The organism is Nocardia brasiliensis NBRC 14402, from assembly GCF_000308475.2.
In the GTDB taxonomy this organism is placed as follows: domain Bacteria; phylum Actinomycetota; class Actinomycetes; order Mycobacteriales; family Mycobacteriaceae; genus Nocardia; species Nocardia brasiliensis.
The window spans coordinates 1-41,081 of the sequence record NZ_BAFT02000046.1; the positions used below are offsets into that span (position 1 = coordinate 1).

At 69.4% G+C, this 41,081-nt stretch carries 35 protein-coding genes and 4 pseudogenes; 20 read left to right on the forward strand and 19 right to left on the reverse strand.

Going from position 1 to position 41,081, the window contains the following annotated elements:
• Positions 1-252, forward strand: a pseudogene (locus tag TY25_RS43215) (hypothetical protein); the annotation flags it as partial.
• A gap of 357 nt (positions 253-609) precedes the next feature.
• Positions 610-1,140: a hypothetical protein gene (locus TY25_RS43535; RefSeq protein WP_042256716.1), complete on the forward strand. Its 531-nt coding sequence runs from the start codon at positions 610-612 to the stop codon at positions 1,138-1,140.
• 73 nt (positions 1,141-1,213) lie between these two features.
• On the opposite strand, the gene TY25_RS14935 is transcribed toward TY25_RS43535, so the two are convergent.
• The 4 genes from TY25_RS14935 to TY25_RS14950 are packed head-to-tail and all read right to left on the reverse strand — an operon-like array spanning position 1,214 to position 5,477.
• Positions 1,214-1,978 carry a 3-oxoacyl-ACP reductase gene (locus TY25_RS14935; RefSeq protein WP_042256717.1) on the reverse strand — a complete coding sequence of 255 codons (765 nt, stop codon included), beginning with the start codon at positions 1,976-1,978 and terminating at the stop codon, positions 1,214-1,216.
• A gap of 28 nt (positions 1,979-2,006) precedes the next feature.
• Positions 2,007-3,368: an aldehyde dehydrogenase family protein gene (locus TY25_RS14940; RefSeq protein WP_042256718.1), complete on the reverse strand. Its 1,362-nt coding sequence runs from the start codon at positions 3,366-3,368 to the stop codon at positions 2,007-2,009.
• Positions 3,365-4,132 carry a gamma-glutamyl-gamma-aminobutyrate hydrolase family protein gene (locus tag TY25_RS14945; protein WP_081868881.1) on the reverse strand — a complete coding sequence of 256 codons (768 nt, stop codon included), beginning with the start codon at positions 4,130-4,132 and terminating at the stop codon, positions 3,365-3,367. The genes TY25_RS14940 and TY25_RS14945 overlap by 4 nt, the downstream gene beginning before the upstream one ends.
• Positions 4,113-5,477: a glutamine synthetase family protein gene (locus TY25_RS14950; protein WP_081868882.1), complete on the reverse strand. Its 1,365-nt coding sequence runs from the start codon at positions 5,475-5,477 to the stop codon at positions 4,113-4,115. Before TY25_RS14950 ends, TY25_RS14945 begins: the two co-directional genes overlap by 20 nt.
• Before the next feature lie 229 nt (positions 5,478-5,706).
• Here TY25_RS14950 and TY25_RS14955 point away from each other — a divergent pair, with 229 nt between their 5' ends.
• Positions 5,707-6,675: an Acg family FMN-binding oxidoreductase gene (locus tag TY25_RS14955; protein ID WP_042256721.1), complete on the forward strand. Its 969-nt coding sequence runs from the start codon at positions 5,707-5,709 to the stop codon at positions 6,673-6,675.
• Between the two features lie 4 nt (positions 6,676-6,679).
• Here TY25_RS14955 and TY25_RS14960 read toward each other — a convergent pair whose 3' ends face one another.
• Entirely contained in the window at positions 6,680-7,330 is a 651-nt protein-coding gene (locus tag TY25_RS14960; protein WP_042256722.1) for a response regulator, read from the reverse strand.
• An 82-nt stretch (positions 7,331-7,412) separates the two neighbouring features.
• Positions 7,413-8,255, reverse strand: coding sequence for a type 1 periplasmic-binding domain-containing protein (locus TY25_RS43645; RefSeq protein WP_201773670.1), 843 nt, complete (start codon positions 8,253-8,255; stop codon positions 7,413-7,415).
• Between the two features lie 49 nt (positions 8,256-8,304).
• Here TY25_RS43645 and TY25_RS43650 point away from each other — a divergent pair, with 49 nt between their 5' ends.
• A complete protein-coding gene (locus TY25_RS43650; protein ID WP_201773671.1) occupies positions 8,305-8,988 on the forward strand; it encodes a hypothetical protein in 684 nt (227 codons plus the stop codon).
• 43 nt (positions 8,989-9,031) lie between these two features.
• On the opposite strand, the gene TY25_RS14970 is transcribed toward TY25_RS43650, so the two are convergent.
• The 3 genes from TY25_RS14970 to TY25_RS14980 all read right to left on the reverse strand — a co-directional run bounded on the left by TY25_RS14970 (position 9,032) and on the right by TY25_RS14980 (position 13,697).
• Entirely contained in the window at positions 9,032-10,972 is a 1,941-nt protein-coding gene (locus TY25_RS14970) for a hypothetical protein (RefSeq protein WP_088607162.1), read from the reverse strand.
• A gap of 138 nt (positions 10,973-11,110) precedes the next feature.
• A complete protein-coding gene (locus TY25_RS14975; protein ID WP_042256723.1) occupies positions 11,111-12,424 on the reverse strand; it encodes a lipase family protein in 1,314 nt (437 codons plus the stop codon).
• 151 nt (positions 12,425-12,575) lie between these two features.
• Positions 12,576-13,697, reverse strand: coding sequence for an esterase/lipase family protein (locus TY25_RS14980; protein ID WP_042256724.1), 1,122 nt, complete (start codon positions 13,695-13,697; stop codon positions 12,576-12,578).
• Positions 13,698-14,018: 321 nt separating this feature from the next.
• Between TY25_RS14980 and TY25_RS44870 the strand changes: the two are divergent.
• A pseudogene (locus TY25_RS44870) lies at positions 14,019-14,363 on the forward strand (RsbRD N-terminal domain-containing protein); the annotation flags it as partial.
• Between the two features lie 90 nt (positions 14,364-14,453).
• Here TY25_RS44870 and TY25_RS44045 read toward each other — a convergent pair.
• Positions 14,454-14,735 (reverse strand): hypothetical protein, encoded by a 282-nt coding sequence (locus tag TY25_RS44045; RefSeq protein ID WP_236639118.1) that lies wholly within the window; start codon positions 14,733-14,735, stop codon positions 14,454-14,456.
• A 133-nt stretch (positions 14,736-14,868) separates the two neighbouring features.
• Between TY25_RS44045 and TY25_RS44050 the strand changes: the two genes are divergently transcribed.
• From TY25_RS44050 to TY25_RS15030, 10 genes are all read left to right on the forward strand, one after another.
• Positions 14,869-15,198 (forward strand): helix-turn-helix domain-containing protein, encoded by a 330-nt coding sequence (locus tag TY25_RS44050; RefSeq protein WP_236639119.1) that lies wholly within the window; start codon positions 14,869-14,871, stop codon positions 15,196-15,198.
• Positions 15,199-15,601: 403 nt separating this feature from the next.
• Positions 15,602-16,000, forward strand: a complete 399-nt coding sequence (locus TY25_RS14990; RefSeq protein WP_042256725.1) for a TOBE domain-containing protein — start codon at positions 15,602-15,604, stop codon at positions 15,998-16,000.
• A gap of 11 nt (positions 16,001-16,011) precedes the next feature.
• On the forward strand, positions 16,012-16,791 hold the full coding sequence (modA, locus tag TY25_RS14995; protein ID WP_042256727.1) for a molybdate ABC transporter substrate-binding protein: 780 nt from the start codon (positions 16,012-16,014) through the stop codon (positions 16,789-16,791).
• Entirely contained in the window at positions 16,788-17,597 is an 810-nt protein-coding gene (gene modB / locus TY25_RS15000) for a molybdate ABC transporter permease subunit (RefSeq protein WP_042256728.1), read from the forward strand. Before modA ends, modB begins: the two co-directional genes overlap by 4 nt.
• Positions 17,594-18,643, forward strand: coding sequence for an ABC transporter ATP-binding protein (locus TY25_RS15005; protein ID WP_042256729.1), 1,050 nt, complete (start codon positions 17,594-17,596; stop codon positions 18,641-18,643). The genes modB and TY25_RS15005 overlap by 4 nt, the downstream gene beginning before the upstream one ends.
• Before the next feature lie 138 nt (positions 18,644-18,781).
• Positions 18,782-19,645 (forward strand): hypothetical protein, encoded by an 864-nt coding sequence (locus tag TY25_RS15010; RefSeq protein WP_042256730.1) that lies wholly within the window; start codon positions 18,782-18,784, stop codon positions 19,643-19,645.
• 103 nt (positions 19,646-19,748) lie between these two features.
• Entirely contained in the window at positions 19,749-20,918 is a 1,170-nt protein-coding gene (locus TY25_RS15015) for a thiolase family protein (protein WP_042256731.1), read from the forward strand.
• Positions 20,915-21,928, forward strand: coding sequence for a phosphotransferase family protein (locus TY25_RS15020; RefSeq protein ID WP_042256732.1), 1,014 nt, complete (start codon positions 20,915-20,917; stop codon positions 21,926-21,928). The genes TY25_RS15015 and TY25_RS15020 overlap by 4 nt, the downstream gene beginning before the upstream one ends.
• Positions 21,925-22,668 carry an SDR family NAD(P)-dependent oxidoreductase gene (locus tag TY25_RS15025; protein WP_042256734.1) on the forward strand — a complete coding sequence of 248 codons (744 nt, stop codon included), beginning with the start codon at positions 21,925-21,927 and terminating at the stop codon, positions 22,666-22,668. Before TY25_RS15020 ends, TY25_RS15025 begins: the two co-directional genes overlap by 4 nt.
• A 92-nt stretch (positions 22,669-22,760) precedes the next feature.
• A complete protein-coding gene (locus TY25_RS15030; RefSeq protein WP_042256735.1) occupies positions 22,761-23,339 on the forward strand; it encodes a pyridoxamine 5'-phosphate oxidase family protein in 579 nt (192 codons plus the stop codon).
• Here TY25_RS15030 and TY25_RS15035 read toward each other — a convergent pair.
• The 3 genes and pseudogenes from TY25_RS15035 to TY25_RS15045 all read right to left on the reverse strand — a co-directional run bounded on the left by TY25_RS15035 (position 23,336) and on the right by TY25_RS15045 (position 26,762).
• Positions 23,336-25,282 carry an MFS transporter gene (locus TY25_RS15035; protein WP_042256737.1) on the reverse strand — a complete coding sequence of 649 codons (1,947 nt, stop codon included), beginning with the start codon at positions 25,280-25,282 and terminating at the stop codon, positions 23,336-23,338. The genes TY25_RS15030 and TY25_RS15035 overlap by 4 nt on opposite strands.
• A 318-nt stretch (positions 25,283-25,600) precedes the next feature.
• A pseudogene (locus tag TY25_RS15040) lies at positions 25,601-25,927 on the reverse strand (transglycosylase family protein); the annotation flags it as partial.
• A 367-nt stretch (positions 25,928-26,294) separates the two neighbouring features.
• On the reverse strand, positions 26,295-26,762 hold the full coding sequence (locus tag TY25_RS15045) for a PaaI family thioesterase (protein ID WP_042256741.1): 468 nt from the start codon (positions 26,760-26,762) through the stop codon (positions 26,295-26,297).
• A gap of 249 nt (positions 26,763-27,011) precedes the next feature.
• Between TY25_RS15045 and TY25_RS15050 the strand changes: the two genes are divergently transcribed.
• The 3 genes from TY25_RS15050 to TY25_RS15060 all read left to right on the forward strand — a co-directional run bounded on the left by TY25_RS15050 (position 27,012) and on the right by TY25_RS15060 (position 32,452).
• The gene (locus TY25_RS15050; protein WP_042256742.1) at positions 27,012-27,959 is read left to right on the forward strand and encodes an SMP-30/gluconolactonase/LRE family protein; all 948 of its coding nucleotides are present in this window, start codon (positions 27,012-27,014) and stop codon (positions 27,957-27,959) included.
• A 114-nt stretch (positions 27,960-28,073) separates the two neighbouring features.
• Positions 28,074-30,770 (forward strand): discoidin domain-containing protein, encoded by a 2,697-nt coding sequence (locus TY25_RS15055; RefSeq protein WP_042256743.1) that lies wholly within the window; start codon positions 28,074-28,076, stop codon positions 30,768-30,770.
• Positions 30,771-30,823: 53 nt separating this feature from the next.
• Positions 30,824-32,452, forward strand: a complete 1,629-nt coding sequence (locus tag TY25_RS15060; RefSeq protein ID WP_042256745.1) for a BCCT family transporter — start codon at positions 30,824-30,826, stop codon at positions 32,450-32,452.
• Between the two features lie 3 nt (positions 32,453-32,455).
• Here the strand turns inward: TY25_RS15060 and TY25_RS15065 are convergent, their stop codons facing one another.
• Together TY25_RS15065 and TY25_RS15070 are read right to left on the reverse strand one after the other, a co-directional pair.
• Positions 32,456-33,091: a response regulator gene (locus tag TY25_RS15065; RefSeq protein ID WP_042256759.1), complete on the reverse strand. Its 636-nt coding sequence runs from the start codon at positions 33,089-33,091 to the stop codon at positions 32,456-32,458.
• Positions 33,088-34,263, reverse strand: a complete 1,176-nt coding sequence (locus TY25_RS15070) for a sensor histidine kinase (protein ID WP_042256746.1) — start codon at positions 34,261-34,263, stop codon at positions 33,088-33,090. The genes TY25_RS15065 and TY25_RS15070 overlap by 4 nt, the downstream gene beginning before the upstream one ends.
• A gap of 172 nt (positions 34,264-34,435) precedes the next feature.
• On the opposite strand from TY25_RS15070, the pseudogene TY25_RS15075 reads away from it, so the two are divergent.
• Positions 34,436-35,994 (forward strand): annotated as a pseudogene (locus TY25_RS15075) (multicopper oxidase family protein).
• A 3-nt stretch (positions 35,995-35,997) separates the two neighbouring features.
• Here TY25_RS15075 and TY25_RS15080 read toward each other — a convergent pair.
• From TY25_RS15080 to TY25_RS15095, 4 genes are all read right to left on the reverse strand, one after another.
• Complete coding sequence (locus TY25_RS15080) at positions 35,998-36,753, reverse strand: NYN domain-containing protein (protein ID WP_042256748.1); 756 nt, start codon at positions 36,751-36,753, stop codon at positions 35,998-36,000.
• Between the two features lie 54 nt (positions 36,754-36,807).
• Positions 36,808-37,623 (reverse strand): RNA polymerase sigma factor SigF, encoded by an 816-nt coding sequence (locus TY25_RS15085; protein WP_042256749.1) that lies wholly within the window; start codon positions 37,621-37,623, stop codon positions 36,808-36,810.
• Positions 37,613-38,044, reverse strand: coding sequence for an ATP-binding protein (locus TY25_RS15090; protein ID WP_042256750.1), 432 nt, complete (start codon positions 38,042-38,044; stop codon positions 37,613-37,615). The genes TY25_RS15085 and TY25_RS15090 overlap by 11 nt, the downstream gene beginning before the upstream one ends.
• Positions 38,045-38,157: 113 nt before the next feature.
• Positions 38,158-39,780, reverse strand: coding sequence for a peptide ABC transporter substrate-binding protein (locus TY25_RS15095; protein WP_042256751.1), 1,623 nt, complete (start codon positions 39,778-39,780; stop codon positions 38,158-38,160).
• Between the two features lie 471 nt (positions 39,781-40,251).
• Here TY25_RS15095 and TY25_RS15100 point away from each other — a divergent pair, with 471 nt between their 5' ends.
• Positions 40,252-40,806: a DUF8020 domain-containing protein gene (locus TY25_RS15100; RefSeq protein ID WP_042256760.1), complete on the forward strand. Its 555-nt coding sequence runs from the start codon at positions 40,252-40,254 to the stop codon at positions 40,804-40,806.
• Positions 40,807-41,081: the final 275 nt, after the last annotated feature.

The following is a 41,081-nucleotide window of genomic DNA, read 5'->3' on the forward strand; positions in this document are numbered from 1 at the left end:
GGCGGCGCACAGGTCGGCCCCGACGGCGGCACCCTGCAGGGCGGCGCGCAGGGACCGGGCGGCGCGGGCGCGAACGGCGGCGCGCAAGTCGGCCCGAACGGCGGCGGCGCACAGGGCGGCGGCCAGTTGCCGGATCCGTCCGATCTGCTCAACGACCTGCCCGGCAGCGATCTGCTCAACGGCCTGCCCGGCATGGGCGGGAACGGCGGGGCGGCCTTGCCCGGCCTGCCGGACCTGAAGCTGCCGTTCTAGTTCCGGCAGCCAGGTATCCCAGGGCGGTGCGGACCGCCCGACGGTTTCGCTGACGGCCGCCACGCGGCGCACCCGGTAGCCGCGCCTCTTGCCGGCGATCAGGAGGTATCGGCCGCAGCGAACCAGAGTCGTTCGGCGTCGTCGCCGGGTCATGCTCGGCGACGACGCCGTACGACACACGTTCGACAGCGGCGCGGGGGAACGCACTGGCGGCCGAACCCGGCGACCGACCGAAAAGGAGCAGCAAGACAGGTCTTTTTCACGCATTGTGCCGAGCCGGTGACGAGTTGAGCGTTTGATGTTCGAGTACGCATGTACCACTTCGAGGCGAGACATCGAGACGAGAAGGGGCTACACATGAAGCGCACGATCGGGATCGCGGCCGCCGCTGGGCTGACCGCGACATGCATGTTCGCGGGCATCGCCGCAGGCGCGCCCGACTCGGCCGCACCGGCCGCACCGGCCGCCGCCGCACCGGCGGCACCCGCACCAGCACCGGCCGCACCCGCACAAGCGGCACCCGCACAAGCGGCACCCGCACCGGACGCACAGGCCGCACCCGCACAAGCGGCACCCGCACCGGACGCACCGGCCGCACCCGCACAAGCGGCACCCGCACCGGACGCACAGGGGGCTCCCGCACCGGGCGGCGCGACTCCGGCCGCCCCCGGCGCGCCTGCTCCTGGCGGGACCGGCACTCCGGATGCGGCGGCACCGAGCGGTGGCACCGGCGGCGACTCGGGCACCCCGGCAGCCCCGGGTGGCGGGGCACAGAGCGACCAGGGCGCGCAGGACAAGGGCCTGGCGGGCAACGTGCAGACCTTGACCGACAGCTTGAGCAAGCTGAACGATCTGCTGAAGCCGCCCGCTCCGGCCGCGACACCGTAGCGTCACGGTACCGAATACCGAACTCCCGCACCTGCTTCGGGGAAGCGGTGCGGGAGTTCGGCGTTCGCCGGGCCTACAGCGGCGTCACATAGGCACCGGAGATCCCGCCGTCCACGAGGAACTGGGACGCGGTGATGAACGAGGCGTCGTCACTGGCGAGAAACGCCACCGCGGCGGCGATTTCCTCGGGTTCGGCGAAGCGCCCGGTCGGAATGTGCACCAGGCGCCGGGCCGCGCGCTCCGGGTCCTTGGCGAACAGTTCCTGCAGCAGTGGCGTGTTCACCGGCCCCGGGCACAGCGCGTTGACCCGAATCCCGTTGCGGGCGAATTGGACTCCGAGCTCACGGCTCATCGAGAGCACCCCGCCCTTGGACGCGGTGTAGGAGATCTGCGAGGTGGCCGCGCCCATCACCGCGACGAACGAGGCGGTGTTGATCACCGACCCCTTGCCGCGTTCGAGCATGTGCTGGATGGCGTACTTGCTGCACAGGTACACCGAGGTCAGGTTGACCTCCTGGACCCGCTGCCAGGCGTCCAGGCCGGTGGTGAGGATCGAATCGTCCTCCGGCGGTGAGATTCCCGCGTTGTTGAACGCGATGTCGAGCCCGCCGTAGCTGTCGACCGCGGTCTGGAACAGCGCCTCGACCTGGGCCTCATCGGTCACATCGACCTTGACGTACAAGCCGCCGACCTCGGTGGCGGCCGCCTCGCCGCCGGCCGCGTCGATATCGGCGACGACCACCTTCGCGCCCTCCGCGGCGAACCGACGAACCGTGGCGAGGCCGATGCCGCTCCCGCCGCCGGTGACGACGGCGACTCGATCCTGTAAGCGCTGCAAGGTATCTCCTGTCGGGTATTGATGTTCGCTAGTGGGTGGCGAGGAAGACGTTCTTGGTCTCGGTGAACGCCAGCGCGGCGTCGGGCCCGAGTTCCCGGCCGAGGCCGGACTGTTTGAATCCGCCGAACGGCGTCCAATACCGCACGGAGGAATGCGAATTCACCGAGAGATTGCCCGCCTCGACCCCGCGGGAGACCCGCAGCGCCCGGCCGACGTCGTTGGTCCAGATGGAGCCGGACAGCCCGTACTCGGTGTCGTTGGCGATCCGGATGGCGTCGGCCTCGTCCTCGAACGGCACCACCGCGACCACCGGGCCGAACACCTCCTCGGTGAGCACCCGGTCGGTGGGCGAGTCGGGCAGCACAACCGTTGGCGGATACCAGAATCCGGGGCCGTCGGGGTGCGTGCCGGTGAACGCCACCTTGGTCGACGGCTCGACGAACCCGGCCACCCGCTCGCGGTGCGCGGCCGAGATGAGCGGCCCCATCTCGGTGGCCTCCACAGCCGGGTCGCCGACCACCACGCCGCGCACGGCAGGCTCGAGCAGTTCGAGGAATCGGTCGAAGACAGTACGCTGCACCAGAATCCGGGAGCGGGCGCAGCAGTCCTGGCCCGCGTTGTCGAACACGCCGTACGGCGCGGTGGCGGCCGCCCGGTCCAGATCCGCGTCGGCGAACACGATATTGGCGCTCTTTCCGCCCAATTCGAGGGTCACCCGCTTCACCTGCTGCGCGCAGCCGGCCATGATCTGGGTGCCGACCTCGGTCGAGCCGGTGAACACCACCTTGCGCACCGCGGGGTGGGTGACGAACCGCTGGCCCACGATCGAGCCTTTTCCGGGCAGCACCTGGAACACGTCCGCCGGCAGCCCGGCTTCGAGCGCCAGCTCCCCCAGCCGGATCGCGGTCAGCGGCGTGAGTTCGGCGGGCTTGAGCACGACCGTATTACCGGCCGCCAGCGCGGGCGCGAAACCCCAGCCCGCGATCGGCATCGGGAAGTTCCACGGCACGATCACCCCGACCACGCCGAGCGGTTCGTGGAAGGTGATGTCGACCCCGCCCGCCACCGGAATCTGCTGGCCGAGCAACCTTTCCGGGATACCGGCCGCGTAGTGCAGCACGTCGCGGACGTTGCCCGCCTCCCAGCGCGCGTTGCCGATGGTGTGCCCGGAGTTGGCGACCTCCAGTTGCGCGAGCTGGTCCAGGTTCGCGTCCACGGTCTCGGCGAAGCGGCGCAGCAGCCGGGCCCGGTCGCCGGGGGCCACCTCGCGCCAGGAGACCGCGGCGCGCTGGGCCCGGTCGATCGCGGCGTCGGTCTCGGCCGCGCCGACCAGTTCGACCGTCGTCACCACCTGTTCGGTCGCCGGGTTGACCACTTGCGCTGTCGTCACGAGTTCCGCTCCCTTCGATAGTCTTCGGCCGCGGCGACCAGTGCCCCGATCAGCCTGCGGTCGACCGCATCCACCTCCGGATGCCATTGCACGCCGATCAGAAACGGGCCGTGCGGCGTCTCCACCGCCTCGATGGTGCCGTCGGACGCGTGCGCGCTGATCACCAGTCCCGGCGCCAGCCGGTCGATCGCCTGATGATGGTGACAGTGCGCCTTCACGTGCGCCCCGGCGATCGCGCCGACCCGGCTGCCCGCCACCGGCGCCACGTCGGTGACGGTGAAGCCACCGGTCGTGCCCGAATGTTCGGCGTGCCCGAGCACCTCGGGCAGATGCTGCACCAGCGTGCCGCCCAGCGCGACGTTCACCACCTGCATGCCCCGGCACACCGCGAGCACCGGCAGTTCGGCCGCGCGCGCCAGCGCGAACAACCCGAACTCGGATTCGTCGCGGTCCGGCCTGGTGTAGGTGTCGGGATGCGGTTGCGCACCGTAGCGGTCCGGGGTCACGTCGGCGCCGCCGGTGAGCACCAATCCGTCCAGTCGCGCCACCAGTTCCGCGCGGGCCACTCCGGCGGGCGGCAGCAGCACGGGGATGCCGCCCGCCGCCACGACCATCTGCACGTAGCTGTACTGCAGCACCGCGCTGTCGACGTCCCAGGAACCGAATCGGGCGCGCTCGACGTAGGTCGGCAGCCCGATCACCGGCCGTGGCCGCACCCCGGGTGCGGCCACGGGCGGCGCGGGTTCAGAGTCGTTCGAAGCCACGAATTCGCTCCCAGTCGGTGACGGCGGCGTCGAAGGCGTCCAGCTCGACCTGCGCCGCATTGCGGTAGTGCTCCACTACATCATCACCGAACGCGGTCCGCGCCACCTTGCTGTCCCCGAACAGCTGCGCCGCCTCGCGCAGCGTGCGCGGCACGCGCGGCCGCTCCGACCGATAGGCGTTGCCCTGGAACTCCGGCTCCAGCGGCAGCCGCTGCTCGATGCCGTGCAGTCCGGCCGCGATGGCGGCGGCCACGGCGAGATAGGGGTTCACGTCCCCGCCGGGCACCCGGTTCTCCAGCCGCAGCGACGGCCCGTGCCCCACCACCCGCAACGCGCAGGTCCGGTTGTCGCGCCCCCAGGCGACCGCGGTCGGCGCGAAGCTGCCCGAGACGAATCGCTTGTAGGAGTTGATGTTCGGCGCGAGCAGGTAGGTGAACTCGCGCAGGCAGTCCAGCTGGCCCGCGACGAAATGGCGCATCAGCGGCGACCAGCCGCCGGGCTCGTCGCCCGCCAGTACCGCCGCGTCGGACTCCCCGCGCAGGCTGATATGGATATGGCACGAGTTACCTTCGCGCTCATTGTATTTGGCCATGAAGGTGAGACTGCGCCCCTCCTGGGCCGCGATCTCCTTCGCGCCGGTCTTGTAGATGCTGTGGTTGTCGCACGTGGTCAGCGCGTCGTCGTAGCGGAACGTGATCTCGTGCTGGCCGGGGTTGCACTCCCCCTTGGCCGACTCGCAATACATTCCCGCGCCGTCCATTTCGGTGCGAATGCGCCGCAGCAGGGGCTCCAGCCGGGCGGTGCCGAGCATCGAATAGTCGACGTTGTACTGGTTGGCCGGGCGCAGCTCCCGATAGCCGGCCGACCACGCGGCCTCGTAACTGTCGTCGAACACCAGGAATTCGAGTTCGGTGCCGACGAACGCGCGCAGTCCGTGCTCGGCCAAGCGGGCGAGCTGGGCCCGCAGCACCTGTCGCGGCGAGACCGGCACCGGCTTACCGGCGGGCTCCACGTGCTCGACGTCGCACAGCACCAGCGCGGTACCCGGCCACCACGGCACCAGCCGCAAGGTGTTCAGGTCCGGCCGCAGCACGAAATCCCCGTATCCGGTGTCCCAGGACGACATCGAGTATCCGGCCACCGTCGTCATGTCCACGTCGACGGCGAGCAGGTAGTTGCACGCCTCGGTCGCGTGCTCCACCACCTCGTCCAGGAAATATCTTGCCGCACAACGTTTTCCCTGTAACCGACCCTGCATGTCGGTCATCGCGACCAGCACCGTATCGATGCGCCCGGCCTCGACCTGCTCCCGCAACTGCGTCAGACTCAACATCCCGCTACGCATCAACAGCCCCTCTCGGCACCAACCGTGCTCACGCTAGAGCAAACTCGGCAGTTTTGTGATCGGACACACAAACCCGCTGCGCGCGTGCGTCGAGCGGACCGATGGTCCCGACTTTTCGGGACCTTCAGATCAATGTCGGACGCCGCGCTCGTCCGGACACTTGGCTCGGTAGGGCTCGTGCGCGTATCCGATCGCGCCGTGCCGCATCGAGCTAGGAGGCACTGAATCCATGGGCTGTGCACAGCCGGACGCCGATACCGTCGAGGCCGCGCTCGCGATGGCGGTCCGCGCGCCCTCGGTACACAACAGCCAGCCGTGGCGCTGGCGGATCGCCGGCGAGGCGATCCAGCTGTATGCCGACCCGGGCCGCCACCTCGTCGCGACCGATCCACAACAGCGCGGACTGATCCTCAGTTGTGGTGCGGCACTGCATCATCTGCGGGTGGCGCTGGCCGTGCTCGGCTGGTCGGCCGCGGTCGAGCACCTGCCCGATCCCGGCGATCCCGATTATCTCGCCACCGTCACCCTGACCCCGTACGCGCCGACCCTCACCGATTTCGAGCTCAGCGCCGCCCTGGTGCACCGGCAGTCCGACCGCCGGCGCTACAGCTCGTGGCAGGTGCCGCCCGGCTACCTGCGCACCGTCGCGACCCGCGCGGCACAGTACGGCGCGGTGGTGCGGCAGGTCCCGGACGGGCTGCGCGCCCGCCTCGCCCGGCCCGCCCGCGACGCGGTGGCCCGGCACGCGGCCGACCCCGCATACCAGCTCGAACTGGCGGCATGGAGCGGTCGCCGCGGCACACCCGACGGCGTGCCCGCGGTGAACAGCCCGCGGCCGCGGGCCCGCGACGAGATCCCGGTGCGGACCTTCACCGATCCGGCACTCGTGGACCGCACCCTGCATCCGGACGCCGCGGAGTGGCTGGTCGTCTGCACCCCGTCCGACGATCGGATGTCGCGGCTACGCGCGGGCGAGGCACTGAGCGCCGCCCTGCTGACCGCCACCGATCTGGGCCTGTCCAGCTGCCTGCAAACCGAACCGCTCGGCGTACCGGAGCTGCGCGCGGACATCCGGACCCAGGTGCTGTACGACTGCGCCTATCCGCAGGCCATGCTGCGCGTCGGCTGGGTGCCGACGAGTGTCGCGCCGCTGCCGCACACCCCGCGCCGGCCGATCGCCGACGTCATCGATCGCTAGGAACTCAGTCGGCACGCTGCTCGGGCAGGCCGAGCTTGGTGGCCAGCACCGCGGCCTGGGTGCGACCGCCGACATCGAGTTTCGCGAGCAGCTGCGAGACGTAGTTCTTGACGGTCTTCTCCGACAAGAACATCCGGCGCGCGATCTGCCGGTTGGTCAGTCCTTCGCCGAGCATGCCGAGCACCGTGCGCTCCCGGTCGGACAGCGTCGCGAGCGGGCCGTGCTCGGCCGCGTGCTGGGTGCGCAGCTTCGTCATCAGCGCGGCGACGGCCCGATCGTCGAGCAGTGAGCGGCCGGCGCCGACCGCGCGAATCGCCTCGACCAGTTCCTGCCCGCGGATGTCCTTGACCAGGAATCCGCTGGCACCGGCCAGCACTGCGCCGATCATCGACTGCTCGTCGACGAACGAGGTGAGCATCAGGCAGCGCAATCCCGGTGTCGCCGCGAGCAGATCGCGGCACAGCTCGACCCCGCTGCCGTCGGGCAGCCGGATGTCGAGCACCGCGACATCGGGGCGCAGCGGCGGCACCCGGCGCCGTGCCTGCGCGCAGGTCGCCGCCTCGCCGACCACCGCGAGATCGGCGTGGCCGTCGACGAGGTCGCGGATGCCGAGGCGGACGATCTCGTGATCGTCGACCAGGAACACTCTCGCCATCGCGGCACCGCCTCTCCCCCTCCGGACGCCCTGCCCCCATCTACCAGCAGTTACCCCGGCAATACCGGGTGAAACCGAGCAGTCAGCGCACGCAGGCCGGGATCGAGATGCCGGGCAACGCCTCGACCGTGGGGACGAAGGGCGGTCGATCCACCGACCGCGCGACCGGGCACAGCCGGACGACCCGCGGCCCCGGGCCGGTGCGATTGCCGCTGTTGTCGAAGACGACCGGTCCGCCCGCCCCGGGCACCGCGGTATCGGGCGCGGAGAACCCGCTGATCGTCGCGTTCACCTGGCTGCGTTGCACCGGCATGGTGGCGGGCAGCTCGCGCAGCGCGGTGTCGATGGTGGTCACCGCGTCATAGGCGTTGACCGCCCAGCCGTCGCCGATGTGCTCGGGATCGAAACCCGCGTCCCGGAAGTGCTGTTCGAACACGGCCCAGTTGGGGTTGCCCGGCTGTGGCGCGTCCGCGCCGGCCACCAGGGTGAAGAGCAGCCGTACCCGGCCGTCGGCGAAACTGGGCGAGGACAGGGCCTTGGTGCGCAGATCCTCGAGCGCCTGGTCGGCCTCTTCGGTACGCAGCCGATTGCCGTCCGAGGTGCTGAGCACCGTCACCGAGGTCGCGGCGCACTGGCCGTTCGTGTAGGCCTCGTCGAGGCTGTACAGCAGCCTGCCCAGATCGCGACCGCGAGCGATGTAGGCGATGGTGACGTCGCGCGGGGTCGAGCAGACCCGCTTGGCGGTCTGCGGGACGGTGCTCGGCTCGCTGGTGTCGAATTTGACCTCCAGCACATTGCCGCCGTATTGGCGCTGGAAGAACGGCAGGGTGGTGCAGGTGTACGGGTCCGAACCGCCGATCGGCACCATGATGAAGTCCGGCCGGACGGGCGCGACCGCGCCGAGCGCCTGCACCTGCACAGCCACCCGGAACGCCACGCGATAGAAGTAGTCCCGCGCGATGCCGCGCGGATAGGTGGATGTCGCGATCGCAGCTGTCGAACTCGGGATTGTCCGCGCGCGAGCCGTCCTGGTCGAAACCCTCGGCGGTCACCACATCGGAGACCATCGGGATCTTCGCTGCGGCCAGCACGTCCGCGACCTCGGCGGTGGTCTGGTCGCTGAGACCGATGCCCGCCACGGCGACCACGTCGGACCGGTCCGCCAGGGCGCGCGCCACCGCGAGCGGGTCACCGTCGCCGGCGTAGTCGCCGAGCTGGCCCACGACCAGACGCATGGGATGCAGGCAACCGGTGCCGTTGGCCCGGCGCTGTCCAGCCGCCATGCCCTCCAATTCGTGGACCGCCCTGCTGCCCGCCAGCTCGTCGGTCATCGTCAGCAGCACCCCGACGGTCGCCGGGGTGCCCGGGCACTCCTTGTCCGCCGCGCGATTCTGCCGATCGATCACCGCCAGCACCGGCGCGAACGCGTCCAGCTCGAAAGCGTAAGGGCCCTCGGACAATCCGACGCAGTGCCGGCCCGCCTGCCAGGCCGCGCGGTCCGGTGTCCAGCCCGCGTTGCAGGTGAACGCGTGCTGCAACCCGTCCCGGAAGGCGAACCCGGCACCGCCGAGCACGAGCAGCGCGGCAACGAGTCCCAGCCGCACCCAGTCCGTCCACGGGCGCGGAAACGGCCGCTCCGGTCTCGGAAAGACGCCTAGCCGATATCGCGATGCCACGAAAGGTCTCCTTCTGCCGCGCAGGTCATTCGAATTGGTCCGCGAGCCTGCGATAGCGATTGGCGCGCAACAGGAACGGGCCGTCAGCCGGGACGTGCTCGGCCAATTGCTCGTAGCTGTGCGCGATCCGGCGGCACAGCTCCGCCTTCAGCTCCAGCGGAGTGCCGATATCGGACTCGAACGCGGGCACCAGCGCGATCAGCACCCCGATATGCGCGCCCGAAGTGCGGGCGCGGACGGAGCTGTCCACGAACGACCCGTCCCGCCGGACCGGATCGGGCAGTTCGACGACGGCGTCGAACAACGTCAGCCACTCCGGCGCGGACAGTTCCGCCAGCAGCGTGGTGAGTTCGTCCACCACCGCCCCGCGGCCGTTCAACAGGCGGGCGTGCGCCAACCGGCCCGCTCGATCCCCGGCGGCGACGTGCTCGAGCAACGTGCCCAGTACCCGCTCGAGACCGGGGCCCTCCTCGGGGCGGGTGCGGGCCACCAGCGCGCGGAGGCCCAGCAGGCGCAGCAGCGGCGGGAGCCGCTCCGGGCCGCCCGGTGTCGTGGCCGTCCACAACGAGCGGGACTTGAACAGAATGGAATCGTGCTCGACGCCGGGCGGCAGCAGACCGACCAGCGTGAGCGCCTCGGCTTTGTGCCGCGCGGCCGACACCGTGATCAACGCGGCAGCCAGCTCGCGCCGGACCAGTTTGCGCACGCTCAAACCACGACCGAAGACCCGCAGCAGGTACTGCTCGACGGTCACGCCGGGCTCCGGGCCCGGACTGCGCAGCAGGCCGTCCAGATCCGTCAGGTGCTGCGGCTCCTCCTTGATCAGCCGCAGCACGAGCGCCGTCGCCGCGGGGTGACCGCGGGTGAGCCGGTAGACCGTGTGGCCGATGTTCTCCGACTGATACAGGTCGACGTCCTTGGCCATCAGCCGGACGTCGCTCTCGTTCAGCTCGGGCAACCGCACCCGCGCCCAGCGCGGTCCGACCAGCACCTGGGACGCCGCGTCGAGCGGCTCCGACCACACCGCGGGCGCGGGCACCAAGCCGGCCAGTTCGTCGACCAGGACACCGGAACTCGCGGCCACGATCGTCAGCGGGTCCGGCAGCTCGGCGCCGGTGGCGGCGATCGAACGCCGCACGCGCAGCACGGAACTGAGAAACGGGGTGGCGGCCTGCGCGTCGGCGTCATCGATCAGCACGAAGACGTTCGAGGTGCGCCGTTTGACCTTGGCGACGCTGTGCCGCAGGTCGGCGAGCAAGGCCCCGACCAGCACGTCGTCCACGTCGCGGCGGACCCGGGGGTCGAGGCTGCTGGCGTTGTGGCTCAGCCCGATCAGCGCGCGCTCGGCGTCGAGCCGCAGCTCCAGATCCTGATGACCGAACCACGCGGCCTTCGGTCCCCAGGTGACCCGGCCGAGCAGCCGTCCGCCCAGCAACCGGCCCACCACCGCGTCGGAGACCGTATTGGCCACGGCGGGCGCGATCACGTCGACGCCGGGCACCTTGATATTGGCGGCCAGCGAACCGGCCAGATTGATCATGTTCTGGACGAAGCCGACCAGTGCCGCACGGCGCTGATACTGGTTGAGCAGCAACCGCAGCCGGGTCAGTTGCTCGTCCGGGGGCAGGTCGCCGAAGTTCTCGGCGATGACGATCTGCGCGATCACCGACCGGGGAAACGCGACCGCGTAGCCGGGAATGTCGACGCTGAGGCCGAGCATGACCGCGGCCAGCACGGTGCGCACCGGATTGTTCAGGTCGAACGGTTGCGCCAGCGGCCGGACCAGCACCGAGGGCGTGTGCCCCTGCCATTTGGCCAGCGCCTTGCCCAGCACCGCGCTGCGGCCGGAACCGCCGCAACCCTCCAGCACCAGCACAGGTTTCGGCGGCGCCGCCACCTCACCGGCGGATACCTCGACCAATCGGTCGATCAATTCGAGTAAATCGGTGCGCCCCACAAACACCAAGCATCGCCTCCCACGGCTTGGCTGCCACCATAACAATCGGCCACCGGCGCAACAACCGTATTCAGCTCTTGGACAACGGAATTAGGGGATAAAAGCAAACCGGAAGCAGGTACCGATTCCGAAAGAACCGACCGGCTCCTATTCGCGGGCCGCCCGGATCGGGCGTGCGAACAGCATGCGCCCGAGCAAGCGGGCGAAATCCAGGTGCCCGATGAGCGCCCGCCGCGACGACACCAGCGACCAGGTGGTCTCGGTGCCCGCCGCGGGCACAGCGCGTCGCGCGAGCCGGTCGCCGAGCCAGTCGAGCATGACCGGCACGGCCGAGAACTGCAGCAGCAGATGGGTGCTGAGCCTGTCGCGCAGGTACCGGACGTGCGCACCGGCCGCCGTGTAGCGGGCGACCAGCGCGTCGACATCGGCCACGGCGATGACCTCGTCGTACACGCCCTGCACCACGAGCAGCGGCATGGCGGGCGCCTGCGCGCCCGGTTCGATGTCGGCGAGCACCGCGCGCAGCGCCGGTGCGGCCAGCAGCGCCGCGAGACCACCACGGCAGTGCTTGTCGATATCGCGGCGGGCGAAGCGGTACAGCAGCGGAAACGTCGCGGTGGTCTCGGTCGCCGCGAGCCAGGCCAGGTACCGCGCGTCCAGGTGGGCACGCAGCAGACGATCGAGATCCGGGTAGGCGCGGCGCAGTCCCGCGGTGAAGACCGCGGCGAAACCGGCGAACAGCCCGCCGTTGAGCCGCACGAAAGCCTTGGCCGGATCGCCGACCGGCGAGGCCGCCACCGCACCCACCAGCGCCAGCTCCGGCGCGTACGCGGCCGCCAACTCGGCGGCCCATGCCGTGGCCAGGCCACCACCCGAATACCCCCACAGCGCGACGGGCGTGCTCGGCGTCAGGCCGAGTGGCGCGAAGGCCAGTGCGGCCCGAATGCCGTCGAGCGCACGGTGTCCGGGCTCGCGCGCCACCCCGAAGCGGCCCGCCGTACCGCCGTGATCGGGCACCGACACGGCCCAGCCGCGGGTCAGCGCGGCGGCGATGAGCGGCAACTCCAATTGCGGGATCGAGCCGGCCGCCCGGGCGCCGTGCCGCAACGCGTAGGAGGGCAGGCATTTCGAGGCGACGGCGTCGATCGCACACTGGAACGACACCAGCGGCCGCGGCACGGCCGGGTCGGCGCCCCACGGCAACAGCACTGTGGTGACCGCCACCTCGGGGACGCCGTGCAGATCCCCGGTCCGATACAGCAGCTGCCAGGCCGGAACACGCTGCCGGACAAGGCCGAACAGTGCGAGTTCGACCGCCCTGGCGCGCACCATCGCACCCGGCGGCAGCTGATCCAGCGCCGGCGGCGGCGCGTAGAACGGATCGTCCTCGGGCAGCAGCGGAAAGTCGGTGCGCGGCGCGACGACCGGACCGGTCAGGCCGCGCACGGGATCGGCACTCATGGGCTCTGCTTCCTCTCGATCGCCTCGTCGCGCCATCGGTGCCGCGCCCTGTCCTGCGGCCAACCCAACCACGCCGCGACGCGGAAATGAATTGGTGCGAAAGTCAATTCACGCTGCCCGCATTTCTCCACCGCGGGTAGTGACAGCGCGGTCAGAAACTGCCTCCGCCGCCGATCAGCCAGGGATTGAAGGTGCATTCGAGCGTCGGATAGGCGACTGGATCGAGCGCGTGCAGCACGATCGAGGCCGCGCGCGGCGAGTACATGAGCGTGAGGTGATCGGACATGTCCTGCGCGCAGCCGTCCTGCAGCGTGATGTTGTGCACCGTGGCGTCGGCGCCCGCCCGCAGGAAGGTCCAGTCGTACGGATTCATCACCTGGTCGAAACGCGAACCGACCGAGGTGTATTCGACGCCGGGAACGGTGTCGCCCGTGGCGTTCAAGGTGGCATAGAACGCAGAACCCACGGCTTGTTGAATATTGGCGAAGCCGACCAGGGGCTCGTAGAAGCCGAGGATGTCCACGCCGAGGTTGTTGATCAGCCGGCCCAGCGTGGCGATGCCGAGCAGCGAGGTGCCGTGATGGGTGGCGCCGAAACTGACCAGCCTGCGCACCTTCGGCGCACCGCCCTCGAATTTCAGGTACTGGTTGGCCACCGTGCCGCCCTGCGAATGCGCGACAATATCCACCGTTTCCGCGCCCGTGGCCGCCTGCACCCGGTCGACGAATCGGCTCAGCTGCCGCGCGGAATCCTCCATCCGGCCGACCCCGTACCGGCCGGGCAGCACCGGCCCGAGACCACCGCCCGTCAGCAGACCGGAACGACCGAAATTGAAGGCGAACACGCAATATCCGGCGCGGGCGAGGCGCGGTGCGAGATAGGCGAAGCTGTCGTAGGCGTTGAGCCAGGTGCCGTGCAACAGCACCACCGGCTGCGGGTGCGCGGCGCTCGGCTGACAATCCCAGCGGTTCGCGCCCGGCGGCGCGGCATCGGGATGAGTCAGCCCATAGGCGAAAGCGCTTAAGTAGGACGACGTTTCCGGCCCTTCACCGAGCACGTCCGACGCATAACTGAGCGCACCGCTGCTTCCGGTATCCAGGACGGCTCGCGGCTGCCTGCCGTCCGCCGCCGGTGCCAGCCCGGCGTCGATCGCCGCCACGAGTGCCGATTCGGCCGGGTCACCGCTCGCCGCACCGGAACCGAGCAGTGTGGCGACGGTCAGGCCCGCGGTGAGCGCGGCGCCGAGCAGGGCGCGCATGGCGTTGTGCGTCATTGCAAGCATGTCAGTTCACATTCCCATCAAACGATTTCGCGCTCCGTACGCGAATCGACGACACCACTGTGATGCGGGTCATATCGGAGGCGTAATCGAATCTATGGCGGTGGCCGCCGCGATGTCACTGCACGTCGGCGAGAACAATCGGGCGGCGAGATTGTTGCGCGCACCAAAGTTTCGCTCGATGTGCCGGTTGTCTTGCCGCGCAAACCTGTCGTTGGAAACAATCGGCACATGTCCGCCATCCTTTCGCCGCCGACCGATCGCGCCGCACTGGTGACCCGGCTGCTCACCCGCTGGCCGCAGATCTCCGAACGCATGCTGGCCGCCGGACTCGGCACCACCGCGCCCACGGCGGATCTGCCGGAAGGACATTTCACCGCCGAGGTGCTGCCCGCGATCTACGCGTGCGGCCGAGCCGTCCTGCAGGCCATCGGCGAAGAGCGGGAGTTCACCAGAGCCGAGGTGGCGGCGTTCGTCGCGCCGGTCGCCCAGCGGCACGCGGCCGACCGTATTCCGTTGTCGCTGTTGATCGAAGCGATGCACGGCTCCGCCCAGTCGGTGCTGCACGAGGCGGCGGCCCTGGCTGGCACCGCCGAGCTGGACGAGTTGGTCGTCGTCGTCAGCAGGCTGCTCGAACTGCTGATGCACATCAACATCACCGTCGTCGAGACCTACGCCGAGGTCGAGCAGTCCATCTATCACACCGAACGCGAGGCGCGCCGCGCACTGTGCGCGGCACTGCTCGGCGGGCTACCCGCCGAAGAACTGGCCGCGCGCGCCGATACCGCGCTCGCGGAGCGATACACGGTGCTGGCCATCCACATTCGCCACGAAGATCACCCGAGCGCCGTCGCCGGGCTCCTCAGCAGGCGGCGGATCAGAATTCTGCAGCGCGCCCTGGACGCGCTCGCGGGCACCACGGCGCTGGCCACCTTCGACGGCTCGACCGGAATCGCCCTGCTGCCCACCGGCACCGAGCACGCTCCCGCCGAACAGCCCTTCGAGCAGCTCGCGGCAGAACTCGCCGGGCACTTCGGCGTCGCGGTGTTCGTCACCGAATATCGTTGCGTCGCCAGGGAATCGGTACCGCAGATCGCGCGCGAAGCCACCGAACTCGCCGAACTGGCCCGCCTGCTGGGCCGACCGGCCGGCTGCTATCGCCTCGATGATCTGCTACTCGAATATCAGCTCACCCGTCCCGGACCGCCGGGACCGATTGGCCGAGCGGATCACGCCGATCCTGGACAGTCCCCACCTCATCGAAGCCCTCGACGCACATCTGCGCCACGGCACCGACCGCAAGACCGCGGCCGCGGGCATCCACATCCACCCCAATACCTTCAGTTACCGCCTGCGCCGCATCGCCGACCTCACCGGCATCGATCCCGGCGAACCCGACGGATCGCGGCTGCTCGCCGCGGCGGCGCTGATCCATCGCCTGTTCCCGGCGGCCGACGCGAACGCCGGGACGCCGCCGGGACAGCACCTCGTCTAGATGACGTGCCAGGCCTGCAGCAGGTAGGTGATGTTGGCGGCAATGGACGTGACTACGTTCGCCAGATTCAACGCGGACGAACCCAGATCGATAAGCGGCACCGAAATTCCTCCATCAGATGGGACTGCGAAATCCCCTTCAATGTAGTGATCGACGGTGGCGTACGCGCTGCTCGAGCGGTGCTGGAGCGACCGGTGCCGACGCGGTCATCCCATGAAAAGGCATGCCCGGACGGCGGTTTCGGCACGCCTGGCGGGCAATGGCCATGCGGCCGCTGTGAGGGAGTTCACCGCGGCTCTCGTCACAATCGCCACAGCAGGCCCATTCCGGAGGTATCGGTCGCGTCCCGCCGCCGCGGCAGCTGACCCTTGATTTCCGCAGATGCGGAAATATACTGCCCTCTGTGTCGAATTTGCGGATCAGCGAGGTAGCGGTGCTGGCGGGTGTCAGCGACGACACCGTGCGCCGGTGGATCGATCAGGGCAAGCTGACCGCGATCCAGCTCGGCAACGGACGCAAGGGCGTCCGCGGCCGGGAGCTGGCCGAATTCCTCCAGGCGACCGCCGAGACGCTGGAACCGGGCGTCACCGTCGCCGCCTCCGCCCGCAACCGCATGCGCGGCATCGTGACGCGGGTGGTCAAGGACACCGTGATGGCGCAGGTCGAAATGCAGGCCGGTCCGTTCCGGCTGGTCTCGCTGCTGAGCCGGGAATCCGTCGACGAGCTCGGGCTCGAGGTCGGCAGCGTCGCGGTGGCCTCGGTCAAATCCACCCACGTCGTCGTCGAGATTCCGGAAAGCTGATGAGATCGAACATGATTCGTTCGCTGAGTAGCGCCGCACTGGTCGGCGTCACCGTATTGAGCCTGGCCGGTTGCGGCTCGGACGACACGGCCGAGTCCGCGGGCACGGGCGGGATCGGCGGCACCGTCACGGTGTTCGCCGCGGCCTCGCTCACCGAGACCTTCACCGAACTCGGTACGCAGTTCGAGGCCGCGCACCCCGGTGTCAAGGTGGTCTACAGCTTCGGCGCCAGCTCGGCGCTGGCCGAGCAGATCAACCAGGGCGCGCCCGCCGACGTCTTCGCCTCGGCCGCGCCGAAGAACATGCGGCAGGTCCAGGACAAGGGAGAGGTGACCGTCGCGCCGGTCACCTTCGTGCGCAACCGGCTCGAGATCGCGGTTCCGAAAGGCAACCCCGGCCATATCACCGGGCTGGCCGACTTCGGCAAAACCGAACCGAAGCTCGCGCTGTGCGCCGAACAGGTGCCGTGCGGTGCCGCCGCCAAGACCGTGTTCGAGGCCGCAGGGGTCATCCCGCAGCCCGACACCCGCGAGGCCGACGTGAAAGCGGTGCTGACCAAGGTCAAGCTGGGTGAGGTCGACGCGGCGCTGGTCTACCGGACCGATGTGCGGGCGGCGGGCGACCAGGTCGCAGGCATCGACTTCGCGGAATCGAGCAAGGCGATCAACGACTATCCGGTCGCGCCGCTCGCGCACGCCCCCAACGCGGCTGCGGCCGCCGCGTTCGTCGAGTTCGTGCAGTCGCCGCAGGCCCGCGCCGTGTTCACCGAGGCGGGATTCGACAACCCGTGACCCGGACGGTGCGGCGGACGGCCACGGGGCGGCGACCGCTCGTCCTGCTGCTGCCCGCACTGTGCGCGCTGGCGTTCTTACTGGTGCCGCTCGTCGGCCTGCTGTGGCGGACGCCGTGGCGCGGCCTGCCGGACCGCCTGTTCAACGCCGAAGTCGGTCAGGCCCTGCAACTTTCGCTGGTGTGCGCGAGCTCGGCGACGGTGCTCTGCTTGCTGTTCGGCGTACCGCTGGCGTGGCTGCTCGCGCGCGGCGACCTCCCCGGACGCGGGGTGCTGCGCGCTTTGGTCACCGTGCCGCTGGTGCTGCCGCCGGTGGTCGGCGGTGTCGCGCTGCTGCTCGTGCTGGGCAGGCGCGGGTTGATCGGGCGGCATCTGTACGAATGGTTCGGCGTCTCACTACCTTTCACCACCGCCGGGGTGATCGTCGCGGAGGCGTTCGTCGCGATGCCGTTCCTGGTGATCTCGGTGGAAGGCGCGCTGCGGGCGGCGGATCCCCGCTTCGAGGAGGCGGCGGCCACCCTGGGAGCCTCGCGCTGGCTGGCCTTCCGGCGGGTCACGCTGCCCTCGGTGCTGCCCGGCGTCGTCGCGGGCGGGGTGCTGTGCTGGGCACGGGCGCTCGGCGAATTCGGAGCCACGATCACGTTCGCGGGCAACTTCCCCGGCAAGACCACCACCATGCCGCTCGCGGTCTACCTCGCCCTGGAATCCGACCCCGAGGACGCGATCGTGCTCAGCCTGGTGCTGCTCACCGTGTCGGTGGTGGTGCTGGTCGCGTTGCGCGAGCGGTGGATCCGAGGCGCGGTATGAGCCTGGCCGCCGAACTACGGGTCACCCGCGGGCAATTCGAACTCGATCTGCGGTTGTCCGTGGCGCCCGGGGAAGTCGTCGCCCTGCTCGGCCCCAACGGCGCGGGCAAGACCACCGCGCTGCGGGCGCTGGCGGGGCTGACGCCGCTGACCGCCGGTGCGCTGCAGATCGGCGAAAAGGTCTGGGACGCACCGCCGAAGGTGTTCGTGCCCGCCGAACGCCGCGAGGTCGGCGTGGTGTTCCAGGACTATCTGCTGTTCGGTCACCTCAGCGCCGTGGACAATGTCGCGTTCGGGTTGCGGGCGCGCGGCAGCCGGCGCGCGGTCGCCCGGGAACGGGCCGCACAGTGGCTGGACCGGGTGGGGCTCGCCGAGCAGGCGCACGCGAAACCGCGCGCGCTGTCCGGCGGGCAGGCCCAGCGCGTCGCGCTGGCGCGGGCGCTGGCCACCGAGCCCGCGCTGCTGCTCCTGGACGAGCCGCTGGCCGCGCTCGACGCGAGTACCCGGCTGCGGGTGCGCGCCGACCTGGCCCATCACCTCGCCGACTACCCGGGTCACACCGTGCTCGTCACGCACGATCCACTCGACGCCATGGTGCTGGCCGACCGGCTGATCATCCTGGAGCACGGCCGGGTCGTGCAGGAGGGTGCGCCGAGCGAGGTCGCGCGGCGGCCGCGCTCCGACTACGTGGCAAACCTGGTGGGCCTCAACCTGTATCGCGGCCGAGCCGCGGGCACCACGGTCGAACTCGACGCGGGCGGCACCCTCACCGTCGCCGAACCCGGCAGCGGCCCGGTGCACGTGGCCTTCCCGCCCACCGCCGTCAGCCTGCACCCCGAACAACCCGCCGGCAGCCAGCGCAACACCTGGCCCGTCACCATCGCCGGCCTGGAACAGCACGCCCACACCATCCGGGTCCGCCTCGACGGCGCCCCACCCGTCCTCGCCGACGTCACCCCCGCCACCGTCGCCGACCTCCGCCTGCAACCCGGCATCCGACTCTGGGCCGCCGTAAAAGCCACCGAAACACACACCTATCCGTCCTGAATCGCAGTGCGGCACACCTCCGAGCAGGCCCTCCGCCAACCCGACCGCACAATCGGTGTGCGACGTCCACGGCGTGTCGTACCCCCGAAAACCCTTGAGCCCCAATTCTTGTCGGTACCCACTGGCACGCTGCGTGCCATGCCGAGCCTCCGCCACGAAGCCCCACTCGAGTTGCTGCGTCACAACCCACTGCTGGCCGCCGCGCTCCTGGCGGGTACCGGCATTCCGCTCGCCGCCGACACTCGCGCCACCATCACCGACAGCAACCTCAGCACCTGCGAACCGCCCGAGTACCTGGCCGATGCCGTCACCCTGCTCGAAGGCGCGCACGGCAAACTCGCGGTCATCACCGAATCCCAATCCGCGCCACCGAAACGCCGAAAGCGCAGGGCGTGGCCCGCGTATGTCGCCGTCGCCCAGGCCCAGCACAAATGCGATGCCGTCCTGGTCGTCATCACGGACAGCCCCGCCACCGCACGCGCCTGCCGCCGCACCGTGCGCACCGGGCACCCCGGTTTCGATCTGACCCCCATCGTCATCGGCCCGCACAACACCCCTGCCCCGAACAGCTCCGCCTTCCGTACCGCCACACCCGAACTCACCGTCCTGGCCAGCCTCACCCACGCCCTCGATCTGGACGATGACGCCACCCGGCGCATGGTTCTCGACAACCTCGCCGACCTCGATCGGGAGACCCGCAACACCTACACTCGTTTTGTCCGGCATGCCGCCTCGGACGCGGCCACCAAAGCCCTGGAGGAACTCATGGCCAGCTCCATCTACCGCGACGAATTCATGGACGGCCTGCTGGATCAGGGGCGCGCCGAAGGCGAGGCGAAAGGCGAGGCGAAATCGCTGCTGCGAATTCTCGCCGTGCGCCGCTTCACCGTCCCCGACGACCTCCACACCCGCATCATGGCCTGCACCGACACCGAACAGCTGGAGAGCTGGATCGAGCGCGCCGTGGTCGCCGAATCGCTGGCTGCAGTCTTCGACCTCTGACGTCGAGACTCCGGGACGAGCAGTGCGTCGACGGCGGCAACCGCGCGAATCCGTGTTAACTTAGACCAGAATCGCAGGTAACTTAAGTTGATCGGAGAGGGCTATGGGGTCCGCCGTAATCGTTGATGTGGTGCGCACGCCGTCGGGCAAGGGCAAGGCCGGGGGTGGGCTCGCCGACGTGCATCCGGCGACCTTGCTGGCGGGGGTGTTGCGCGAACTGGTAGCGCGCAACGACCTGGATCCGGCGCTGATCGACGATGTGGTCGGCGGGTGTGTGACGCAGAGCGGCGAGCAGGCGTTCAACATCAGCCGGACGGCGGCGCTCGCGGCGGGCTTCCCGGAGTCGGTGCCCGCCACGACGGTGGATCGGCAGTGCGGGTCGAGTCAGCAGGCGGCGCACTTCGCGGCGCAGGGCGTGATGTCGGGGGCGTACGACATCGCGATCGCCTGCGGTGTGGAGTCGATGAGCCGCGCGCCGATGTTCTCCAACGCGCAGGGCAAGGATCCGAACCAGGGTCCGCTGGCCCACCGCTACCCCGAAGGTCTTGTGCAGCAAGGGATCGCGGCGGAGGTGATCAGCGCGCGCTGGAAGTTCGACCGGGCCGCGCTCGACGAGTTCGCCGCCCGCTCGCACCGGCTGGCCGCCGAGACCGCCGCCGCGGGCGGTTTCGACCATGAACTGCTCGCGGCGGGCACGTTGACCGCGGACGAGACGATCCGCCCCGGCACCACCGCCGCGGGTCTGGCCGCACTGCGGCCCGCGTTCGTGGACGAACAGTTCACCCGGCGCTTCCCGGAAATCGACTGGTCCATCACGCCGGGCAACTCGTCGCCGCTGACCGACGGCGCCTCGGCGGCGTTGATCATGAGCGAGGCGGCGGCGACCAAGCTGGGTCTGCGTCCCCGCGCCCGCTTCCACTCCTTCGCCGTGGTCGGCGACGATCCGCTGCTGATGCTCACCGCGGTCGTGCCCGCCACCCGCAAGGTGCTGGCGCGGGCCGGGCTGACCATCGACGAGATCGACGCCTACGAGGTGAACGAGGCGTTCGCCCCGGTGCCGCTGGTGTGGCAGCACGAGCTCGGCGCGGACCCCGCCAAGCTGAACCCGCGCGGCGGCGCGATCGCCCTCGGCCACCCGCTCGGCGCATCGGGCACCCGCATCCTGGCCACCCTGGTGAACCATCTCGAACAGACCGGCGGCCGCTTCGGCCTGCAGACCATGTGCGAGGCGGGCGGACTGGCCAACGCCACCATCATCGAGCGGCTCGGATGACGCCCGCGGGTCTGGATCTTCCTGCGCTGCAACGGTATTTCGAGCAGCACGTCCCAGACACGGCGGGCCCGCTGACCGCGACGCTGTTGCAGGGCGGCAAGTCGAATCTCACCTACCGGTTGAGCGACGGCACGCACGACTGGGTGCTGCGCCGCCCGCCACTCGGGCCGCTCACCCCGACCGCGCACGACATGGCCCGGGAATACCGCGTCGTCGCGGCCCTGCGCGATACGAATGTCCCGGTCGCGCAGGCGATCGCGCTGTGCGCGGACACCGCGGTGATCGGCGTCCCGTTCGCGGTGGTCTCGTTCGTGGACGGGCTGGTCCTGCAGGACGGCGACCAGACGGCCGCGCTCACCACCGAGCAGGCGCGGGCCACGGGCAACGCCCTCGTGGACACCCTCGCCGCCTTGCACGCGGTCGACTACGCCGCCGCCGGTCTCACCGAATTCGGCCGTCCCGCAGGGTATCTGGCCCGGCAGGTGAAACGCTGGCGCGGCCAGTGGGATCGGGTCGCCACCCGGGAACTCGACGCACTGGACCGGCTCACCGAGGCCCTGCGGCGCACCGTGCCCGAGCAGTCGGCCGAGACCATCGTGCACGGCGACTACCGCTTGGACAACACGATCGTGGACCGCACCGACCCCGGCCGGATCGCCGCGGTCGTCGACTGGGAGATGGCCACGCTCGGCGACCCGCTCGCCGATCTCGGCCTGCTACAGGTCTATTGGGACAATCGCTGCGAGCCGGTGCTCGGCGTCCGGCATGCCCCGAGCGCGAATCCCGGCTTCCCCAGCAGCGACGAGGTGGCCGAACGATATGCGGCCGCAACCGGTTTCGCCCTCGATCGGCTGCCGTTCTATCGCGCGCTCGGCTATTTCAAGCTGGCGGTCATCGCCGAGGGCATCCATCAGCGTTTCCTCGCGGGCAAGACCGTCGGCGACGGTTTCGCCACGATCGGCGCGGCCGTCCCGCTGCTGCTCGACATCGGTCTGGAGACCCTCGGATGAGCGCGGCCCGCAGCGCGCTGGTCACCGGCGGTTCCCGCGGTATCGGCGCCGAGGTGGCGCGCCGTCTGGCCGCCGAGGGTTACCAGCTCACCATCGCGGCACGGAACAAGGACACGCTCGACGAGGCGGCGCGCCGCCTGCACGCGGAAACGGGGGCCGCGGTGAATCCCGTTGTCGCGCAGATGAACGACCCCGCGCAGGTGCGGGAACTGGTGCGGGCGCACGCGGACCGCTTCGACGGCCTGCACGCGCTGGTGCTCAGCGCGGGCACCGGCACCGCGGGCACGGTCGCCGAGATGCCGCCGAAAAGCTATGAGCGGATGCTGGACGTGAACTTCCGCGCTCCGCTCACGCTCATCCAGTCCGCGCTCCCCCTGCTCCGCAAGAGCGCCGCCGACGATCCGCACCGTGGCGCGAAAATCGTTGCGCTCGCCTCCATCACCGGCGTCGCGGGCGAAGCGGGCCTGGCCGCGTACGGCGCGACCAAGGCCGCGTTGATCTCGCTCTGCGAAACCGTTTCGCTGGAAGAGTCCGGGAACGGCGTCAGCGCGACCGCGATCTCCCCCGGCTACGTCGACACCGACATGACGGCGTGGAAGCGCGACGTGCTCGCCCCATCGGCGATGCTGACCACCGGGGACATCGCCGAACTGGTGCTGGCGATCACGCGCCTGTCCCGCAATGCCGTGGTGCCCAACATCGTCGTCTCCCGCGCGGGTGCGCAGATCTGGCGGGCCTAGGCGTGATCTAAGCCTCAGCCGCCGGGCGACCGGGTGTCGCGGCGTTACGCTCATCGGTGTCCGATCGTGGGACGACATGGGAAGGGGCCCCGATGGCGAAGGTCTTCGCACAGCTCGATGACGCGCTCCGCAAGTTCATCGGCGAGCAATCGATGTTCTTCGTGGCCACCGCACCGTCCGAGGGCGGCCGGGTGAACCTGTCCCCCAAGGGTTATCGCGACACCTTCGCGGTGCTCGACGAGCACACCTTCGCCTACCTCGATCTCTACGGCAGCGGCGCGGAGACCATCGCGCACCTGCGCGACAACGGCCGGATCACCATCATGTTCTGCTCGTTCACCCGCACCTCGAAGATCCTGCGGCTCTTCGGCACCGGTCGGCTCGTCCGGCCCGATTCCGCCGAATTCGACACGCTGCGACCGCATTTCGGTCTCCAGCATCCGGGCCTGCGCGGTGTCATTGTGGTCAGCATCGACCGGATCGCCGACTCCTGCGGGTATTCGGTCCCCTATCTCGAACTCGTCGACGAGCGCCCGGTGCTCGACGCGCTGCACGACCGCCGCGGCGACGCCGACTTCGCCAAGCGCATCGCGGGCGACAACGCGACCAGCATCGACGGCCTACCCGCCCTGGAGCCGGACCACCCGTTGCCGTCCGCGATTACGCGCTAGCGCCCGGTCGGCACCGGCGTCAGTTCCGCCAGCTCACGCTGAACCACCCGGTCGTGCTCGGCGGCCGCCGCCGCGGCTCGTTTCGGCGACCAGTGCCCGGCCATCAGGAAAACGAACGGCAGGAACGCGACCTGTGCGAGCAGGCAGATCCACCACCAGCGGGCCCACTGCTCCGGCGAATCGTCCTTGGCCTGCTGCACCTCTTTCCCGTGCGCGGCCAGGTACGCCTGGTCGGCGGCGGGGATGGTGCCGACCGTCTCCAGCTGTGCCCGTGCTTGGTTCAGCTTCGGGCCTACGGCGGTCGCGCCGGCCAGTTCGGCGGGCGGGATCTGCTGGACCGCGGTGAGCCGGGCGATCGCCTGATCCGGCGGGATACCGAACTTCCGTGCGACCTGACCCACCGCCGCGAGTCCCGCGTTGGCGTCGGCGGGGTTCGCGGCGAGCGCCGCCTGGGTGGCGGGTTCGATCGCCTGCAACGTCGCCAGTTCGTCCGGGTAGCGGGCGTTGAGCGTGAACGCCGCCTGGATCTCGGCGGGCGTGACCCCGGTCAGCTTCGTCAGCGCCGCCAGCTGAGCCGCCTGGTCGTTCGGATCTTTGCCCAGCACCGCCAGGGTTTCCGGCCCCACCTGCTGGATCGTGGCCAGCTGGGCACCGTAGCGCGTCTGTATCTCGTGCAACCGCGGACCGTGGTTGACCAGCGGCCCCGCCGCGTTCACCACCACGAGCAGCCCGAACAGCACCACGGTGACCACGCCGCGCAGCATCCCGCCCCACACCGCGAGACCCACCGCGGTCGCCGCGGGATTGCGCTGCTCGACCGTCTCGGTGAAGCTCGCCATCCAGGTGGAGTAGGCGATGCCCGTCCCGATCGCGATGAGGGCGAACACCCAGGCGAAGGTGTAATAGCCGGTGTCCGGGTCGTCGGTGTACCCGATGAACAGGTACATGCCGACGATGCTGAGCACCGCGCCGACGATCATGAACGGCTTACGCACCTTGAGGTAGTCCGAGGCGAGCCCGGCCAGCACCAGCGCCACCGCGTTGGCGGTCCAGTACCAGTTGCCCAGCGCGTTCGCCTTGGCCGGGCTGAAGCCGAAATTGGTCGCCATATAGACGGTCAGGAACGACACGATCGTGTAGAAGAACGCCAGGAACAGGCTGATCCCGAACGCCGAGCCGACGATGTCCAGGTGCAGCATCTGGCGCCACTGCCCCTGCTCGAGCTTGCGCACGTCCAAACCGCGCGCCCGCGCCTCGATGAGCGCCCGGTCGCGCAGCGAGACCATGATCTGGTCGCGCAACGGCGGGCTGAGCTCACGCAGGCCGATCACCGCGAACACCGCGATGACGAGACAGATCACGCCGCAGAGCCGGTAGTGATACTGCCAGTCGGGGTGCGCGTCGAGCGTCCTGGTGGAGATGCCGGTGGTGACCAGCGCGCCGATCACCGGGCCGAGGGTCCAGAAGCCCATCGCCGAGGCCCGGCCGAGCTGCGGCGAGAAGTCGCGGATGAGTGCGGGCGTGGCCACCAGCACCGCGCCCTCGACGATGCTCACCACGCAGTAGACGAAGAGGTACTGCTCCTTCGTCGTGGTCGCGGGCACCGCGAACAGCGTCAGCAGCGAGCAGATCACCACGCCGTACGCGACGATGTTCGCGCGCCCCCAGCGGTCGAGCACCCCGGCCAGCACCGAGGCCACGGCGCCGAAGGCCGCGCCGATGATGAAGATCCAGACAAAGTAGGCGAACGACAGCTCGAAGTAGGCGATCAGTTCGTTGCCCACCGCGCCGGTGACGAACAACTGGTAGTAGAGCGCGATCGAGGTGACGACGACGACCGTCAGGTACCAGGAGCGGGCTGGGGTGTCGGGGTAGTGCGGTAGCTTGCGCTGCCACAGCCCGGTGAGAAGCGTCGGTGGGGCTGCGGTCGGGGTCGAACTCATGGTCGAGATGCCTTTCTGACCACGGCATCTCGGCTGGATCCACGACGATCCAGCACCGAGAGAGCCGGGTGGCAACAGGGTAGTGATGGGTATCACCACGCGCAGGCATTTCCCGGCCCGAGACCGAAACGTGTTCTAGTTCCGAAAGATGGGACGAAATATCTGAATACTCGCTGCGCACACCCGCATTCGGCGGCACGCGAAACAGCGCAGCTCCATGGATATCACCGGAAAACTCGACGCCTTCCACCGGTGACGCAATCGCCCCGAAATAGCCCGGCGCCTACCGCGTTTCGCGGCAGGCGCCGATCGGCGTCAGAGGTGGGCGCCGCAGACCGGCCAGGCACCGGCACCCTGGGTGGCGAGCACGTTCTCGGCGACCCGGATCTGCTCGGCCCGGCTCGCGTTGCTCGGCCGGCCGACACCGCCGTTGGCCTCCCAGGTGCTCTGGGTGAACTGCAGACCGCCGGAGAAGCCGTTACCGGTCTCGATGGCCCAGTTGCCGCCGCTCTCGCACTGCGCGACAGCATCCCAGTTGTGCGCGGACGCGGTGGCGGTGGACAGGCCGAACGGGACGACGACGAAAGCGCCGAGCGCGGCCGTGAGGCCGAGGGCACGAGCGCTGAACTTGCTGTTGAGCGACATAGGGAGTTTCCTGCCTGCGCCCACCGACACGACCGTCGAGGTCGCGTCCCTGCCCCCAGGTAGGTCGGGGATCCGCGGACCGTGGGACAGGGTTACCGGCGTTCAACGGTCCGAGTTCGAGCCCGTCTTCGATCGGGCTTCGGCGACGGTAGCGAAGAATTCGCTGCAAATCACGCGGTGATCACGGATGAATTGTCGACACAAACTGAGAGGGCATTGCTATTTCCCCTTCCGAGCAGCCGGAAAGGGTTATACGAGCGTTCAGTTATCGTTACGTTATGTGCCCGAGATCACAGCGAAATTGTGTTTCCGCTCGCAACGTCCGGTGCCGAGTCCCGGTCAGCGGGACGCCGCCACGCCGACGTCCCTACTTGCCGTGGGCGCGCAACTGGTAGAGACCTTCGGTTTCCGCGACGACCACGCCCGCGGCGTCGGTGACCACGGCCCGCAGCGTGAAGTCGGACTTCCCGTTCGCGGCGGCCTCGGCCTCGATCCGGGCGATCTCCGCGTCGGACAGCGTCGCCTCGGCGCGCACATCGGTCTTGGCCGGCTTGCGGAAGTACACGTGCAGGTCCTTCACCAGCGGGTAGTACGCGGAATTGTCGAAGGTCGCGATGGCGATCGCGCCGCCGAGGATCTCCGCGACCGTGAACAGCACCCCCGCGTACATCGCCCCGAAGTGGTTGCCGTTGCCCTCGACCGGCACCGTCGTCGCCGCGAAGCCGCGGCGCACCTCGGCCGCCGTGATCCCCATCCGGTGCGCGACCGGAATGGTGAATTCCAGTGCTCCGTTGATGATTTCGGTGAACGGCGGGGTCGCCACCTCGTCGGTCATATCGCACCAGTCCCTTCACACGCCGGGCGCGACGCACCTGGTCGCCGCCCATCCGGCCTCAGCAAAGGGTAAACCGGACCTGGCGCGCCACCGTCACCGACATCGCCGCCGATTTCCGGTCCGCCGAGGCATACTGCGCTGTGCCATGGGCATACCGCACGAGTCGCCGCCGCGACCGGCGGGCGACGCCCCAGGCCGCCGCGGCCGGAAACGGTTCATCACCGGCGCACCCGTCGGGAAAGGGAGACCATGACTGAACTGCGCAAGGCAGCAACGGTATTGGCGGCGTTGGCGTTCGCGACGGTGTCCGCCGTGGCCGCGCCCGCGGCCCAGGCCGCACCGGTGTGCGCGGGCGCCGGGCAACCGACCGTTCCCGTCGCGGCGCTGCCCGGCGCGCTGGAGGGGCTGACCGTCGACGCGCGCGGCCGGGCATACACCACCGACCTGGCGACCGGCCGGGTCTACCGGATCGACGCCCCGGGTGCGGTCCCGGTGCCGATCGCGACCGTGCCGAGCGGCGGCGGGGGCGCGCTGGCCTGGACGCCGGAAGGCACACTGCTCGTCGGCTACGGTGCGGACGCCCGCGTGTTCGCGGGCGACGCGCTGCGGCACGCGGGCATCGTCGAACTCGATCCGGACACCGGCGCGCTCACCCCGTTCGCGGCCGGGCTCAGCGCGGCCAACGGCATGGACGTCGCGCAGGACGGAACGGTTTATGCCACCAACGATTTCGGTGCGCTGATCGGCCGGGTGTATCCGAACCGCGTGGTGCAGGCCGATTGGGCGGCGTTCCCGAGTGCGAACGGCGCGGTGCTCGGCAGGGACGACGAATACCTGTATGTGGGAAGGACATTCGCCAACCCGGGAGTGAGCCGGATTCCGACGGCGAACCCGGGCGCACCCCAGTCGCTGCTCGACCTGGGCGGCGCCGACGCGCTCGCCGCGCCGGACGGGCTGACCTTGGATTCGCTGGACCGGCCGGTGGTTCCGCTGAACACCGCGGGACAGGTGATCCGGATCGACGCGCCGAATCAATACTGCGTGCTCGCCGGCGGCAATCCGCTGACCAGTGTGCTCACCTACGGTCGCGGCCCGACCGGCTTCTCGGCGGGCCGGCTGTTCGGCGCCACGTTCACCGGCGTGATCTACGAGATCCCCGGCGGTTTCGACCCGGACGCCACTACCGCCACCCCCTGACCGCCGTATGACCAGAGCCGCGACGACTGCTGCCCGAACGCGACGCCGGACATAGGATGAACCCCGTATCGCCGAGCACCACACGATCGTCCATGCAGCACATGGAGGTACGGTTTGGCTTCGCGCACCAGGTTCTTGATCGGCACCGCGTTCGTCGCCGCAGTGATTCTCGTGGCCTGCGGTGTGCTCTACGCCGTCCGGCACACCGGCGAGGCCGACGCCGCGCACGTGTGCCCCGAGGACGCCGCCTCGTCCGATCCCGGCTGGATGTCCTCGAACACCGACGTGGACGCCGCGTTCGACCAGCATCCGTTCGTCGGCAACGGCTATCTCGGGCTGCGTGTCCCGCCCCGCGGCACCGGCTACGCGCTCACCGGTGAGCCGTCCGGCTGGCCGCTGTACACGCCGCGCTACGACGGCGCCTTCGTGGCCGGGTTGTACGGGCACACACCGGGTCTGGCCGACGATCGGGAAGTCGCCGCGGCGATCCCGAACTGGTCCACGCTCACCGTCGGCGCCGGCGACGACACGTTCTCCACCGCGACGCCCGCCGCGCAGATCACGAAGTTCGCGCAGACCCGCTACCTGCGCTGCGGACTGGTGCGCACGACGCTCACCTGGACCGGCCGCGACGGCAAGGCCACCGACCTGGTGTACGAGGTGCTCGCCGACCGCGCCGACCAGCATGTCGGCGCGGTCCACCTGACCGTGGTGCCGCACTGGTCCGGCGAACTCACCGTGACCGACCGCCTCGACGGCGCCGGAGCGCGCAGGCTCACCCCCGTCGACGCCGGCGCGCGCGGCGACGGGATCGGCGTCGGTTTCCGCACCGAGGGCACCGGCGTGCCCGGCGAGGTCGCCTCGGTGTTGCGCACCGGACATCCCGTACAGCCCGGACCGGCCCGTGAACTCACCGCGGAACAGCAGAGCAGGTTCCCGGTCGAAGCCGGGAAGTCTTATGCAATAACCAAATTCGTCGGCGTCGACACCCAGCTCACCGCGCCCGAGCCCGCCGCCGCGGCGCGCGCCGCCGCACGCCGTGCCGCGGACCGGGGCTGGCCGCAGCTGCTGGCCGGTACGGCCGCGATCTGGCGCGCGCTGTGGCGCGGCGATATCGAGACACCCGACGCCCCCGAGTTGCAGAACTGGGTGCGCGGCGCGCTCTATTCGCTGTACGCCGGCACCAATCCCGAACAGGACAACAGCCTTTCACCGGTCGGGCTGAGCAGCGACAACTACGCGGGCGCGGTGTTCTGGGACGCCGATATCTGGATGTTCCCGGCCCTGCTGCAATTCGCGCCCGAACTCGCGAGATCCGTGGTGGAGTACCGCTACAAGACGCTGCCCGCCGCGCAGGCCAACGCCGCGCAGCTCGGCCTGCGCGGCGCGTTCTACCCCTGGACCAGTGCGAGCCGGGGCGCGCTGGCCGAATGCCACAGCTGGGATCCGCCGCACTGCCTGACCCAGATCCACCTGCAGGGCGATATCTCGCTCGCGGCCTGGCAGTATTACCTGGCCACCGCCGACACCGGGTATCTGCGCGAGCGCGGCTGGCCGATCATGCGAAACCTCGCCGAGTTCTGGGCTTCCCGGGTGACACCGAACGATGACGGCAGCTATTCGATCGAAAACGTCGCGGGCCCGGACGAATACAGCAACGGCGTGCGCGACGGCGCCTACACCAACGCGGTAGCCGCACTGGCGCTGCGCAATGCGACCAGCGCCGCGCAGCTCGTCGGCGCGCCCGCCCCGCCCCAATGGGTCGCCATCGCCGATCGGCTGCGCATGCCGTTCGACGCCGAACGGCAGATCTTCGCCCAGTACGACGGCTACGCGGGCACACCGATCAAACAGGCGGATACCGTCCTGCTCGTCTACCCGCTCGAATGGCCTATGCCGCCGGAGGTTTCGGCCAGGACCTTGGAGTACTACGCCGAGCACACCGATCCCGACGGCCCCGCGATGACCGATTCGGTGCACGCCATCGACGCCGCGACCATCGGTACGCCCGGCTGCACCACCAACACCTACCTCGAACGCGCCGTGCGCCCGTTCATGCGCGCGCCGTTCGGGCAGTTCGCCGAGGCTCGCGGCAACAAGGTAGGGGTCAAGGATGCGCTGGCGGGTGCGCCCGCCTTCACTTTCGTCACGGCCGCGGGCGGTTTCCTGCAGACCTTTACCAATGGTTTGCTCGGCCTGCGCCAGCGCGCCGATGAGATACGGGTCGATCCGATGCTGCCGCCGGAGCTGAGCTCCGGCCTGCAGCTGCACGGAATGCGCTGGCAGGGCCGGACTTTCGACGCCGAACTGGGGCCGGACCAGACCAGGATCATCTTGAAAGACGGTGCGGCCGTGCAGGTCCGGACGCCGACCGGCGTGGCGACGGTCAGCCGGGACGAGCCGCTGACCCTGCCGACCCGCCGCCCGGACCGCACTCCCACCGACAACCTCGCCCGCTGCAAATCCGTCACGGCGAGCGCCGAGGAACCGGGGCGCTACGCCGACGCCGCGGTCGACGGCAGCGTCGGCACCGGCTGGGCGCCGGGCGCCGGACCGGCCACCTACACCGTCGACCTCGGCACCGGCACATCGGTCGGCCGGATACTTCCGCGCTGGTCCGGCCCGGCCCCGGCGGCCACCTTCGAGGCCTCGCCGGACAATCACACGTGGACCGCGGTCGACCTCGATCCCGCCACCGGTGCGCCCACCCGCCCGCTCACGGCCCGCTACCTGCGCCTGACCCTGTCCGCCTCGGACCCGGCCGCCCGGCCGGACCTGCGCGAGCTCGAGATCTACGCCGCACAACGGTGAACGGCGGCGCGTCCCTTCGGCTATCCAGCGGTTACCCGTAATAGTGGATCGCGATGGCTACCGAGACAGACAAGACCTCGACCGCGCCGGATCTGCGGCTCATCGGCATCGGCGTCACCGCGGTGGTGGCGGCCGCCGGGTGGGCGGCCCTGGGCAAGGACAGTTTCGGCACCGCCTCCGAGACGGCACTGAACTGGGTGCTCGGCAACTTCGACTGGTTGTTCGTGGTGTCCGCCGACGTCTTCCTGGTGCTCTGCGTGGTGATCGCGGTCAGCCGGTTCGGCCGGATCCGGCTCGGTAAGGACGACGCCGAACCGGAATTCAGCAACCTCGCCTGGATCGCCATGATGTTCAGCGCGGGTATGGGCATCGGCCTGATGTTCTACGGAGTCGGTGAACCGCTCCAGCATTTCGTCGAGCCGCCGCCGTCCACCGGCATCGCGCCGCAGACCGCCGCCGCCGCCGGTACCGCCCTGCAGTATTCGCTGTTCCATTGGACGCTCACGCCGTGGGCGATCTACGGCATCGTCGGGCTCGCCCTGGCCTACGCGGGTTTCCGGAAGGGGCGCGGCAACCGGCTCTCCGCCGCGTTCGTCCCCCTGCTCGGTGCCCGCCGGGCCGCGGGCTGGGCCGGGCAGGCGATCGATCTGCTCGCGGTGTTCGCCACCGTGTTCGGCACCGCGACCAGCCTCGGGCTCGGCGCGCTCCAGGTCGCCAAGGGTTTGCAGCTCACCGCGAACGCGCCGGACACGGTGACCGTGCAGTTGATCATCATCGGCGCGCTGAGCGCCGCGTTCGTCCTGTCCGCCTTCTCCGGTCTGCACAAGGGCGTCAAGTGGTTGTCCACGGTGAACATCGCGCTGGCCGCGCTGCTCATGGTGTTCGTCTTCGTGCTCGGCCCGACCGTGTATGTGCTGGACAGCATTCCGTCGAGCATCGGCAACTATCTGACCAACCTGCTGCCGATGGCCACCAGGACCGGCGCCTACGCCGATTCGACCTGGCTCGGCAAATGGACGATCTTCTACTGGGCCTGGTGGTTGTCCTGGGCTCCGTTCGTCGGCACCTTCATCGCGCGGATCTCGCGCGGGCGCACCATCCGGGAATTCCTCATCGGGGTGCTGCTGGTGCCCAGCGGGGTCACCGTGGTGTGGTTCTGCATCATGGGCGGCAGCGCCATCCGGTTGAGCAGCACCGGCGTCGCCGATCTCACCGCCAACGCCGCCGACGCGGAGGCCTCGCTGTTCGACATGCTGAACGCGCTGCCCCTGGGCACGGTCACCTCCTGGGTGTCGATGATCCTGGTGATGACCTACTTCGTCACCAGCGCCGATTCCGCCTCGCTCGTCATGGGCTCGCTGACCAGCCGCGGGGCGCTCAATCCGCCGTCCTGGCTGGTGGTCACCTGGGGCATCCTGATGGCCGGGGTCGCCGCCGTGCTGCTCGTCGCGGGTGGCCTCGGCGCCTTGCAGACCGCCACGATCCTCGTGGCGCTCCCCTTCGTCCTGGTGATGCTCGCGCTGTGCTGGTCACTGCTGAAGGAACTCCGCGAGGACCCGGGTGCGGGGCCCGTCGGCCACCATCCGCTCTACGGACTCCGAGACGCGGTGCGCGCCATGGTCGGTGAGGCGATCAGCGAACGCGAGCCCGCCCGCAAGACCCGCCGCACGCCGCCACCCTGACCCTCACTTCAGCTTGTGCGCGTAGACCGCCAGGCGCACCCGGTTGTCGCAGCCGGTCTTGCCCATCAGGTTCGCGACGTGTGTCTTCACCGTCGTGACACCGAGGTGCAGGCGGTCGGCGATCTCCTGATTGCTCCAGCCCGCGCCGACCAGGGACAGCACCTCTCGTTCGCGTGGCGTCAATTCCGCTTGCGCGGCAGGCGGTTCCGGTTCCGGCCGGGTGGTCACGGCGCGATCGACGAGGCGGCGCAGCAGGTTCTGCGAGAAGAGCATGTCGCCGTCTGCAGTGCGGCGGATGGCGGTGAGCAGCTCGCTCGGCTCGGTGTCCTTGATCAGGTAACCCGCGGCACCGGCGGCGAGCGCCGGAAACAGATGCTCGTCGTCGTCGAAGGTGGTGAGCACCAACACTTTCGCCGAGGGTCGCGCCCCGACGATCTGCTCGGTCGCGGCGACACCGTCCAGGCCGGGCATGCGCAGATCCATCAGGATCAAATCGGGTGACAGTTCGGCGGCCGACCGGATGGCCGCGACGCCGTCGGCGGCTTCGCCGATCACCTCGAGGTCGGGGGTGGCCTCGATCAGCATGCGCAGGCCCGCCCGGACCAGACGCTGATCGTCGACCAGCAGCACGGTGATCACGAAGCGACCGCCGCTCGGTCCGCGGCGCCGGGCAACCAGGCGGCCACCGCCCAACCCCGCTCGGTCGCACCGACATCCAGCGTGCCGCCCGCGAGTTCCACTCGCTCGCGCATGCCGACGATGCCGTGGCCCGCCGAAGCCGCTGTCGCACTGCCCTTTCCGCCACTATCGATGCGCAACCGCACCCCACCGTCTCGATCGCGCACGCCGACCCTTACCGGCACCGCCGGATCGGCGTGTTTCATCACATTGGTCAGCGATTCCTGCACCAGCCGCAGCAGGGTCAACCGCCCGATCGCGTCCAGGCCCGCCGAACCGAGCGCCAGCTCCGCGTCGACGGTGAACCCGGCCACCCGCACCCGCTGCACGGCGGCCGTGATCTCCTTGTGCACCGCCGCCGCGTCCACGAGCGCGACCTCGCCGAGCGCCGGATCGCGCAGCGCCGCGAGCAGACGCCGGATGTCGGCGAGCGCGTCGGTGGCGGTGTCGCGGACGTCGTCGAGCACCGCGGTCATGGCCGGGTCCAGATCCGGGGCCACATGCCGGGCGATGCCGACTCGCAGCACGATCGAGGCCATGTGATGGGCGACCAGGTCGTGTAGTTCTCTGGCCAGCGCGCTGCGTTCGTTCGCGCGGGTGCGCAGTTCGGCGTCGGCGCGGCGGGCTTCGGCGTCCGCCGCGCGCAGTCGCAGGCTCGCCGCCAGCGCCCGCTGGCCGCGCAGGTACAGGCCGAGCAGCAGCGGTACGCCGACATAGGTACCCGCCTCGACCAGAATCGCCGCGCGCGAGAGGGACGCGTCGTGACTGCCCCAGCGCCCGAGCAGGACCGCGCAGGCCCAGCAAGCCGTCGCGAGCATCACCCGGGTGTTGCTCCGGGTCCGCATCACCGCCTCGACCAGGGCGACGGCCCCGAGATACGGCACCAGCCCGGACAGACCCCAGGCCTCGGTCCGGAACATCGGCACGGCGAGCGCCGCAAGCGCGAGCGCCACGGCCAGCGGCCACCGCCGACCCACCACGAACAACCCGCTCGCGACCATGGCCAACACCCAGTAACCCCAGGGCACCCGGTACTGGCCGGGGAAGGTGCTGGCGACCAGCAGCAGCGGAACCACGACGAGCGGGAGACACCGAACGGCCGACCGCACGGCGGGCCGGGAACCCATCTCCATCACGGTCCCACGGTAAGGGACTGCGGTGTCGCGGCCACCGAGACCTCCGGGCCGAGCGATGCGCACGGACCGGAAGGGCTCAGCTTCTAGCACGTCGGCGAGCCGCGCACAAGGGTCCGCGGGACGAGCGGGCCGCCGCCAGGACCGGCTTCGGGGCCGATTTCCGCAATCGATGAGCAATCGAAGCTGGAACGGACACCGACGACAAGGAGTAGACGTGGTCTCGAGACGAGGCTTCCTCACCGGAGTCGCCGTGCTGCCGCTCGCGGCGGCGTGCACGGCGCGACCCGCGGGCGCGCCGAGCTCGGCCACCACGGCCACCCGGCCGCTGCCCATCCCACGCTGGCCCCCTCGACGGTGGACGCCGCCGGCGTCCGGCACTTCCGGCTCGACGTCCAGGCGGGCAGCTCGGAGATGCTGCCGGGCAAGCGCACCCCGACCTGGGGCTACAACGGGTCGATCCTCGGACCGACGCTGCGGGCCCGCCGCCACGAGGCGGTCGCCTGCACGGTGCGCAACACCCTCGCCGAGCCGACCACCGTGCACTGGCACGGTATGCACGTGCCCGCCCGGCACGACGGCGGCCCGCATCAGACGATCGAAGCGGGCGGCAGCTGGTCGCCGGAGTGGACGATCGATCAGCAGGCCGCGACCCTCTGGTATCACCCGCATCCGCACGGCGCCACCGAAAAGCATGTCTACCGCGGACTTTCCGGCCTGTTCCTGGTCGACGACGACCCCTCCGACGCGCTCGACCTCCCGAAAGACTATGGCGTCGACGATATTCCGCTGATCATCCAGGACCGGCGCTTCACCGCCGACGGCGCACTGGACGAATCCGACCCGACCGATGTCGGTCTGCTCGGCGACACCATCGTCACCAACGGCATCGCTGGCGCGCACCTGGACGTCGGCACCGACCGGGTCCGGCTGCGGCTGCTCAACGGGTCGTCGGGGCGCATCTACCGGCTCGCGTTCGCCGACGACCGCGAATTCCAGCTCGTCGCCTCGGACGGCGGACTGCTCGTCGCGCCGGTGCCGTTGCGCGCCGTCCAGCTCAGTCCCGGCGAGCGCGCCGAAATCGTCGTCGGCCTGCGCGACGGTGAGCAGGTCATGCTGCGCTCGCTACCGATCGTCGCGCGTCGCGATATCGATCGCGCCGCCGCGTTCGGCTTCGACGACACCTTCGACATCGTGCTGCTACGCGCTGGTCGAAACCTGAAAAGAGCTGCGCCCCTTGCCAGTTCGCTCACCGCCATCGCACCGCTCGCCACCCCGGACACTCCGGTCGATCACGAATTCGAGCTGAAGTGGTTCATGATCAACGGTCAGCGGATGGACATGAACCGCATCGATCTGACGATTCCGGTCGACACCACCCAGGTCTGGTCGGTCCGCAACAACGACAACTGGCCGCACAACTTCCACGTGCACGACGTCCAATTCCAGGTGATCACCGTCGACGGCCAAGCCCCGCCGCCCGAACTCGGCGGCTGGAAAGACACCCTCTACACCGAGCCCCAGCGCGTCTATCGCCTGGCCATGCGCTTCGCCACGCACAGCGACCCCACCTACCCGTACATGTTCCACTGCCACCTGCTCCTGCACGAGGACCACGGCATGATGGGCCAATTCCTCGTCCTCGCCCCGGGCCGGCAGCCGGCGCCCATGGTCATGGACATGCCCGGCATGCACGCCGAATCAGGCTCCGGGCCAAAGCATCACGGGTGAGAGCTACTTGCCCGCCGTAAGGCTGCGCAGGTCGCGAACATAGGTGACGGCCTGCTTGCCTTCGCCGGGGCTGCGCGTCTCCAACTCGAAAAGCGTGGTGGCACTGAAGAGTTCACCCAATTTGCGGTAGCCGTAGGTGCGCGGGTCGAAGTCGGGGCGCTGCTTGTTGATGATCGAACCGACACCGGCCAGGGTGGCCCAGCCGGAGTCGTCGGAGGCGGCGTCGACCGCGTTGCGCAGCAGGTTCATCAGCTTGGCGTCGCCTTCGAACTGCTTGGCCGCGCTACGCCGAGCACCCGCCGGGGCCTCCTCGATGGTGCCGGTGAGGTTTTCGGTGTAGATGAACTTGTCACAGGCCGCGACGAACGGCTTCGGCGTCTTGTGCTGACCGAAACCGTAGACGGTCAGGCCGGATTCGCGGATTCGACTGGCCAGACGCGTGAAATCGCTGTCGCTGGAGACGATCACGAAGCCGTCCAGGTTGCCGGTGTACAGCAGGTCCATCGCGTCGATGATCATCGCCGAGTCGGTGGCGTTCTTGCCGGTGGTGTAGCCGAACTGCTGGATCGGCTGGATCGACTGGGCGAGCAACTGATCCTTCCAGCCCTTGAGGTTCGTGCTCGTCCAGTCCCCGTAGGCCCGCTTCACGTGCGCCGTTCCATATTTGGCCACCTCGGCGAGCAGGCCGTCGGCGATGCCGGGCTGGGCATTGTCCGCGTCGATCAGCACCGCGAGTCGCGTAGCGTTGTCGCTGGTCACAGCACACCCCAATCGTCGGTCGGCTCGAGCACCACCGTAGCCCGGCGCGGGCCGTCAGTCGCGTAGGGCTTGTTCGCGCAGGGTGCTGAGCGTTTTGGCGAGGATCCGGGAGACCTGCATTTGCGATACGCCCAGGTGTGCGGCGATCTGATCCTGGGTCTTGGACTCGAAGAACCGCATCACCAGCACCTGGCGTTCCCGTTCGGGCAACGCCGCGATCAGCGGTTTCACCGCCATGTAGTCCTCGACGATGCGGTACTCCGGCTCCTCGGCGCCCAGGCTGTCCAGCGGTGAGCGCGGGGCGTTCTCGTCGTCGCTGTCGGAGCCGACATCGATCGAGGAGGTCTGGTACGCGTTGCGCGCGATCAGCGCCTGGGTGACCTCGACGAGGTCGGCGCCGAGTTCCTCGGCGATCTCGCGCGCCTTGGGCATCCGGCCCAGGCGCTGCGCGAGGGTTTCGATCGCGGGCGCGATGGTCTGCTGAATCTCCTTGAGCCGCCGGGGAACCCGCACCGACCAGGTGTAGTCCCGGAAGTGCCTGCGCACCTCGCCCATGATGGTGGGCACGGCGAAGGCCAGGAACGGCGAACCCTGGGTGGGATCGAAACGGTCCACCGCGGCGACCATCCCGACCCGCGCGATCTGCAACAGGTCGTCGAAGTTCTCGCCGCGACCGGTGAACTTGCGCGCGATGTGCTCGGCCAGCGGCAGGCAGCGACCGATCAGTTCCTCGCGTAGCGCCGCGCGTCTCGGGTCGTCCGGGTCGAGCGCGGCCAACTCCAGGAACTGCGGCTCGATATTGTCGTAGCTGTCGCCGCCACGACGACGCGGCTGCTGGTCCACCTCGGACCGGGTCGCATCATTGCTCATCGAGTTCGCCCCGGGCCCAGACGAATTCGACGACAGTCGGATAGCCGTCGACGGCCGCGTCGAACGGCGCACGGGTCGCGGTGACCGAGTCGGTCAGTGTCTGCACGATATGCCAGCCGAAACTGCCTGCCCCGACCTCGGTTTCGGAGCGACCCACGGCCTGGATCGCGGCCTTCAGCACGCCTTCGCGGTAGGTGAAGGCGCAGGAAATGGTCGAACCGGGCACCGCGTCCTGCAGCAGCACGGTCGCGATCTCGTCGAGCGCGAGCCGGATATCGGTCACCTCGTCCAGCCCGAAGTCCGCGATCAGCAGCACTGTCTCGGCGAGCGCGCGCAGCATGGTCAGCTGCTCCGGCGTCGCGGGGACGGTCACGGCGACCGTCGTTGTCTCCGTCACGGATTCCGATACCCGTTCACTCATTCCGCCACCACCCTCGTGCGCCACGTGCTCGACCGACGCGTCAGCCTACCCGGAGCCGGGTGGCGACGGCAGAGCCGCGCCGACATTATCCGGCGGCGCGGCCCGTCCGGCGGCTACTTCTCGATGTTCTCGAAGTCGAATTGACCGTTCCAGGTGAGTTCGGCCTTCTTCACCTTCTCCCCCAGGCCCGCGGTGGCGATGTAGTCGAGCACCGGGATGTCGGCCATGTCACGCAACAGCAGGGCCTGCGCCTGCCCGACGAGCTTGTAGGACTCCTCCAGCGACGCGGCCGCCAGCGCGGCGTCGATGAGCTTGTCGAATTCGGGGTTGGCGTAGTCGATGTTGTTGGTGCCGGCCCCGGTGTAATACTGCGCGGTCAGGAACTGCAGCATGGTCGGGTAGTCACCCTGCCAGCCGTAGCGGAACGCCTTGCCGATGGTCCGCGCGGTGATCGCGGTCCGGATGTCCTTGAACGTCGGATAGGGCGCGCCGATCGCCTCGATGCCGAGCGTGTTCTTGATGCTGTTGGCGACCGCTTCGATCCAGGCCTGGTGCCCGCCGTCGGAGTTGTAGGCGATCTCGTAGCGGCCCGACCACGGCGAGATGGCGTCGGCTTGGGCCCACAGCTTCTTGGCCTCGGTCGGGTTGAACTTCAGCACCTCCGCGCCCGGCAGGTCGCCGTCGAAGCCGGGCAGCGTGATCGCGGTGAAGTCGCGCGAGGGCACCCGGGTGCCGTGGAAGATGTTCTCGCAGATCTGTTCCCGGTTGATCGCCATGGACAGCGCCTTACGGCGCAGCACGCCTTCCTCGCCGGACAGGTGCGGGATATTGGATTGGCTGCTCACGTGCTGGTTCTGTGCCGTGGGCTTGGTGATCGCGCGATCGCCGAGGTCCTGCTTGTAGGAGGCCAGCGCGCTGTCCGGGATGGTGTCGAGCGCGTCGAGATTACCCGCGATCAAGTCCGCGTAGGCGGTGTCGAACGACTGGTACATGACGAACCTGATGCCCTTGTTCTTGGCCGGGCGAGCGCCCTTGTAGTCCGGGTTCGCGACCAGGTCGACCTTGACGTTGTGCTCCCACGCGCCGGTCCGCGCGAACTTGTACGGCCCGTTGCCGATCGGGTTCTCGCCGTAGGCCTTCATGTCCTTGAACGCGACCTCGGGCATCGGATAGAACGGGGTGAACGCGAGCGCGAGCTCGAAGTCGATCGACGGACGCGTCAGCGCCACGGTGAAGGTGTGCTCGTCGACCACCTTCAGGCCCGACATCGTCTGCGCGGTGGGCTTTTCCGCGGCCACGTCGTCGTATCCGACGATCGGCGCGAAAACATAGCCCTGCAATTGCGCGTTGGTGCTGAGCGCGCCGTAGTTCCAGGCATCGACGTAGGACTCGGCTGTCACCGGTGTACCGTCGGTGAACTTCCAATCCGGCTTGATGGTGATCTTGTAATTCTTCCGGTCGGTCGTCTCGATGGACTGCGCCATGTCGTTGTGCGCCACACCGTCGGCGTCGTAATACTTCAGCCCCGCGAATATCCGGTCCGCGATCCGGCTGCCGTTGTTGTCGTTCATGCTGGTCGGCACGATCGGGTTCTGCGGCTCGGTGATATTGGTCGTCACGATGCCCGCGTCGGTGTCCTCGTCGGACGAGCACGCGGACAGTCCGAGGCCCGCGGCCAATAGCACCGCCGCCGTCAACGCACCAGCTCTTGTGAATCTCACTGCGTTTCTCCCCATGTCGAGAAATGGAGGGAACCCGTGACACGCGTGAGGTCACCAGCGCGTGCCGACACGATCCGCCTTGAATGTCCTCGGACAGTAGCGATTCCGGCAAGCGCTGTCATCAGATCGACAACTTGCGGCGGGTGAGGCGTTTACAGCCAGTCCTTCTTGCGGAACAGCACCCAGGCCGCGATCTTGCGAGTCGCCTGCCGCGCTCGGTGATCATCGCGGCATCATGCGCAGCACAACCAACCGGTCCGGATGTTGACGGCGAGCTCCCAGCGATGCCAGGGCAACTCAGGAAATCGGCGCCGGAACCGCTGTGCTCCTGCCGATTTCGCGGTGCGATTCGCCGGATTTCGTTGCGCGGGATTCGCGGAATCGATCACTCGGCCCAGGCCCCCGCGCGAGAATAAAAGCGGCCTGATCCGCCTTCACTCCGAACTATCGGCTGTCGTGGCCGAGCAGAACATGTGGGGAAACACGATGAAAATCAAAGGATTTGCCACCGCGCTTCTCGCGGTAGGAGCTACCGGAATCACCGCGGGCACCGTCGCCGCCGAACCGCTTTCGACACCATCAGCCGAGGTCAGCGCGTATGGCGTCGATCATGGCATCGGCTACACCACGACAACCGACGGCCGCGGCGTGCGCACCACCGTCGACGCGGGCGCGTTCGCGCTCACCCAGGACGGGACCGCGGTTACGCTGACCGACGCCGCGGGCACCGTGGTCGCTGCGCTACCCACCTCGTTCACCGCCGGCGGCGCGACGTTCGCGCTGCGGCCGGAGCTCGCCGACGCGGGCCGCACGGTCACGCTGACACCGGTCAGCGCCCCGGAAACCAGCGCGCACCTGGCCCAGCTGGTCGATCAGGCGGACGACACCATCGCGCGCAAGCAGTACAACGCGGGGATCGGCGCCCTGATCGGCGCGGGCATCGGCGCGGTGATCGGGTTCTTCCTCGGCGGTGTCGGCGCCCTGGTCACCATCCCGATCGGCGCGGGCATCGGGGCCCTGATCGGTTACTCCACCCCGTAATTCGCCGACGGAGCGCCGACGCGGCAGGTGCGCGTCGGCGCTTCGGGTAGCGCCGGTACCGAGTCGGGCGCGGCCCGGCCGCTGTGCATGATGGTCCGCATGACCGACCTTGTGCTCGCGATCGATCTCGGTAAGACCGGCTGCCGCGCCTCGCTGCGCCGCGACGGCCACGAGATCGGCGCCGCCACCGGATCCGGCACGCCGGGCCTGGCCAATGCCGGCGGCGTCGCGGCCGCGGAGCAGTCGATCCGCGCGGTCGTGGCCCGGATCACGCC

Excerpts from the sequence above, each read along its gene's own strand:
- TY25_RS15095 (WP_042256751.1), bottom strand. The coding sequence starts at position 39,780 with ATGGGGAGAAACGCAGTGAGATTCACAAGAGCTGGTGCGTTGACGGCG.
- TY25_RS15010 (WP_042256730.1), top strand. The coding sequence starts at position 18,782 with ATGCCGAGCCTCCGCCACGAAGCCCCACTCGAGTTGCTGCGTCACAAC.
- TY25_RS15085 (WP_042256749.1), bottom strand. The coding sequence starts at position 37,623 with ATGAGCAATGATGCGACCCGGTCCGAGGTGGACCAGCAGCCGCGTCGT.
- TY25_RS15025 (WP_042256734.1), top strand. The coding sequence starts at position 21,925 with ATGAGCGCGGCCCGCAGCGCGCTGGTCACCGGCGGTTCCCGCGGTATC.
- TY25_RS14960 (WP_042256722.1), bottom strand. The coding sequence starts at position 7,330 with ATGGCGAGAGTGTTCCTGGTCGACGATCACGAGATCGTCCGCCTCGGC.
- TY25_RS14980 (WP_042256724.1), bottom strand. The coding sequence starts at position 13,697 with ATGACGCACAACGCCATGCGCGCCCTGCTCGGCGCCGCGCTCACCGCG.
- TY25_RS15020 (WP_042256732.1), top strand. The coding sequence starts at position 20,915 with ATGACGCCCGCGGGTCTGGATCTTCCTGCGCTGCAACGGTATTTCGAG.
- modA (WP_042256727.1), top strand. The coding sequence starts at position 16,012 with ATGATTCGTTCGCTGAGTAGCGCCGCACTGGTCGGCGTCACCGTATTG.
- TY25_RS15100 (WP_042256760.1), top strand. The coding sequence starts at position 40,252 with ATGAAAATCAAAGGATTTGCCACCGCGCTTCTCGCGGTAGGAGCTACC.
- TY25_RS15030 (WP_042256735.1), top strand. The coding sequence starts at position 22,761 with ATGGCGAAGGTCTTCGCACAGCTCGATGACGCGCTCCGCAAGTTCATC.
- TY25_RS14975 (WP_042256723.1), bottom strand. The coding sequence starts at position 12,424 with ATGAGTGCCGATCCCGTGCGCGGCCTGACCGGTCCGGTCGTCGCGCCG.
- TY25_RS15005 (WP_042256729.1), top strand. The coding sequence starts at position 17,594 with ATGAGCCTGGCCGCCGAACTACGGGTCACCCGCGGGCAATTCGAACTC.
- TY25_RS15060 (WP_042256745.1), top strand. The coding sequence starts at position 30,824 with ATGGCTACCGAGACAGACAAGACCTCGACCGCGCCGGATCTGCGGCTC.
- TY25_RS15050 (WP_042256742.1), top strand. The coding sequence starts at position 27,012 with ATGACTGAACTGCGCAAGGCAGCAACGGTATTGGCGGCGTTGGCGTTC.
- TY25_RS15035 (WP_042256737.1), bottom strand. The coding sequence starts at position 25,282 with ATGAGTTCGACCCCGACCGCAGCCCCACCGACGCTTCTCACCGGGCTG.
- TY25_RS15045 (WP_042256741.1), bottom strand. The coding sequence starts at position 26,762 with ATGACCGACGAGGTGGCGACCCCGCCGTTCACCGAAATCATCAACGGA.
- TY25_RS15015 (WP_042256731.1), top strand. The coding sequence starts at position 19,749 with ATGGGGTCCGCCGTAATCGTTGATGTGGTGCGCACGCCGTCGGGCAAG.
- TY25_RS14955 (WP_042256721.1), top strand. The coding sequence starts at position 5,707 with ATGGGCTGTGCACAGCCGGACGCCGATACCGTCGAGGCCGCGCTCGCG.
- TY25_RS15090 (WP_042256750.1), bottom strand. The coding sequence starts at position 38,044 with ATGAGTGAACGGGTATCGGAATCCGTGACGGAGACAACGACGGTCGCC.
- TY25_RS15070 (WP_042256746.1), bottom strand. The coding sequence starts at position 34,263 with ATGGAGATGGGTTCCCGGCCCGCCGTGCGGTCGGCCGTTCGGTGTCTC.
- TY25_RS43535 (WP_042256716.1), top strand. The coding sequence starts at position 610 with ATGAAGCGCACGATCGGGATCGCGGCCGCCGCTGGGCTGACCGCGACA.
- TY25_RS14950 (WP_081868882.1), bottom strand. The coding sequence starts at position 5,477 with ATGCGTAGCGGGATGTTGAGTCTGACGCAGTTGCGGGAGCAGGTCGAG.
- TY25_RS44050 (WP_236639119.1), top strand. The coding sequence starts at position 14,869 with ATGATCTGCTACTCGAATATCAGCTCACCCGTCCCGGACCGCCGGGAC.